This window comes from Kitasatospora sp. NPDC004669 (genome assembly GCF_040609455.1).
Taxonomy (GTDB): Bacteria; Actinomycetota; Actinomycetes; order Streptomycetales; family Streptomycetaceae; genus Kitasatospora.
In genome coordinates, this window is record NZ_JBEXKB010000014.1 from 114,417 (window position 1) to 164,060 (window position 49,644).

Annotated in this window: 40 protein-coding genes and 2 pseudogenes (1 of these 42 cut by a window edge); 26 read left to right on the forward strand and 16 right to left on the reverse strand. The window is 72.1% G+C overall.

Translation table 11 applies throughout. From position 1 onward, the window contains the following. From ABZW30_RS14890 to ABZW30_RS14900, 3 genes and pseudogenes are all read right to left on the reverse strand, one after another. A protein-coding gene (locus tag ABZW30_RS14890) for an ABC transporter substrate-binding protein (RefSeq protein WP_355671492.1) crosses the window boundary here: on the reverse strand, positions 1 to 407 show its start. 538 nt of this gene lie to the left of the window's left edge; only the first 407 of its 945 coding nucleotides appear in the window; it begins with the start codon at positions 405 to 407; the stop codon falls past the left edge of the window. 10 nt (positions 408 to 417) lie between these two features. Continuing rightward, positions 418 to 678: pseudogene (locus ABZW30_RS14895) on the reverse strand (hypothetical protein); the annotation flags it as partial. Positions 679 to 686: 8 nt separating this feature from the next. Then, on the reverse strand, positions 687 to 1,856 hold the full coding sequence (locus ABZW30_RS14900) for an LLM class flavin-dependent oxidoreductase (protein ID WP_355671493.1): 1,170 nt from the start codon (positions 1,854 to 1,856) through the stop codon (positions 687 to 689). Between the two features lie 609 nt (positions 1,857 to 2,465). Here ABZW30_RS14900 and ABZW30_RS14905 point away from each other — a divergent pair. Then, positions 2,466 to 3,425, forward strand: coding sequence for an amino acid ABC transporter permease (locus ABZW30_RS14905; protein WP_355671494.1), 960 nt, complete (start codon positions 2,466 to 2,468; stop codon positions 3,423 to 3,425). Next, a complete protein-coding gene (locus tag ABZW30_RS14910) occupies positions 3,422 to 5,347 on the forward strand; it encodes an FAD/NAD(P)-binding protein (RefSeq protein WP_355671495.1) in 1,926 nt (641 codons plus the stop codon). The genes ABZW30_RS14905 and ABZW30_RS14910 overlap by 4 nt, the downstream gene beginning before the upstream one ends. Before the next feature lie 20 nt (positions 5,348 to 5,367). Here ABZW30_RS14910 and ABZW30_RS14915 read toward each other — a convergent pair whose 3' ends face one another. Next, positions 5,368 to 7,254, reverse strand: a complete 1,887-nt coding sequence (locus ABZW30_RS14915) for a serine/threonine-protein kinase (protein WP_355671496.1) — start codon at positions 7,252 to 7,254, stop codon at positions 5,368 to 5,370. Positions 7,255 to 7,388: 134 nt separating this feature from the next. Between ABZW30_RS14915 and ABZW30_RS14920 the strand changes: the two genes are divergently transcribed. Then, positions 7,389 to 9,674: an FdhF/YdeP family oxidoreductase gene (locus ABZW30_RS14920; RefSeq protein WP_355671497.1), complete on the forward strand. Its 2,286-nt coding sequence runs from the start codon at positions 7,389 to 7,391 to the stop codon at positions 9,672 to 9,674. Positions 9,675 to 9,732: 58 nt separating this feature from the next. Here the strand turns inward: ABZW30_RS14920 and ABZW30_RS14925 are convergent, their stop codons facing one another. Next, complete coding sequence (locus ABZW30_RS14925) at positions 9,733 to 11,310, reverse strand: NlpC/P60 family protein (protein ID WP_355671498.1); 1,578 nt, start codon at positions 11,308 to 11,310, stop codon at positions 9,733 to 9,735. Between the two features lie 341 nt (positions 11,311 to 11,651). Between ABZW30_RS14925 and ABZW30_RS14930 the strand changes: the two genes are divergently transcribed. Together ABZW30_RS14930 and ABZW30_RS14935 are read left to right on the forward strand one after the other, a co-directional pair. Beyond that, entirely contained in the window at positions 11,652 to 12,836 is a 1,185-nt protein-coding gene (locus ABZW30_RS14930; RefSeq protein WP_355671499.1) for an inorganic phosphate transporter, read from the forward strand. A 17-nt stretch (positions 12,837 to 12,853) separates the two neighbouring features. Beyond that, positions 12,854 to 13,105 carry a hypothetical protein gene (locus ABZW30_RS14935; RefSeq protein ID WP_355671500.1) on the forward strand — a complete coding sequence of 84 codons (252 nt, stop codon included), beginning with the start codon at positions 12,854 to 12,856 and terminating at the stop codon, positions 13,103 to 13,105. A gap of 72 nt (positions 13,106 to 13,177) precedes the next feature. On the opposite strand, the gene ABZW30_RS14940 is transcribed toward ABZW30_RS14935, so the two are convergent. Together ABZW30_RS14940 and ABZW30_RS14945 are read right to left on the reverse strand one after the other, a co-directional pair. Further along, positions 13,178 to 14,725, reverse strand: coding sequence for an MDR family MFS transporter (locus ABZW30_RS14940; protein WP_355671501.1), 1,548 nt, complete (start codon positions 14,723 to 14,725; stop codon positions 13,178 to 13,180). Positions 14,726 to 14,854: 129 nt separating this feature from the next. After that, positions 14,855 to 15,301 (reverse strand): MarR family transcriptional regulator, encoded by a 447-nt coding sequence (locus tag ABZW30_RS14945; RefSeq protein ID WP_355671534.1) that lies wholly within the window; start codon positions 15,299 to 15,301, stop codon positions 14,855 to 14,857. A gap of 115 nt (positions 15,302 to 15,416) precedes the next feature. Here ABZW30_RS14945 and ABZW30_RS14950 point away from each other — a divergent pair, with 115 nt between their 5' ends. After that, a complete protein-coding gene (locus ABZW30_RS14950) occupies positions 15,417 to 16,463 on the forward strand; it encodes an ABC transporter permease (protein ID WP_355671502.1) in 1,047 nt (348 codons plus the stop codon). Positions 16,464 to 16,543: 80 nt separating this feature from the next. On the opposite strand, the gene ABZW30_RS14955 is transcribed toward ABZW30_RS14950, so the two are convergent. The 4 genes from ABZW30_RS14955 to ABZW30_RS14970 all read right to left on the reverse strand — a co-directional run bounded on the left by ABZW30_RS14955 (position 16,544) and on the right by ABZW30_RS14970 (position 21,837). Further along, the gene (locus ABZW30_RS14955; RefSeq protein WP_355671503.1) at positions 16,544 to 17,767 is read right to left on the reverse strand and encodes an ROK family transcriptional regulator; all 1,224 of its coding nucleotides are present in this window, start codon (positions 17,765 to 17,767) and stop codon (positions 16,544 to 16,546) included. Positions 17,768 to 17,853: 86 nt separating this feature from the next. Then, on the reverse strand, positions 17,854 to 18,393 hold the full coding sequence (locus ABZW30_RS14960) for a GtrA family protein (RefSeq protein WP_355671504.1): 540 nt from the start codon (positions 18,391 to 18,393) through the stop codon (positions 17,854 to 17,856). A gap of 56 nt (positions 18,394 to 18,449) precedes the next feature. Further along, on the reverse strand, positions 18,450 to 20,852 hold the full coding sequence (lon, locus tag ABZW30_RS14965) for an endopeptidase La (protein ID WP_355671505.1): 2,403 nt from the start codon (positions 20,850 to 20,852) through the stop codon (positions 18,450 to 18,452). 193 nt (positions 20,853 to 21,045) lie between these two features. Beyond that, positions 21,046 to 21,837, reverse strand: a complete 792-nt coding sequence (locus tag ABZW30_RS14970) for a rhomboid-like protein (RefSeq protein WP_355671506.1) — start codon at positions 21,835 to 21,837, stop codon at positions 21,046 to 21,048. A 561-nt stretch (positions 21,838 to 22,398) separates the two neighbouring features. Here ABZW30_RS14970 and ABZW30_RS14975 point away from each other — a divergent pair. The 7 genes from ABZW30_RS14975 to ABZW30_RS15005 all read left to right on the forward strand — a co-directional run bounded on the left by ABZW30_RS14975 (position 22,399) and on the right by ABZW30_RS15005 (position 33,038). Then, complete coding sequence (locus ABZW30_RS14975) at positions 22,399 to 23,136, forward strand: response regulator transcription factor (RefSeq protein WP_181970677.1); 738 nt, start codon at positions 22,399 to 22,401, stop codon at positions 23,134 to 23,136. A gap of 82 nt (positions 23,137 to 23,218) precedes the next feature. Further along, positions 23,219 to 24,349, forward strand: coding sequence for a HAMP domain-containing sensor histidine kinase (locus tag ABZW30_RS14980; RefSeq protein ID WP_355671507.1), 1,131 nt, complete (start codon positions 23,219 to 23,221; stop codon positions 24,347 to 24,349). A 287-nt stretch (positions 24,350 to 24,636) separates the two neighbouring features. Then, the gene (locus ABZW30_RS14985) at positions 24,637 to 28,386 is read left to right on the forward strand and encodes a multifunctional oxoglutarate decarboxylase/oxoglutarate dehydrogenase thiamine pyrophosphate-binding subunit/dihydrolipoyllysine-residue succinyltransferase subunit (protein ID WP_355671508.1); all 3,750 of its coding nucleotides are present in this window, start codon (positions 24,637 to 24,639) and stop codon (positions 28,384 to 28,386) included. Positions 28,387 to 28,628: 242 nt separating this feature from the next. Then, the gene (locus tag ABZW30_RS14990; protein WP_355671509.1) at positions 28,629 to 30,650 is read left to right on the forward strand and encodes a protein kinase; all 2,022 of its coding nucleotides are present in this window, start codon (positions 28,629 to 28,631) and stop codon (positions 30,648 to 30,650) included. 50 nt (positions 30,651 to 30,700) lie between these two features. Next, entirely contained in the window at positions 30,701 to 30,883 is a 183-nt protein-coding gene (locus ABZW30_RS14995; RefSeq protein ID WP_355671510.1) for a DUF6104 family protein, read from the forward strand. A 204-nt stretch (positions 30,884 to 31,087) separates the two neighbouring features. Further along, on the forward strand, positions 31,088 to 32,011 hold the full coding sequence (locus ABZW30_RS15000) for a DUF4097 family beta strand repeat-containing protein (protein ID WP_355671511.1): 924 nt from the start codon (positions 31,088 to 31,090) through the stop codon (positions 32,009 to 32,011). A 1-nt stretch (position 32,012) separates the two neighbouring features. Then, on the forward strand, positions 32,013 to 33,038 hold the full coding sequence (locus ABZW30_RS15005; RefSeq protein WP_355671512.1) for a PadR family transcriptional regulator: 1,026 nt from the start codon (positions 32,013 to 32,015) through the stop codon (positions 33,036 to 33,038). Between the two features lie 77 nt (positions 33,039 to 33,115). Here ABZW30_RS15005 and ABZW30_RS15010 read toward each other — a convergent pair whose 3' ends face one another. Beyond that, entirely contained in the window at positions 33,116 to 34,078 is a 963-nt protein-coding gene (locus tag ABZW30_RS15010; RefSeq protein WP_355671513.1) for a zinc-binding dehydrogenase, read from the reverse strand. A 230-nt stretch (positions 34,079 to 34,308) separates the two neighbouring features. Beyond that, positions 34,309 to 35,505 (reverse strand): NADP-dependent malic enzyme, encoded by a 1,197-nt coding sequence (locus tag ABZW30_RS15015; RefSeq protein ID WP_355671514.1) that lies wholly within the window; start codon positions 35,503 to 35,505, stop codon positions 34,309 to 34,311. Between the two features lie 578 nt (positions 35,506 to 36,083). Here ABZW30_RS15015 and ABZW30_RS15020 point away from each other — a divergent pair. The 5 genes from ABZW30_RS15020 (at position 36,084) to ABZW30_RS15040 (ending at position 40,903) form a co-directional block, all read left to right on the forward strand. Next, positions 36,084 to 37,010, forward strand: a complete 927-nt coding sequence (locus ABZW30_RS15020; RefSeq protein WP_355671515.1) for an ABC transporter substrate-binding protein — start codon at positions 36,084 to 36,086, stop codon at positions 37,008 to 37,010. Positions 37,011 to 37,460: 450 nt separating this feature from the next. Then, positions 37,461 to 38,387 carry an ABC transporter substrate-binding protein gene (locus tag ABZW30_RS15025; RefSeq protein WP_355671516.1) on the forward strand — a complete coding sequence of 309 codons (927 nt, stop codon included), beginning with the start codon at positions 37,461 to 37,463 and terminating at the stop codon, positions 38,385 to 38,387. 36 nt (positions 38,388 to 38,423) lie between these two features. Then, positions 38,424 to 39,398, forward strand: coding sequence for an amino acid ABC transporter permease (locus tag ABZW30_RS15030; protein WP_355671517.1), 975 nt, complete (start codon positions 38,424 to 38,426; stop codon positions 39,396 to 39,398). Continuing rightward, the gene (locus ABZW30_RS15035; protein ID WP_355671518.1) at positions 39,395 to 40,192 is read left to right on the forward strand and encodes an amino acid ABC transporter ATP-binding protein; all 798 of its coding nucleotides are present in this window, start codon (positions 39,395 to 39,397) and stop codon (positions 40,190 to 40,192) included. The genes ABZW30_RS15030 and ABZW30_RS15035 overlap by 4 nt, the downstream gene beginning before the upstream one ends. A 114-nt stretch (positions 40,193 to 40,306) precedes the next feature. Further along, entirely contained in the window at positions 40,307 to 40,903 is a 597-nt protein-coding gene (locus tag ABZW30_RS15040) for a CGNR zinc finger domain-containing protein (protein WP_355671519.1), read from the forward strand. Here the strand turns inward: ABZW30_RS15040 and sodX are convergent. Continuing rightward, a complete protein-coding gene (gene sodX, locus ABZW30_RS15045; protein WP_355671535.1) occupies positions 40,900 to 41,262 on the reverse strand; it encodes a nickel-type superoxide dismutase maturation protease in 363 nt (120 codons plus the stop codon). The genes ABZW30_RS15040 and sodX overlap by 4 nt on opposite strands. A gap of 258 nt (positions 41,263 to 41,520) precedes the next feature. On the opposite strand from sodX, the gene sodN reads away from it, so the two are divergent. The 6 genes and pseudogenes from sodN (at position 41,521) to ABZW30_RS15075 (ending at position 45,078) form a co-directional block, all read left to right on the forward strand. Then, positions 41,521 to 41,916, forward strand: a complete 396-nt coding sequence (gene sodN / locus ABZW30_RS15050; RefSeq protein ID WP_030057980.1) for a superoxide dismutase, Ni — start codon at positions 41,521 to 41,523, stop codon at positions 41,914 to 41,916. Between the two features lie 256 nt (positions 41,917 to 42,172). Beyond that, positions 42,173 to 42,343: pseudogene (locus tag ABZW30_RS15055) on the forward strand (iron transporter); the annotation flags it as partial. Between the two features lie 79 nt (positions 42,344 to 42,422). Continuing rightward, positions 42,423 to 42,806 carry a nuclear transport factor 2 family protein gene (locus tag ABZW30_RS15060; protein ID WP_355671520.1) on the forward strand — a complete coding sequence of 128 codons (384 nt, stop codon included), beginning with the start codon at positions 42,423 to 42,425 and terminating at the stop codon, positions 42,804 to 42,806. 9 nt (positions 42,807 to 42,815) lie between these two features. Next, positions 42,816 to 43,292, forward strand: a complete 477-nt coding sequence (locus ABZW30_RS15065; RefSeq protein WP_355671521.1) for a GNAT family N-acetyltransferase — start codon at positions 42,816 to 42,818, stop codon at positions 43,290 to 43,292. A gap of 230 nt (positions 43,293 to 43,522) precedes the next feature. Continuing rightward, a complete protein-coding gene (locus tag ABZW30_RS15070) occupies positions 43,523 to 43,933 on the forward strand; it encodes an anti-sigma regulatory factor (RefSeq protein WP_355671522.1) in 411 nt (136 codons plus the stop codon). Between the two features lie 152 nt (positions 43,934 to 44,085). Continuing rightward, complete coding sequence (locus ABZW30_RS15075; RefSeq protein WP_355671523.1) at positions 44,086 to 45,078, forward strand: RNA polymerase sigma factor SigF; 993 nt, start codon at positions 44,086 to 44,088, stop codon at positions 45,076 to 45,078. A gap of 71 nt (positions 45,079 to 45,149) precedes the next feature. Here ABZW30_RS15075 and ABZW30_RS15080 read toward each other — a convergent pair whose 3' ends face one another. Then, on the reverse strand, positions 45,150 to 45,566 hold the full coding sequence (locus ABZW30_RS15080; RefSeq protein ID WP_355671524.1) for a hypothetical protein: 417 nt from the start codon (positions 45,564 to 45,566) through the stop codon (positions 45,150 to 45,152). Between the two features lie 50 nt (positions 45,567 to 45,616). Between ABZW30_RS15080 and ABZW30_RS15085 the strand changes: the two genes are divergently transcribed. Both ABZW30_RS15085 and ABZW30_RS15090 read left to right on the forward strand, forming a co-directional pair. Then, positions 45,617 to 46,588, forward strand: coding sequence for a diacylglycerol kinase family protein (locus tag ABZW30_RS15085; protein WP_355671525.1), 972 nt, complete (start codon positions 45,617 to 45,619; stop codon positions 46,586 to 46,588). A gap of 370 nt (positions 46,589 to 46,958) precedes the next feature. Then, positions 46,959 to 47,210, forward strand: coding sequence for a WhiB family transcriptional regulator (locus ABZW30_RS15090; RefSeq protein ID WP_014138019.1), 252 nt, complete (start codon positions 46,959 to 46,961; stop codon positions 47,208 to 47,210). A 503-nt stretch (positions 47,211 to 47,713) separates the two neighbouring features. Here ABZW30_RS15090 and ABZW30_RS15095 read toward each other — a convergent pair. Then, positions 47,714 to 49,234, reverse strand: a complete 1,521-nt coding sequence (locus tag ABZW30_RS15095; protein WP_355671526.1) for a PAS domain-containing sensor histidine kinase — start codon at positions 49,232 to 49,234, stop codon at positions 47,714 to 47,716. Positions 49,235 to 49,644 lie beyond the last annotated feature (410 nt).

A 49,644-nucleotide genomic window follows, 5' to 3' on the forward strand; every position in this document is an offset into this window, starting at 1 on the left:
CCGGTGCCGACGTCGAACTTGCCGCTGTCCAGGGCGGGCAGGATGGTCTCGAAGGCGGCCTCCTCGCGCTGCACGGTCAGGCCGAGCAGCTTGGCCACCGCGTCGGTGAAGTCCACGTCCACCCCGACCGGTTTCCTGCTGACCTGGTCGGCGTAGAAGGCGCTGGGCGGGGCGCCGAAGGAGGAGCCGAACTTCAGCACACCGGAGGCGCGCACCTCTTCGGGCAACAGGGCGGCGGCTGCCTCGGACTCGGCCAGGCCGGAGACGACGTCCTCGGTGGCGGCGGCGGACCCGCTCGCCCCCGCCGCGCCCGCGATCTTCGGGTCCGAGCCGCACGCGGCCAGCGCCAGGACCGGCAGCAGGGCGGCGGCCGCGAGCAGGCGGCGGGCGGCGGTGGTGGTTCTCACGGGGGGCCTTTCAGGAGGTCGGGAGCAGGGTCGGCAGGGGCTTGCCGATGACCGGCACGGACGTGTCGAGGACCGGCAGGGACTTCTCGAAGGGGAGCGGGCCGATGGTCAGGGGATCGGCGGTCACGTCGAACAGCGGGGTGTAGCCGGCGGCCAGGTAGAGGCCCTTGGCCTCGGGCCGGCGCGGGCCGGTGGTGAGGTGGATCCGGCGGTAGCCGACGGCCGCGGCCGTCCGCTCCGGCTCGGCCGGCACCCGGCGGGCCAGGCCGCGCCCGTCGCTCACGCCTGTACCGCGATCAGCTGGTTGCGCTCGTGCCCGGCCCGCGCCGCCGCCTCGGCCTTGGCGGCGTCCCGCTTGGCGACCTCCTCCCGGACGATCGGGATGACGTAGCGGCCGAAGTCGATCGCGTCGCCCAGCAGGTCGTACCCGCGCGCGGAGAGGATGTCCACGCCCAGGTCGTAGTAGTCCAGCAGCGCCTGGGCGACCGTCTCCGGGGTGCCGACCAGCGCGTTGGAGTTGCCCGCGCCGCCGGTGGCCGCGGCGGTCGGGGTCCACAGCGCGCGGTCGTAGCGCTCGCCGGCCTCGGCGATCGCGATCAAGCGCTGCGAGCCGACGTTCTCAGGTGTCGCGGTCTCCGGTGCGGCGGCGACCGGGCGGCGGCGGGGGGCCGGGTCCCCGCTCTCCCGGCGGGCCCTGATCGCGGCCACCGTGCGGTGCGCCTTCTCCCAGGCCAGTTCCTCGGTCGGCGCGATGATCGGCCGGAACGCCACCTGGATCCGCGGCACGTCCGTCCGTCCGGCGGCCCGCGCCGCCTCCCTCACCCGCTCGATCTGCTCGGCGGTACGGGCCAGCGGCTCGCCCCAGAGGCAGTAGATGTCCGCCTCGGCGCCGCCGGCCGCGTAGGCCGCCTCCGAGGAGCCGCCGAAGGAGACCGCCGGGCGCGGCTGCCGCACGGGGAAGACGTCGGAGACGAAGTCGTTGAAGCGGTAGTGCGGGCCCTCGTGGTCGAAGGGCTCCCGGCTGGTCCACGCCTTCTTCACGATGCCGATGTACTCGCGGGTGCGCTCGTAGCGCTGGTCCTTGGTGAGGAAGTCGCCCTCGCGCTGCTGCTCGTGGTCGGTGCCGCCGGTGATGAAGTGGACGGTCAGCCTGCCCTCGCTGATCCGGTCCAGGGTCGCGAAGGTCTTGGCGGCGAAGGTCGGGTAGGAGACGTTCGGCCGGTGCGCGAGCAGGATCTGCAGCCTGTCGAGGTGCGAGGCGAGGAAGGCCGCGGCGGCCGCCGGCTCCGGGGAGCCGGAGCCGTACGCGAAGAGCACCCGGTCCCAGCCGTGGTCCTCGTGCGCCCGGGCCAGCCGCAGGGTGTAGTCGCGGTCGAAGGCGGCGGTGGTGCGCGGGTTGGTCTCCGAGCCGTCGCCGGTGGCGGCGATGCCGAGGAATTCGACGGGCATGGCGGAACCTTTCGGGTGAGCGGAGTCCGGTGGACCGCGGGTGGGCACACCGGTGGCGGCCGCGGCGGGGCGGCCGTCCGGTACGTGACGGTGAAGGGGTGGGGAAAGGGGAACTGCCGGAGTGCGGTGCGACGTCATCGGCGGCAGCGAAGGCCTGACGCGCCGCCGGTCAACGGCGACGGATCCGGGCGCGCGACGGGGCGAACCGAGGGAGGGCTCCCCGCTGGGAGATCAGGCCGGACGGGCGGCCCGCTGCCGGGTCAGCCGCGACACGCCGCGGACCACACCCGACCGAAGTCGATGTGGTCGCGGGTGACCAGGGGCTGCTCGGCGTACATGGCCTCAAGTTGAGCAGTCGGCCGAGCGGTACGTCAACCACCCATCATTGCCGCACTGTTGCGATCTCCTGTCGCTTTTCCGACACACCGCGACCGGCCCCGACCACACCCCGGCCGCCCTTGACAGCCGTCGATCGCGCATGCGTACGATCGAAGCGGAGTGCAGTGCGATGCGCCGGCCGTGTTGAGGGACGCGGGCCGGCGCCAGAGACCCGCGTACGTGACCACCGCCGTACCTCTCCCCGCCCGCACTCTCCGCCCAGGAGCCGCCATGGCCACCCCGCAGGACGTCCTGCCCGCCCCCGCCCGTACCGAGAGCCCCGCCGCGCCGCCGACCCCCGACCCCGAGGCCCGGATCGTCGCCCGCCGCAAGCCCGGCCAGTGGGTCGCCGCCGCGATCGCGCTGCTGCTGGCCGCGATGGCGGTCGACTCGGTGATCCGCAACCGGGCCTTCCAGTGGAGCGTGGTCGCCGACTGGTTCACCGCGCCGTCCGTGCTGGACGGCCTCACCCTGACCCTCTGGCTGACCGCCGTCACCCTCGCCCTCGGCTTCCTCTTCGGCACCGTCCTCGCCACCATGAGGCTGTCCGCCAACCCGGTGCTGCGCTCCCTCGGTTGGGGCTACATCTGGATCTTCCGCTCCACCCCGCCGCTGGTGCAGCTGCTGTTCTTCTTCAACATCGGCGCGCTCTACCCGACCCTCGGCCTCGGCATCCCGTTCGGCCCCGAGTTCGTCACCGTGAAGACCGTCAACCTGATCGGCCCCACCCTGACCGCCGTCATCGGCCTCACCCTGCTGGAGACCGCGTACGCCGCCGAGGTGATCCGCGGCGGCATCCTCTCCGTCGACCGCGGCCAGCTGGAGGCGGCCGCCGCCCTCGGGCTGGGCCGCTGGCGGGTGCTGCGCCGGATCGTGGTGCCGCAGGCGATGCGCTCGATCGTGCCGACCGCCGGGAACATGCTGATCGGCGCGCTCAAGGGCACCAGCATCGTCAGCGTGCTGGCCGTCTCCGACCTGCTCTACTCGGTGCAGCTGGTCTACCTGCAGTCCTACCGGGTCATCCCGATGCTGATGGTCGCCACCATCTGGTACCTGGTGGTCACCACCCTGCTGTCCATCGGCCAGTACTACGTCGAGCGGCACTTCGCCAAGGGCGCCACCCGGGACGGTCCGCCGCCCACCCCGCTCCAGCGGGCCCGTGCGGCCTTCGTCAAGGTGGTGCGGGCATGACGAGACTCGTCATCGTCGGCGCCGGCCCGCGCGGCACCGGGCTGCTGGAGCGGATCGCCGCCAACGCCGCCGAACTCCTGCCCGCCGACCGGCCGTTGGACATCCACCTGGTCGACCCGTACCCGCCCGGCGCGGGCCGGATCTGGCGCCACGACCAGTCCCCGCTGCTGCGGATGAACTCGATGGCCGAGGACGTCACCATGTTCACCGACGAGCGCTCCACCCTCGACGGCCCGGTCCGCCCCGGCCCCTCACTGGCCGAATGGGCCCGCCGGCAGCCGGAGTTCGCGCCCTACCGGGAGGTCGCCGACCCGTCCGTACGGGCCGAACTGCACACCCTCGCGCCCACCGACTTCCCCACCCGGCGCGCCCAGAGCGCCTACCTGGACTGGGTGTTCCGCCGCGCCGTCGCCGACCTGCCGCCGCACATCACCGTCACCGTCCACCGGGACACCGTCCACCGGGTCGACGGCCCGGCCGACGGCCCGCAGACCGTCCGCCTCGCCGACCGGACGCTCACCGCCGACCACGTCGCCCTCACCCTCGGCCACCTCGACTCCGCCCCGCACCCGCGCCACTGCGCCGACGCCGAGTTCGCCGCCCGGCACCACCGCTTCCACCTGCCGCCCGCCTACTCCGCCGACGTCCAGGCCGAGTTGACCGGGATCGCCCCCGGCGAGCAGGTGGTGGTGCGCGGCCTCGGCCTCGCCTCGGTCGACCTGGTCGCGCTGCTCACCGAGGGCCGCGGCGGCCGCTTCGAACCCGTCGGCGACGGGCCCGGGCTGCGCTACCGCCCGTCCGGTCGCGAACCGGTGCTCCACCTCGGCTCCCGGCGCGGCGTCCCGTACCACGCCAAGACCGAGTACCGGCTCCAGGGCCCGCCCGCCCCGCTCCCCCGGTACTTCGACGCGGCCGCCGTGGACGCCCTGCTCGCCGGCGACGGCCCGCTCGAACTGCGCCGCGACGTCTGGCCGTTGATGGCCAAGGAGGTCGGCTTCGGGCACTACCACGAGCTGTTCCACGCCCACCCCGAACGCACCGCGCTGCCCTGGCCGGAGTTCCTGGCCCGGTACGACCGGCACCGCTGGTACTCCCCCGAACTCGCCGCCCTCGTCGCCGAGGCCGTCCCCGACCCCGCCGACCGGATCGACTTCGAACGGCTCGACCACCCGCTGGCCGGGCTCGAACTCGACTCCGCCGAGGAGCTCCAGACCCACCTGCGCGACCACGTCACCGCCGACGCCGACCGGCGCCGCGACCCCGCGCACAGCGCCGACCTCGGCGCCTTCCTCGCCCTGCTCTCGCTGTTCGGCCAGCTCCCCCGGGTGCTCGCCGGCGGCCGGCTCACCGCCCGCTCGGTCGCCGAGGAGGTGGACGAGTGGTTCTTCGGCTACTTCAGCTTCCTCGCCTCCGGTCCGCCCGGCTTCCGGCTGCGCCAGTTGCTCGCCCTCTCCGAAGCCGGGGTGGTGCGCTTCCTCGGCGCGGGCGTGCGGGTCGAGCGGAACGAGGCCACCGGCACCTGGCGGGCCTCCGGCGCCACCGTGCCCGGCCACACCGTCACCGCCACCGCGCTGGTCGAGGGGTACCTGCCCAAGCACGCGCTGGCCCGCACCCTCGACCCGGTACTGCACCGACTGCACCGCACCGGACAGGTGGCGGAGGAGGTGGTCAGCGACGAGGAGTACACCCACCGCTCCGGCCTGGTCACCGTCGCGCCCACCGACAGCCGGCTGCTCGACCCGGCCCTCGGCGGCGCCCCGCACCCGCGCCGCACCGCACTCGGCCCGCACACCAGCCTGCGCTCGGCCACCGCCTTCGCCCGCCCGCGCACCGACGCCCCGGGCTTCCGGCAGAACGACGCCGCCGCCCGGGCGCTGCTGCGGGCGCTGGCCGCGCTCCCGGCGGCGGCACTGGCGGCGTGAGCGCCGGGTGTTCAGGGCGCCTACGGCCCGAAGATCTCCTCCACCAGGTCCTCCTCCGAGACGTGGTCCGGGGCCTCGAAGACCAGGTCGGCGAGGCCCTTGAGGCCGATCCCCCGGTCCAGCGCGTCGATGGCGGCCCGGGCCTCCTGGTCGGTGGCGAAGTCCCATACCCGCAGCCGCCGGACCAGCACCAGCGCCTCCATCCGGCTCATCCTCGGCGCCTTGCGGCGGTTCGAACCGCCGAGCCCCTTGCGGCCGGCCTGGGCGAGCCGCTGTTGGTAGCCGGCCAGGTCCTGCCAGGCCTGGACGGTGCTCGGGTGGTGCTCGCCCAGCGTCCGGGCGAGGTCGGGCAGCAGCGAGTGCAGCTGCACCACCGCGCTCTGCAGGTCGCCCCGGTTGGCCAGGTGGACGGCGAGGTCGTGCCGGGCCTTCAGGACCCGGCTGTCCTGGGGGCCCCAGGCCGCGGTCAGGTCCGGCAGCAGCTCGTGCAGCAGCCGGATCGCGGTGACGGCCGAGCCGCTCTCGCCGATGCACCACGCCAGGTGGTAGCGGGCGCCCAGGGTGTCCGGGTCGGCCGGGCCGAGCGCCGAGCGCATGTCGCCCACGACGGTGGACAGCAGCCGGATCGCGCCGTCCAGGTCCCCGGCCCGGCTGAGGTACCAGGTGAAGTCCCGCCAGGCGGCCAGCGTGTCCCGGTCGGTCGCGCCGAGCACGGTGACGCACTCCTGGGCGATCGCCTGCAGCTGGATCGCGGACTCGCCCGCCGTCGCCGCCCGGTACGCGACCGAGCGTCGTTCGCGCAGCCCGGCCCGTACGGCCTCCGCGGACGGCGGGGCGGCGACCACCGGCGGGGTGGTGAGCGGGGACAGCACCGCCGGCGCGGGCACCACCGGCGGGGCGGCGGGCGGCGAGGGCGGGGCAGGGGGTACGGGCAGGGGCGCGGGCGGCACCACCGGTCCCACCGGCACCGCGGCCGGGGCCGGGGCCGGGGCCGGAGTAGGGACGGGAGTCGGAGCCGGAGCCGACCGGTCCACCACCGTCGGCGCCGACGCCGCGGTCCCCGCCCCGCCGCCCTGCCACCCCGCCAGCTCCGCCAACCGCCGCTCGACCGTCCGGGCGTCGGCCGGCCGGTCAGCCGGGTCCTTCGCCAGCAGCTCCGCGACCAGCCCCGCCACCTGCGGCGGCAGCCCGAACTGCGCCGGGTCCAGCGGAGCCGGCGCCTCGTTGAGGTGCTGGTACATGAGCACCGGCGTCGAGTCCCCGCTGAACGGCCGCGCCCCGGTGAAGAGTTCGACCAGCACGCAGCCCAGCGCGTAGAGGTCGGCCCGGCCGTCCACCCGGCCGCCGGTCCAGCGCTCCGGCGCCATGTACGCCGGGCTGCCGACGATCGTCCCGGTGGTGGTCAACCCGCCCGCGCCGCTGTCCAACTGGGCGATCCCGAAGTCCAGCACCTTCAGGTGCCCGGCATCGGTGATCATGACGTTGTCCGGCTTGATGTCCCGGTGCACCATGCCCGCGTCGTGCGCCGCCGCCAGGGCGCCGCTGATCTGCTGCCCCCAGCGCAGGCTGAGCGCCGGCTCGGGTACCCCCGCCCGCAGCACCTCGGTCAGGGTGCGGCCGGTGAGCAGCTCCATCACCAGGAAGGTGACCTCCTGGCCGCCGAGTTCGCACTGGCCGAGGTCGTGCACCGTGACGATGTGCGGGTGCGACAGGTTCCCGGCCGCGCAGGCCTCCCGGACGAACCGCAGCGCCGCCTTCCCGTGGTCGCCGCCGTGGTGCCCGATGACCTTGACCGCCACCGGCCGCCGCATCCGGGTGTCCTGGGCCCGCCACACCACCCCGAAGCCGCCCTGCCCCAGCTTCTCCCCCAGCTCGTACCGACCGTCGAGGACGTCACCGACTCGCACGCGCCCCTCCCCCTCCCGTCATGACGCCCAGACTCTACCGACGGCCCTCCCGTTGTTCCGGCCCAGGTGGAAGGATGGCCCGAGCCCCCGCGACGGTGCGGCGGTTCGACCAGCAGAACCCGAGGAGCGCAGTCATGGCCAAGCAGGCCCCGCAGAGCGACCCTGCGCAGGACGCCCCCGAGGTGTCCGCGCCCCAGCACGCGGCCGCCGGCCTGCCCGCCGTCGGCCACAGCCTGCGGATGGCCGCCGAGCAGATGGGTGCCCGTCGCACCCTCGCCACCCTGCTCAAGGTCAACCAGCCGAACGGCTTCGACTGCCCCGGCTGCGCCTGGCCCGAGCCGGACAAGACCCACACCGCCGAGTTCTGCGAGAACGGCGCGAAGGCCGTCGCCGAGGAGGCCACCGAGCGCCGGATCCGGGCCGAGTTCTTCGCCGCCCACCCGGTCGCCGAACTCGCCGGGCGTTCCGGCTACTGGCTCGGCCAGCAGGGCCGGCTCACCCAGCCGATGCTGCTCGACGAGGGCGCCACCCACTACACACCGGTCTCCTGGGACGACGCCTTCGCGCTGATCGCCGAGGAGCTGCGCGCCCTGGACACTCCGGACGGCGCCGCCTTCTACACCTCCGGCCGGACCAGCAACGAGGCCGCCTTCGCGTACCAGCTGTTCGCCCGCCGGCTGGGCACCAACAACCTGCCGGACTGCTCCAACATGTGCCACGAGTCGTCCGGTTCGGCGCTCACCGAGACGCTCGGCGTCGGCAAGGGCAGCGTCAGCCTCAAGGACCTCTACCAGGCCGACCTGATCATCGTGGCCGGCCAGAACCCGGGCACCAACCACCCCCGGATGCTCTCCGCCCTGGAGCGCGCCAAGCGGGCCGGCGCCACGATCGTCAGCGTGAACCCGCTGCCGGAGGCGGGCCTGGAGCGGTTCAAGAACCCGCAGCACGCCCGCGGCCTGGTCGGCCACGGCACCAAGCTGACCGACCTCTTCCTGCAGATCCGCCCCGGTGGGGACCTCGCGCTGTTCCGTGCGCTCAACCGGATCGTCCTGGAGCAGGACGGCGTCGACCGCGCCTTCGTCACCGAGCACTGCCACGGCTACGAGGAGTTCGAGGCGCAGGCCCGGGAGACGGACCGGGAGGACGTGCTCGCCGCGACCGGCCTGCCCTGGGCGCAGATCGAGGAGCTCGGCCGGCTGGTGCTGGCCTCCGAGAAGGTCATCGTCTGTTGGGCGATGGGCCTCACCCAGCACAAGCACTCCGTACCGACCATCCGCGAGGTGGTCAACTTCCTGCTGCTGCGCGGCAATGTCGGCCGCCCCGGCGCCGGGGTCTGCCCGGTGCGCGGGCACAGCAACGTCCAGGGCGACCGGACGATGGGCATCTTCGAGCGGCCGACGACGGCCTTCCTCGACGCGCTGGGCAAGGAGTTCGACTTCGAGCCGCCGCGCGAGCACGGCCTCGACGCGGTGGACACCATCCGCGCGATGCGCGACGGCAAGGTCAAGGTGTTCTTCGCGATGGGCGGCAACTTCGTCGCGGCCACCCCGGACACCGAGGTCACCGAGGCCGCGATGCGGCGCTGCCGGCTGACCGTCCACGTCTCCACCAAGCTCAACCGCTCGCACGTGGTCACCGGCGCCCGCGCCCTGATCCTGCCGACCCTCGGCCGCACCGACCGGGACGTCACCGCGCACGGCGCCCAGTTCGTCAGCGTCGAGGACTCGATGGGCCAGGTCCACGCCTCGCGCGGCGGCCTGCGTCCGCCCGCGCCCGGCCTGCTCTCCGAGACCGCGATCGTCTGCCGCCTCGCCCGGACCGCCCTCGGGCCGCAGGACACCGTGCCGTGGGAGGACTTCGCCTCCGACTACGACACCCTGCGGGCCCGGATCGCCCGGGTCGTGCCGGGCTTCGACGACTACAACGAGAAGGTCCGCCGCCCCGGCGGCTTCACCCTCCCGCACGGCCCGCGCGACTCCCGCACCTTCCCCACCGCGACGGGCAAGGCCAACTTCACGGTCAACCCGCTGTTCGCCCCCGAGATTCCGGCGGGCCGCCTGCTGCTGCAGACCCTGCGCTCCCACGACCAGTACAACACCACCGTCTACGGGCTCGACGACCGCTACCGCGGTATCAAGGGCGGCCGCCGGGTGGTTCTGGTGAACCCCGCAGACGCCGCCGACCTCGGCCTGGTCGAGGGCCAGTACGTCGACCTGGTCAGCGAGTGGACCGACGGCACCGAGCGCCGCGCCCCCCACTTCCGCGTCGTCCACTACCCCGTGGCCCGCGCCGGGGCGGCCGCCTACTACCCCGAGGCCAACGTCCTGGTGCCCCTCGACTCCACCGCCGACATCAGCAACACCCCCACCTCCAAGGCCGTCGTCATACGCTTCGAGCCCGACTCCGGCGAGGCCGAGTAGCGGGAACACGGAGGCCGCCCCACGTCACCGGACGTGGGGCGGCCTCCGTCGTACCGCGTCAGTGCGGCAGGCCGCCCAGCGGCAGGGTCGCCGTCGCGCTGCCCGGGGCCGAGGCACCGGCCGAGCCCGTGGTGCTCGGGGAGCCCGTGCCCGTCGGGGCCTGGGTCGGGCTGCCGGTCGGGGTCTGCGTCGGCGTCTGGGTCGGACCGCCGGTCGGGGTCTGGGTCGGCGTGCCCGTCGGCGTCTGGGTCGGCGTGCCGGTGCCGGACGGCGTGCCCGGGTTGCTCGGGGTGCCGGTGCCGGTGGGCGTCCCCGGGTCCGACGGCGTGCCGGTGCCGGACGGCGTGCCGGTCGGCGTGCCCGGGGCGGTCGGCTGCTGGGTCGCCGGGCTGCCCGGAGCGGGGGTGGGCGTGACCTGGTTGGCCGGGCTGGGCGCGATCGGGGTGACGGAGTCCCAGCCCTTCGGCAGGTCGGGCACCTTCCAGGCGCCGCCGGCGTCGTCCGCCGCACCGTCCGGGTCGGGCCGGACGGCCCCGAGGATCGGCATCGAGCCGATCGGCGAGACCTTGATGAACGCTCCCGGCCGCGGGGCCTGGACGATCAGCCCGCCGCCGATGTACATCGCGACGTGCGAGGCGTCCTGGAAGTAGACCACCAGGTCGCCCGGCCGCAACTGGTTCAGCGGGACGTGCTGCAGCTGCGCCCACTGCTCCTGGCTGGTGCGCGGGATCGGCTTGCCGGCGTGCAGCCAGGCCTGCGAGGTGAGGCCGGAGCAGTCGTAGGAGTCCGGGCCGATGCCGCCCCACAGGTACGGCTTCCCCACCTGCGTCAGCGCGAAGGCCACCGCCCCGCGCCCGGTCAGCGAGGGGGTGCGCTCGCCCTTGCCGAGGGCACCGGAGGCGAGGAAGGCGAGCTGGGCCTCGTCGGCCTTGGCCTTCTCCACCTGCTCCAGCTCGGAGCGCTGTGCGCCGGTCAGCGAGGAGACCAGCTGCTCGACCGAGGCGAGGTCGGTGGCTACCTTGGCCTTGGCGGCGTCCTGCTGGGCGACCAGCGCCTGGGAGGTCTTCAGCGCCTCCTCGGTCTGCTTCTTCAGCCCGTCGAGCGCGTCCCGGTCGGCCTTCAGCCGGTCCAGGAACTCGGACTGCGACCGGCTGGCCGCGGCCAGCAGCTCGGCGATGGTGACCGCCTCGTACGGGTCCTTGGAGAGCAGCAGTTCGGCGTAGGCGGAGGCGGAGCCGTTGCGGTACTGGGCGGCGGCGAGCTGGGCGGCGATGTCCGTGCCGGTGTCGACCTGCTTCTGCTGCCGGTCCAGCTTCCCCTGGAGGTCGGTGAGCGAGGCCTGTTGCTCGGCGACCTTCGCCACCGCCCCGTTGTACTGCTCGGTCGCGGCCTCGGCGCTCTGGTAGAGCGCGTGCAGCCGGTCGAGCAGCGGCCCGAGGGTGGCCTTGGCCGCCGCCAGCGGGTCCGTCCCGGGCGCCGCCGCGGCGCCCGCCCCCGGGTCGGGTGCGGCGTAGGCGGCCTGGGTGGCCGCCGGCAGGGCGAGTGCGGCGGCCGCGAGGACGGCTCCGCACCGAAGTGCCGCTCGTACCCAGGGACGTACGCCTGCCGTCTCCGTGCGCTGTCCAGCCCCGCCCATGGGTGGTCCTCCCCGCCCGCCTGTTCCTGCACTGCCCGTGACCCTGCCGGATCCCGCAGATCCTCCCACGGGTTACTCGTCGGAAACAGAGCGCACGCGGGCCTGGAGGTTAATTCTCGATTGATCTGTGAGACAGCTCTCAGCAAACGCGGGCGAACCAGGGCGTTCTTCGCTAATGTCCAGTTCAGCGCGGTCCAGGTCACCCCTCCGAAAGCTTCCGGCCACCGCTGAGCCACCAGCGGAACCACGATTCCCGGCTCAGTTCACCTTCCGTTTACCCAACAGACCTACGGTCGCGACGTCATCAACGTCCGTGCGACAACTACGACGATTGTTTGGGTATGGAACACATCTCGTTCCTGGTGGCCGTTGTGATCATCACGGCGCTCGCCTTCGACTTCACCAACGGGTTCCACGACACCGCCAACGCGGCCGCCACCGCGATCGCGACCGGGGCCCTTCGTCCGAAGGTCGCGGTCACCATCGCGGCCCTGCTCAACTTCGCGGGCGCGTTCCTGTCCGTGAAGGTCGCCACCACCATCTCCGGTGGCATCGTCAACGAGAAGGCCGGCGTCCACCCCGAGATCATCTTCGCCGCACTGGCCGGAGCGATCCTCTGGAATCTGCTGACCTGGCTGCGGGGTCTGCCGTCCAGCTCCTCGCACGCCCTGTACGGCGGTCTGATCGGCGCCACGATCGTCGGCGTCGGCATGCACGGCGTCAACTTCGACACCGTGATCACCAAGATCATCATCCCGGCGGTCGCCTCCCCCTTCGTCGCCGGCCTCGCCTCCTGGGGCGCCACCAAGCTGGCGTACGCGATCACCCGCAAGGGCGACACCGCGGCCACCGAGAAGGGCTTCAAGACCGGCCAGGTCTTCTCCTCCTCGCTGATCTCGCTCGCGCACGGCACCAACGACGCCCAGAAGACGATGGGCATCATCACCCTGACCCTGGTCTCGGTCGGCGCCCTGCCGCACGGCGCGCTGCCCCCCACCTGGGTGATCGTCTCGGCCGGCGCCGCGATCGCGCTCGGCACCTACATGGGCGGCTGGCGGATCATCCGCTCGATGGGCAAGGGCCTGGCGGACATCCGCCCGCCGCAGGGCTTCGCCTCCGAGTCGGCCGCCGCGACCGTCATCCTGACCTCCTCGCACATGGGCTTCGGCCTCTCCACCACCCAGGTCTGCTCCGGCGGCATCATGGGCGCCGGCCTCGGCGGCCCGAAGGGCGAGCTGCGCTGGAGCATGGTCCGCCGCATGGTCTACACCTGGGGCCTGACCCTGCCGGCCGCCGCGCTGGTCTCCGGCTGCGCGGCCCTGGTGGCCCGGCAGGGCACCTGGGGCATCGCCCTGGTCGGCGCCGCGCTGGTGGCCGGTTCGGGCGCGATGTGGATGATGTCCCGCCGCCAGCCGGTCAGCGCGGACAACGTCAACGACGTCGTCGAGGTCACCCCCGTCGAGGTCGCCACCGGTACCCCGGCGAACGCCGCCCCCACCCCCGCCTCGACCACGGTCGCGGCCTGAGCGTCGGAGCACTCACCATGCACATCAAGTGGAACGCCCTGGCCCAGACCGCCGGCGTCAGCTTCGGCGTCACCGTCGCCGTGGTCGCCGTCTTCGCCCTCGGCATCCTGGCGCTGTCCCGTCGCGAGGCCGCGCTGAGCGCCCGCGCGGGCGAGGGCGGCCAGGCCTCCGGCGGCGCCAAGCCCGCCCTGCTGGCCGGCGCGTACGCCTGCTTCGCGCTCTGCGCCGCGGCCGTGGTGTACGGCCTGGTGCTGATCGCCGCACCGTAGGACCCGAACGCCGAACGGGCCGGGGAGTGTTTCGACACTCCCCGGCCCGTTTCGCGCATCCCGGCCCGCCGGTCAGTTCTCCTGGGTGGTCTTCAGCGCGGTCTCCCGGATGAACAGCACGGTGACGAAGGACAGCGCCGCGAACGGGGCGGCCCACAGGAAGACGGTGCCGACGCCGTGGCCGAAGGCGTCCGTCACCAGCGGGAGGATCGGGGCCGGCAGCTTGTGCAGGTCCGGGATGCCGCCGCCGGCCGCCGCGTGCCCGGCCGGGATGTGCGCCGCGGCCAGGTTCTCCGCCAGGTAGTCGCCGACCTTGTTGGTCATCAGCGCGCCGAGCGCGGAGACGCCCATCGCGCCGCCCATGGTGCGGAAGAAGGTGACGACGGAGCTGGCCGCGCCGAGCTCGTGCCGGGGCACCGTGTTCTGCACTGCGAGCACCAGGTTCTGGCTGGTCAGGCCGAGGCCGATGCCGGTGATCGCCATGTAGACGGAGAGCAGCCCGTAGTCGGTGTCGACCCGGGCGGTGCCGAGCAGGCCGAAACCGATCGCGAGCAGCGCGGTGCCGGAGACCAGGTAGGCCTTCCACTTGCCGTACTTGGTGATCAGTCGGCCGGCCACGGCGGAGGAGAGCGCCAGACCGATGATCATCGGCAGGGTCATCAGACCGGCCGTGGTCGGGGACTTGGCCCGGGCCAGCTGGAAGTACTGGCTGAGGAAGGTGGTCGCGCCGTACATCCCGACGCCGACCAGCACGCTGGCGATCGCGGCCAGGGTGACGGTGCGGTACTTGAAGAGGTCCGGCGGGATGATCGGCTCGGCGGCTCGGCGCTCGACCACGATCGCCAGGGCGCCCAGCAGCAGGCCTCCGCCGACCATGGCCGCGGTCTGCCAGGACAGCCAGGCGTAGTTCTTGCCGGCCAGCGTGATCCAGATCATCAGCAGGCTGACGGCGCCGGTGATGACCAGTGCGCCCAGGTAGTCGATCTTCGCCGGGCGCTTGACCACCGGCAGCTTGAGGGTGCGCTGCACCACCAGGATCGCGGCCAGCGCGAACGGGATGCCGACGTAGAAGCACCAGCGCCAGCCCAGCCAGGAGGTGTCCACGATGACGCCGCCGATCAGCGGGCCGCCGATGGTGGCCAGCGCGAAGACCGCGCCGAAGTAACCGCTGTAGCGGCCGCGCTCGCGCGGCGGGACCATCGCGGCCAGGCAGATCTGGCCGAGCGCGACCACACCGCCGGCGCCGACGCCCTGCAGGGCGCGGCAGGCGATCAGCTCACCGGTGTTCTGCGAGAGGCCGGCCAGCGCGGAGGTGGCGATGTAGATCAGCAGGGCGATCTGCAGCAGCAGCTTCTTGCTGGCGAGGTCGGAGAGCTTGCCCCAGATCGGGGTGGAGGCGGTCAGGGTGAGGAGCGCGGCGGTGATCACCCAGGTGTAGGCGGACTGGCCGCCGTGCAGGTCGGTGAGGATGTGCGGCAGGGCGTTGGAGACGACGGTCGACGAGAGCACGGCCACGAACAGGCCGAGCAGCAGGCCGGACAGCGCCTCCATCACCTGCCGGTGGGCCATCGGCTGGTCGTCGACGACGGCTCCGGCTGCCGCCTCGGCTGTGACGGTCATCGGGGTCCTTCGGTGGGAGGGGTGGGGACACGCGGGCAGGGAAATTCGTTGCCTTAAGCAACCATAGGCCGAATGGTTGCCTAAGGCAACTTTCTTCAAGCCGAAGCAAAGTCCCCGAGCGAGGCCCGATCACTCCGCGGGCGACTCCCCCAGCACGTCGTTGAAGCGGTGCAGCAGGTCCGCGAAGCGGACCACGTCCTCCCGCGACCACCCGCCCATCACCTCGCGCATCCGCCGCATCCGTACGCCATAGGCGGCCCGGTAGCGCTCGCGCCCGTCCTCGGTCAGCGAGACCAGGGCGGCCCGACGGTCCAGCGGGTCCGCCTCCCGGGCGACCAGGCCGAGTTCCTCCAGCGCGCGGATCTGCCGGCTCACCGTGGCCTTGCCGACCGCGAAGTGCACACCGACGTCCGTCACCCGCACCCGCCCGGCCTGCTCGATGTAGGCGAGCATGCTGTACGCCATGCCCTCCAGTTCGGGGTGCACCCGACGTGAGAGTTCCGCCACTCTGGCGCGGCCCCGCCGGAACATCAGCCCGACCTCGCGCTCCACCGCCACCAGGGCTTCCTCGTCCATCACGGCGCCAGTATCGCCCAGCCGCGGTGGCCGGATACCGGCCCGGAAGTTGAGACAAGCCAACTATTTCATGGTATTAAGTATCCGATTTTCCCCGATACGCAAGGAGATGTGGATGGCCGCCCCGGGGCAGGGTTTCGTCGCGGAACTGAAGGGCGCGGTCACACCGCGTGCGGCACTGCTCGTGATCGGCGTGCTGCTGCTGCAACTCGGCTTCATCACCTCGTACATCGGGGCGCTGCACCACCCGACCCCGCACAAGCTGTCGATCGCGGTGGTCGCCCCGCCGCAGATCACGCCGAAGCTGGTGGCGGCCCTGGAGTCGGTGCCGGACGAGGCCGTCAAGCCCGTCACCGCGCCGGACGCCGAGACGGCGACCCAGCAGATCAAGGACCAGAAGATCTACGCCGCGCTGGTCGTGAACCTGACCGGCACCGAGGACACCCTGCTGGTCGGCAACGCCCGCGGCACCTCCGCCGCCAAGGCCGCCGAGACCATCACCACCACGCTGGACAAGGCCCAGGCCCGCACGGTCAAGGTCGAGGACGTCGTACCGCTGGCCAAGGGCGACACCAACGGCCTGTCCGCCTTCTACCTGGTCATCGGCTGGTGCGTCGGCGGCTACCTGGTCGCCTCGATCCTCGGCATCAGCGCCGGCTCCAAGCCGGCCAACGTCCACCGCCTGCTGATCCGCCTCGGCGTCCTGGCGCTGTACTCGGTCGGCGCCGGCCTCGGCGGCACGATCATCGCCGGGCCGGTGCTGGACGCGCTGCCCGGCTCGACCTTGGCCCTGACCGCCATCGGCGCCTTGGTGGTGTTCACGGTCGGCGCGTTCACCATGGCGCTGCAATGCCTGTTCGACGTCCTCGGCATCGGCATCGCGGTGCTGGTCTTCGTGGTGCTGGGCAACCCGAGCGCCGGCGGTGTCTACCCGGCCCCGATGATGCCGCCGTTCTGGCGGGCGATCGGCTCGCTGATCCCGAACGGCGCCGGCACGCGCGCCACCAAGTCCATCGCCTACTTCGAGTCCACCAACCTGGGCATGCCGATCCTGGTCCTGGTGATCTGGGCGCTGGTCGGCGTCGGCGTCGCCTTCCTGGCCGTGCTGCGCGGCCCGCGCTCCGGTGGCCGCGAGATCGTCGCCGAGACCGCCGAGGCCTGAGCCTCCTGAGTCTCACGGCATCCGACTGAGCCCCCGGCCGCCCTGGCCGGGGGCTCGGTCGTATCCCGGGTACGAGGCTCTCAGCCGCCCGCGAGCGGTCCCGGGTCGGCGACGATGGCACGCACCACGCCGACCGCCGCGCCCAGCAGCGGCCCGCGCCGGCCGAGCTTGGAGACCGTCAGCCGGTCCTCCGCCCAGGGCCGCACCGTCACCCGGGCGGCCAGCTCGCGCCGCATCGCCGGCAGCAGCCAGGGCGCCAGCCGGGCGTAGCCGCCGCCCAGCACCACCTCGGCCGGGTCCAGCAGGTTGACCGCCCCGGCGGCCGCGATGCCGAGCGCCGAACCGGCCCCGGCCAGCGCCGCCCGGGCCGGCTCGCCCCCGCCCCCGGCCCGTTCGGCCAGCAGGGTCACCCAGTCACCGCGCGCGCTGGTCAGCCCGGCCGCCCGCAGCACCGCCGCCTCGCCCGCGTACTGCTCCAGGCAACCGCGCGCCCCGCAGGCGCAGCGCGGCCCCTCCGGGTGGACGGGAACGTGGCCGAACTCGCCCGCGTAGCCGCGCGCGCCGCGCAGCAGCCGGCCGCCGACCACGATCGCCGCACCGACCCCGGCCTCGGCGGAGACGTAGAGGAAGTCCTCCGGACGCTCGTCCAGCCACCGTTCGGCCAGCCCGCCGAGGTTGGCCTCGTTGTCCGCCTGGACCGGCAGCTCGGCCAGGCCGTCCCCGACCGCACGCAGCGCCGCGCGCAGTTCGGGGGCCAGCGGAACGTCCTGCCAGCCGAGGTTGGCGGCCCGCTGGAGCACCCCGCTGCCGCCGACCAGTCCGGGCACCGCCAGGGTCAGTCCGGCCGGGCGCAGGCCCGACTCGGCAACGGCGGAGCGCAGAAGCCGGCCCAGGTCGGCCATCACGGCGGCGGGCTGCCGACCGCGGTTGACGATGTCCTGACGCCGCCAGGCGCGGACCTCCCCGCGCAGGTCGACCACGCAGGCGCCCAGGTGCCGGACACCGATCTCGGCGCCGAGGCCGCCGGGCCCGAGCGGGTTGAGCCCGAGCGCGGTGCCGGGGCGGCCGACCTTGCCGCTGGGCGCGGCGGGGCCCTCCTCGACGACCAGGCCGGCGGAGATCAGCTGCTCGGCGAGCGAGGAGACCGCGGCCCTGGTCAGCCCGGTCTCGGCGGCCACCTCGGCGCGCGAGCGCGGGCCGCGCGCGATCACCCCCAGCACCAGGGCCAGGTTGGCCCGGCGCATCCCCTGCTGGCTGGCGGGCCCGGTCTGGACGCCGTCCGGCTCCCCGCGCATGACACTCATGCGCCCACCTCGCTACGCTCGGCGGTCTCTTCGCGAAACGCGCACCCTTCAATGGTGAGCTCGCTCCGCTCGCTCACGGCACGGTCTTACGGCACGTCCCGTGGCATCCCGGGTGCAGCGTAACCGGGATTGCCGTCGAAGGGCCCCTCCGCGGGCCCGGTGAAGACCCAGCGCTGTATAGCCCAGAAGCGGAACAGCATCGCGACGAAGGTCCCGACGACCATCCCGCTGAGGAAGTCCGCGGTCTCCTGGGTGAGCGGGTCGACGTACGGCTCGCGCAGGTCCAGGGCGTAGCGGGAGAGCGCCAGTGGTAGGTCGTTGACGGCGATCGCCACCGCGCTGACCAGGAAGAACAGCAGGGCCTCCCGCCCGCGCCCGGCGGTGCGGAAGGCCCAGCGGCGGTTGAGCACATAGGAGACGACGGTGCCGATCACCGTCGCCACCGTCAGCGCGACCACCGGCTTGTGCTCCAAGACGGTGATCTTCAGCTCGAAGTCGATCACCAGGGTGAGGACGAAGCAGCTTCCGCCGACCAGCAGGAACTTCACCAGTCGGCGGTGCCGTAGCAGGAGCGGGCGCAACCGGGCCGGCACCCGGGCCAGGGCGCGCTGCGTGGGGGACGGCATCTCCGCAGTGTGGCACGCGGAGATGCCGTCGGCCCTTGGAGCTGTCCGGACAGGCCCTATGCCGCGACCAGCACCTCGGCCGGCTCCAGGGCCAGCTTCAGCACCTCGCGCACGTCCGCCACCGGGTGGACGGTGAGCCGCTCCAGCACCTCGGCCGGGACGTCGTCCAGGTCGGCCTCGTTGCGCTTGGGGATGATCACCGTGGTGACCCCGGCCCGGTCGGCGGCGAGCAGCTTCTGCTTCACCCCGCCGATCGGCAGCACCCTCCCGGTCAGCGACACCTCGCCCGTCATCGCCACGTCGGTGCGCACCTTGCGGCCGGAGAGCAGCGAGGCCAGCGCCGTGGTCATGGTGATGCCGGCGCTCGGCCCGTCCTTGGGGACGGCCCCGGCCGGGACGTGCAGGTGCACGCCGCGGTCGCGCAGCGAGGTGACCGGCAGCTCCAGCTCGGCGCCGCGCGAGCGCAGGAAGGAGAGCGCGATGTGCGCGGACTCCTTCATCACGTCGCCCAGCTGCCCGGTCAGGGTCAGTCCGGTGCCGCCGGTCTCGGCGTCCGCGAGCGAGGCCTCGATGTAGAGGACGTCGCCGCCGGCGCCGGTGACCGCCAGACCGGTGGCCACGCCGGGGACGGCGGTGCGCCGCTCGGCGGGTTCCTGGGCGGACTCCGGCACGTGGTGCGGGCGGCCGATCAGGGCGCGCAGGTCGTCCGCGCCGACCGCGGCGGGCAGTTCGCGCTCGCCCAGCTCGGCCTGTGCGGCGATCTTGCGCAGCACCCGGGCGATCGAGCGCTCCAGGTTGCGCACGCCCGCCTCCCGCGTGTACTCCCCCGCGAGCCTGCGCAACGCCTCCTCGTCCACGCTGACCTGCTCGCCGCCGAGGCCGGCCTTCTCCAGCTGGCGCGGGAGCAGGTGGTCGCGGGCGATGACGACCTTCTCGTCCTCGGTGTAGCCGTCGAGCCTGACCAGCTCCATGCGGTCGAGCAGCGGCTCGGGGATGGCTTCCAGCACGTTGGCGGTGGCGAGGAAGACGACGTCGGAGAGGTCGAGCTCGACCTCCAGGTAGTGGTCCCGGAAGGTATGGTTCTGCGCCGGGTCCAGCACCTCCAGCAGGGCGGCGGCCGGGTCGCCCCGGTAGTCGGAGCCGACCTTGTCGATCTCGTCGAGCAGGACGACCGGGTTCATCGAGCCGGCCTCCTTGATCGCCCGCACCAGCCGGCCGGGCAGTGCGCCGACGTAGGTGCGCCGGTGGCCGCGGATCTCGGCCTCGTCGCGGACGCCGCCGAGCGCGACCCGGACGAACTTACGGCCCATCGCGCGGGCCACGCTCTCGCCGAGCGAGGTCTTGCCGACGCCGGGCGGGCCGACCAGGGCCAGCACCGCGCCGCCGCGGCGGCCGCCGACGAGGCCGAGCCCCTGGTCGGCCCGGCGCTTGCGGACGGCCAGGTACTCGACGATCCGCTCCTTCACGTCGCCGAGACCCGCGTGGTCGGCGTCCAGCACGGCGCGGGCGCCGGCGATGTCGTACTCGTCCTCGGTGCGCTCGTTCCAGGGCAGCTCCAGGACGGTGTCCAGCCAGGTGCGGATCCAGGAACCCTCCGGCGACTGGGCCCCGTCCTGACTGGCCCGCTCCAGCTTGGAGACCTCCTTGAGGGCGGCCTCGCGCACCTTCTCGGGCAGGTCGGCGGCCTCGACCCGGGCACGGTAGTCGCCCTCCTCGTCGGCCGGGTCGCCGTTCAGCTCGGCCAGCTCCTTGCGGACGGCCTCCAGCTGGCGGCGGAGCAGGAACTCCTTCTGCTGCTTGGCCACGCCCTCCTCGACGTCCTTGCGGATGGTGTCGTTGACCTCCTCCTCGGCGAGGTGGTCGCGCAGCAGGGTCAGCGCGTATTCCAGGCGGGCGACCTGGTCGGCCTCCAGCAGCACCTTGAGCTTCTGCTCCGCGGTGGCGAAGGGCGCGTAGCCGATGTTGTCGGCGAGCTCGCCGACGCCCTCGATCTGGGCCACCCGGTCGACGATCTGCCAGGCGCCGCGCTTGCGCAGCCACTGGGTGGACAGTGCCTTGTACTCCTTGACCAGCTCGGCGGCCCGCCCGGCCACCGGCATACCGACCGAGGACTCCCGGAACGGCGCGGTCTCCACCCAGAGGGCGGCGCCGGGGCCGGTGGTGCCGACCCCGATCCGGACCCTGCGCACGGCGCGCACCAGCGCGGCCGGGTCGCCGTCCGCGAGGCGGCCGACCTGCTCCACGGTGGCCAGCGTGCCGACCCCCGCGTACGAGCCGTCCACCCGCGGGACCAGCAGGACCTGTGGCTTTCCGGAGCCGGTGGCCGCGGCGCGGGCGGCCTCGACGGCGGCGCGCACCTCGGTGTCCTTCAGGTCCAGCGGGACGACCATGCCCGGGAGGACGACCTCGTCGTCGAGCGGCAGCACGGGCAGGGTGAGCGGAGTGGACGTCGATGCCATGATCTCTCCCCAGTCAGTGAACTTGAGTCGACCTGACTAAGGCTTCACGGGCACCGGATGTTCCCGGCATCTTGTTCGCCGTGAGCGAACGGCGAGGAGGGGGAAAGGACCTGCGGGCCGCGCCGTCAAAAAGGCGGGGGAAGGACACCCCGAAAGTGGGGACCAGCCCCGCCTCCATGCGCGAAGTCCGCGACTAGCGCACGGCGGACGGCCGCGCGCCGCCGCGCACCGCGGCGGGGGCCGACCCGGCCGCCGGGGCCGTCGCCGACCGCGGGCGCGGGCGGGGCGGGCGCCGCTCGGCCCCGCGCAGCCAGCGCCACAGCGCCACCCCGGTGAGCACCGCGGCCGGGTGCCCCACGGCGGTGACCACGTCCTTCTCGGCGGCGATCTGCTGGACGATCATCAGCCCGGCGCCACCCAGCGCCAGTAGCCGGCCACGTCGCGGGAGCAGCCCGGCCATCGCACCCAGACAGGTGAGCACGCCGTAGCTGACCCCGATGTCCAGGTAGTCCATCGCCTCGGGCGCCATCCGCCCGGTCTCCACCGCGGCGATCACCACCCCCTGGGAGAGCAGCGTCGCGGCGACGTGCCCGATCGCGAACACCGCAGCCGCCCGGGCCGGGCCGACCCTGCGCTCCAGTGGCGCGAGGGTGAAGGCGAAGCCCCAGAGGTACGGCACCCACACGTTCCCGGCGACCCAGAATCCACTCAGCACAAGAGCACGCAAAGGATGCTGGAGCAGGTTGTGGCCGTCCGAACTGGAGGCCTCCTGCAGTCGCTGGACGAGTTCCGGATCGGCGACCGAGGCGAAGGTCGTGGTGGCTCCCACCACGGCGAGATATCCGAGCGTGAAAGGGTTGCGCCGGGGTGTCGGAACCCGTTCCAGCAGCCACTCGAAGACGCCGGTGCGCAGCCCGTGGCGGAGCATTCCGTACGGCACCCCCGCGGGAGCGCCCCGATGGGCGTCCCACCGCAGTCCAGCCATGCCGCCTCCGCTCCACGCCCGCAGCAACCGGTCCCTGTCGCCGCCAACGTACCGGCGCACGGCCCCGATTCCGCCCAGCGGGGCGTTGTCGTGCCCACGGTACGTCGAGGTTCTGAGAGGCACCTGAGAAAAGCCCGTGAAGACCCTCTCCGCGAAGAGGGGCCGGATTCCCGACATTGGTCCAGACCTTCTTGCTATTAACGCGTCAGTAGGGCCTCTGACCGGCGACTTGGCGTCAAGTCGACTGCATACGTACCGTTACGCAGTGAAAATTCGCCGGGTAAGGTATCGGCCCGTGCCCACTCGTGCAGTGGGTCCGAGGGCCGCCCGACAGCCGGCCCACGGGCCGGAAACATCCGGTCCACCTGCCGGAAAGCATCCGCTGTCCGTACGCTGCGATGTGCGCGGGAGACGTGGACGGGAGACCACCCGTCCTCCACTCTCCTGGGCGCGCGACGGGACGGCGGACCCGGCACAGTCCACGACGGAACAAGACTACGAGCGGAGCCCCGCCATCCCCACAGGTGGCCGGCCCGCAGCCCTGGGGGCGGTGGCGTGACCGTGACAGAAATTCAGCAGGACAACCACAACGCCGGTGGCACGGTGAGCAGCCAGCGCAGAGTGCTGGTGGTGGAGGACGAGCCCACGATCGCCGAGTCGATCGCGGCCCGACTGGGCGCGGAGGGCTTCAAGGTCGCCGTGGCCCACGACGGGCCCGGCGCGGTGGACGGCTTCCACACCTGGCAGCCGGACCTGGTGGTCCTGGACATCATGTTGCCCGGCTTCGACGGCCTGGAGGTGTGCCGCCGGATCCAGGCACAGCGCCCGGTGCCGGTGCTGATGCTGACCGCGCGCGACGACGAGACGGACCTGCTGGTCGGCCTCGGCGTGGGCGCCGACGACTACATGACCAAGCCGTTCTCGATGCGCGAACTGGCCGCCCGGGTCAACGTGCTGCTGCGCCGCGTCGAGCGCGCCCAGCAGGCCGCCCGAACGCCCGCGCTCGGCAGCCTGCGCTTCGGCGAGCTGGAGATCGACCACGTGCAGCGCCGGGTCCGGCTGGCCTCGGGCGACGTCCACCTGACGCCGACCGAGTTCGACCTGCTCGCCTGCCTGGCCGCCCAGCCGCGCGCGGTGCTCACCCGCGAGCAGCTGCTGGCCGAGGTCTGGGACTGGACCGATGCGTCCGGCACCCGCACCGTCGACAGCCACGTCAAGGCACTGCGGCGCAAGATCGGCGCCAGCTGGATCCGCACCGTCCACGGCGTCGGTTACGCACTGGAGGCCCCGCTCTCCTGACGGCGGGAGCTTCGGGCGACGGGCCACCGGGGGGCCCGTGTCCCGACACCGCCGCGCCGCGCGCGGGGATCACGAGGGACCAATGACCTTTCCACAGCAACGCAACGGGGACGCCGACGGCGCGCGCTCGCAGACGCTGGCCGCCCGCGCCGTCCGCCGGGTATGGGCCGACATCCGCCCGCTCGACCCGGTCCGCTCGATCAAGGGCAAGCTCGCCCTGCTGGTGATCGTCTCCGTGTTCCTGGCCACCGGCATGGTGGTCGTGGCGATCCGGTCGGAGACCCAGATCCGGATCATCATGGTCTTCTCCATGATCGCCTCGCTGCTGTTCATGCAGTTCCTCGCGCACGGGCTGACCGCCCCCCTGCGCGAGATGACGGACGCCGCCCGCGCGATGGCCTCCGGCGACTACAGCCGCCGGGTCGAGGTGAACTCGCGCGACGAGATCGGCGAGCTGGCGGCCGCCTTCAACGCCATGGCCGCCGACCTGCAGGCCGCCGACCAGCACCGACGCGAGCTGGTCGCCAACGTCTCGCACGAGCTGCGCACGCCCATCGCCGCGCTGCGCGCCGTACTGGAGAACGTGGTGGACGGCGTCGTCCAGCCCAATCCGGCGACCCTGGAGGCCGCGCTGGAGCAGACCGAGCGGCTCGGCCGCCTGGTCACCCACCTGCTGGACCTCTCCAAGATCGACGACGGCGTGGTCGACCTGGACGCCCGCCCCTTCGAGGTGCGCGAGTTCCTGGACGGCGTGCTGCGCGGGGTCACCGTGGACGGCGCGACGGCCGGCGGGGCGTTCTCCCGGCGCGGCGACGTCCGGCTGGCCCTGGAGGTCAACCCGTCCGGCCTGACCGCCGTCGCGGACCCGGAGCGACTCCACCAGGTGGTCGCCAACCTGGTCGACAACGCCTGCAAGCACTCCCCGCCCGGCGGCACGGTGACCGTGCGCGCCCGGCCTGACGGCGAGGAGGGCGGCCTGCTGCTGGAGGTCCAGGACGAGGGCCCGGGCATCCCGCCGGCCGACCGCTCCCGGGTCTTCGAGCGGTTCAGCCGCAGCGGCACCGCCACCGCGTCCGGACCGGGCGCGGACGGCGGCACCGGACTGGGTCTGGCCATCGCCCGCTGGGCGGTGGACCTGCACGGCGGACGGATCGCCGTGGCCGAGTCGGCGAGCGGCTGCCGGATCGAGGTCCGGCTGCCCGGGCAACGCTGAGCGGGCCGGGACATTTGTCACAGATCCGACACAGACGCATACGAAGGTCATCGGACGATTCGACTGCGACTTTGTCCGGTTTTGCCCGAGTATGGGGGCCGATCGGGCCTGATCGGTTCCCCTCAGATACGGCTTTCTAACGTAGTTTTTCAGCCAAACTGCAGGTCAGGACTGTGATCTGGGCGACGCCTGGGGCCCGGGGACTGCGCGATCACTGGTCAGGGGCGTAGCCTTAATCCCCGCTGTCCAAACATCCCAAAAGGAAGCGGAAGAGGGCGGTTGCCGCCGTGTCGCCACAACCTGAAACCCCCAGCTCGGCAAGCTCCACTGGCTTTGGTCCCAATGAGTGGCTCGTCGATGAGATCTACCAGCAGTACCTCCAGGACCCGAACTCGGTCGACCGAGCCTGGTGGGACTTTTTCGCCGACTACAAGCCCGGTACCGAGGTGACCCCAGTGACCCAGGCCGCGACCCAGGCCGGCCCCACGCCGACCCCTGCCGCTGCCCCCGCGCCCGCCGCTGCTGCTCCGGCCGCACCCGCGCCCGCCGCTGCCGCTCCGGCCGCACCCGCGCCCGCCCCGGCCGCTCCGGCCCCGGTTGCCGCCCCGCTCGCCGCCGCGCCCCCGGCCCCCAAGGCCGCCGCCGCTGCCCCGGCCCCGGCCGCCGCCCCGGCCGGCCCCGAGCTGGTCCAGCTGCGCGGCCCGGCGAAGGCCGTCGCCACCAACATGGACGCCTCGCTGGAGGTGCCGACCGCGACCTCGGTCCGCGCCGTCCCGGCGAAGCTGTTGATCGACAACCGCATCGTCATCAACAACCACCTGCAGCGCGCCCGTGGCGGCAAGGTCTCCTTCACCCACCTCATCGGTTACGCCCTGGTCCAGGCCATCAAGGCCGCCCCGGGCATGAACCACAGCTACAAGGTGGAGGACGGCAAGGCCTTCCTGGTCAAGCCCGAGCACGTCAACCTCGGCCTGGCCATCGACCTGGTCAAGCCGAACGGCGACCGCCAGCTCGTCGTCGCGGCCATCAAGAAGGCCGAGACCCTCGACTTCTTCGGCTTCTGGCAGGCCTACGAGGACATCGTCCGCCGGGCCCGCGCCAACAAGCTGACCATGGACGACTTCACCGGCGTCACGGTCTCGCTGACCAACCCCGGCGGCATCGGCACAGTGCACTCCGTGCCGCGCCTGATGCAGAACCAGGGCACCATCGTCGGCGTCGGCGCCATGGAGTACCCGGCCGAGTTCCAGGGCTCCGCCCCGGAGACCCTGGCCCGCCTCGGCGTCTCCAAGATCATGACGCTGACCTCGACCTACGACCACCGCGTCATCCAGGGCGCGGCGTCCGGCGAGTTCCTGCGCGAGATCCACCGCCTGCTGCTCGGCGAGAACGGCTTCTACGACGAGATCTTCGAGTCGCTGCGGATCCCGTACGAGCCGGTCCGCTGGGCCACCGACGTCGCCACCACCCACGACGACGAGGTCAACAAGACCGCGCGCGTCATGGAGCTCATCCACTCCTACCGGGTCCGCGGCCACCTGATGGCCGACACCGACCCGCTGGAGTACAAGCAGCGCAAGCACCCCGACCTGGACGTCACCACCCACGGCCTCACCCTGTGGGACCTGGAGCGCGAGTTCGCGGTCGGCGGCTTCGGCAGCCAGAAGATGATGAAGCTCCGCGACATCCTCGGCCTGCTGCGCAACACCTACTGCCGCACCGTCGGCATCGAGTACATGCACATCCAGGACCCGAAGCAGCGCAAGTGGCTGCAGGAGCGCCTGGAGAAGCCGTACGCGAAGCCCGAGCGCGAGGAGCAGCTGCGGATCCTCCGCCGCCTGAACTCGGCCGAGGCCTTCGAGACCTTCCTGCAGACCAAGTACGTCGGGCAGAAGCGCTTCTCGCTGGAGGGCGGTGAGTCGCTGATCGCGCTGCTGGACGCGACCATCGACGCCGCCGCCGAGCACCGCCTCGACGAGGCCGTCATCGGCATGGCCCACCGCGGCCGCCTGAACGTGCTGGCCAACATCGTCGGCAAGCCGTACGGCAAGATCTTCGGCGAGTTCGAGGGCAACCTCGACCCGAAGTCGATGCACGGCTCCGGCGACGTCAAGTACCACCTGGGCTCCGAGGGCACCTTCACCGGCCTGGACGGCGAGACCATCAAGGTCTCGCTCGCCGCGAACCCCTCCCACCTGGAGACGGTCGACCCGGTCGTCGAGGGCATCGCCCGCGCCAAGCAGGACATCCTGGACCAGGGCGGCACCACCTTCCCGGTGCTGCCGATCCAGATCCACGGTGACGCGGCCTTCGCCGGCCAGGGCGTCGTCGCGGAGACCCTGAACATGTCGCAGCTGCGCGGCTACCGCACCGGCGGCACCGTGCACATCGTGGTGAACAACCAGGTCGGCTTCACCGCCGCCCCGGCGTCCTCGCGCTCCTCGATGTACTGCACCGACGTGGCCCGCATGATCGAGGCCCCGATCTTCCACGTGAACGGCGACGACCCGGAGGCCGTGGTCCGCGTCGCGCGACTCGCCTTCGAGTTCCGCCAGGAGTTCCACAAGGACGTGGTGATCGACCTCATCTGCTACCGCCGCCGCGGTCACAACGAGGCCGACAACCCGTCGTTCACCCAGCCGCTGATGTACGACCTGATCGACAAGAAGCGCTCGGTGCGCAAGCTGTACACCGAGGGCCTGATCGGTCGCGGCGACATCACCATGGAAGAGGCGGAGCAGGCGCTCCAGGACTTCCAGGGCCAGCTGGAGAAGGTCTTCGCCGAGGTCCGCGACGCGGCCCAGGCGCCGGCCGACGCCACCGCCGGCAAGCCGGTCGCCGACTTCCCGGTCTCCATCCAGACCGGCATCTCCCAGGAGATGGTCAAGCGGATCGCCGCCTCCCAGGTCAACCACCCGGACTGGCTGACCGTCCACCCGCGTCTGCTGCCGCAGCTGCAGCGCCGCGCCGGCTCGGTCGAGGACAACACCATCGACTGGGCGATGGGCGAGACCCTCGCCATCGGCTCGCTGCTCATGGAGGGCCACCCGGTCCGCCTGGCCGGCCAGGACAGCCGCCGCGGCACCTTCGGCCAGCGACACGCCGTCCTGATCGACCGCAAGACCGGCGAGGACTACACCCCGCTGCAGTACCTCACCGAGGACCAGGCCCGCTACACCGTCTACGACAGCCTGCTGTCGGAGTACGCGGCCATGGGCTTCGAGTACGGCTACTCGCTGACCCGCCCGAACGCGCTGGTCATGTGGGAGGCGCAGTTCGGCGACTTCGTCAACGGCGCGCAGACCGTGGTGGACGAGTACATCGCCTCCGCCGAGCAGAAGTGGGGCCAGCACTCCGGCGTCACCCTGCTGCTGCCGCACGGCTACGAGGGCCAGGGCCCGGACCACTCGTCCGCCCGTCCGGAGCGCTTCCTCCAGCTCTGCGCGCAGAACAACATGACGGTCGCGATGCCGACCCTGCCGTCGAACTACTTCCACCTGCTGCGCTGGCAGGCGCACAACCCGCACCACAAGCCGCTGGTCGTCTTCACCCCGAAGTCGATGCTGCGTCTGAAGGCCGCGGCCAGTGCGACCGAGGAGTTCCTGTCCGGCTCGTTCCGCCCGGTCATCGGCGACACCACCGTCGACCCGGCGCAGGTCCGCAAGGTGGTCATCACCGCCGGCAAGTTCTACTACGACCTGGCGGCCGCCCGTGCCGAGCGCGGCGTCACCGACACCGCGATCGTCCGGGTCGAGCGGCTCTACCCGCTGCCGGTGGCCGAGCTCCAGGAGGAGCTGGCCCGCTACGGCGACAACGTCCAGTTCGTCTGGGCGCAGGAGGAGCCGGACAACCAGGGTGCCTGGCCGTTCATCGCGATGAACCTGGTCGACCACCTGCAGGTCGTCATCGGCCGCAGCGCCGGCGGCGCCCGCCTGCGCCGCGTCGCCCGCACCACGGCCTCGTCCCCGGCGGTCGGCTCGGCCAAGCGGCACGCCGCCGAGCAGCAGGCGCTGATCGAGGACGTCTTCGCGCTCTGACGCGCTGAGGCCCCGCACCGCTGAAACGCCCGCGGCCCCCGTCTCCCGACCAGGGAGGCGGGGGCCGCGGGCGTTCTGTCGTGCCCGGGGAAAGGTCGCAGCTCTGCAACCAAACCGGGACTGGCCCGCACGGCCTCCTGACGGGTCGATAGGTTATGGCTCGCCAGATCGCCGTCCGGCGCCCGTCATCGCGCCCGCGGCCCGGCCGAACGACCTCACCGCTCTCCCAGGGGGATCACCACATGACCGCCGACACGCCGCATCCCGGCAAGCTTCCTCCGGTCTTCCAGCCACTCCTCCCGGACGACCCCCGGGAGGTCGGCGGCTACCGGCTGTTCGCCCGGCTCGGCGCCGGCGGCATGGGCCGGGTCTACCTCTCGTACACGCCGGGCGGGCGCCCGGTGGCGCTCAAGGTGGTCCGCCCCGAGTTCGCCGAGGACGGCGAGTTCCGCCGCCGCTTCGCCCAGGAGGTCAGCAACGCCCAGCGGATCCACGGGCTGTACACCGCACAGGTGATCGACTCCGGCGGCCTGGACTCGGACGCCCCCTGGCTGGTCACCGCGTACGTCCCGGGCCCGTCCCTGCAGCAGGTGGTGCGGGAGAACGGCGCGCTGCCGGTCCGCACCGTGCTGCTGCTGATGGGCGGCATCGCCGAGGCGCTGCAGGCGATCCACAGCGTCGAGGTGGTCCACCGCGACCTCAAGCCCGCCAACGTGCTGGTCGCCGGGGACGGCCCGCGGGTGATCGACTTCGGCATCGCCCGGGCCGCCGACGCCACCGCGCTGACCGGCACCGGCTACCGGATCGGCTCCCCCGCCTTCATGTCCCCCGAGCAGGCCCAGGGCCGAGCGGTCACCCCCGCCACCGACGTCTTCGCGCTCGGCGCCCTGGCCGCGTACGTGGCCGGCGGCACCGCGCCGTTCGGCGACGGGCCGGACACCGCGGTGCTCTACCGGGTGGTGCACGAGGAGGCGGACCTGGAGGCCGTCCCGGCGGACCTGCGCGAACTGATCCAGCGCTGCCTGGCGAAGTCCCCGGAGGACCGCCCCAAGCCCGCCGAGATCATCCAGGCCGCCCGCAACCACCCGGAGGTCGGCGGCCAGCTGCGGTTCGGCGACGACTGGCTGCCTCGGCAGGTCAACACCGAGATCACCCGCCGCTCCGACCTGCCCAGGACGCCGCCCACCCCGCTGCCGGTCGCGCCCGCCACCGCGCCACCGGCCCCGCCCACCCCGCCGCCCGCCGACCCGACCGCTCCCCCACAGCCGACCCACCCGGCCACCGCGCCGACCCACCCGGCCACCGCGCCGACCCACCCGGCCACCGCGCCGACCCACGCCCCGCAGCAGCCGGCCACGCCCCCGCCGGGCTTCGCCCCGCCGCCGCTCGGCGCGTACGGCGCCCCGCAGCCGCCCACCGAGACGCCGACCGCCCCGGTCCTGCCGACCCCGCCGACCGTCCAGCTCCAGCCGGAGCAGCCGTCCTTCGACACCCCGCCGCCCGGCCCGGTGGTGACGGCCGTCACCCCGGCGCCGCCCGAGCCCGAGCCCGAGCGCAAGGGCGGGGTGTCCTGGAAGGTGCTGCTCACCGTCGCCCTGGTGATGGCGGTCGGCGGCACCGCGGGCGGCGTGGTGCTGATGAAGAAGCTGGACGACGGCAGGAAGCCGACCGCGAGCACCACCCCGGCCCCCGCGGTGACCGTCACCCAGAGCAATCCGAACCCGGCGCCCGGCCAGGGCGACCCCGCCTCCGGCCCGAGTGCCACCGCATCCGACGCGCCGGTGACGGCCGCGCCCTCGATGTCCGGCCCGAGCACCGTCTCCGCCCCCGCCCGACCGGCCGGCTACACCCTGCTGCTGGACAAGAAGGCGCTCTCGATCCCGGCCGCCGAGTACTCCTCCGACGCGTACCGGATCGACCTGAACGCCGGCACGGTGGTGCCGCGCAGCGGCTCCAGCGACCTGAAGTGGGGGCTCGGCGTCACCAACACCGGCAGTGGCAGCAAGGCCAACTCCTTCGAGAGTTCGGGGGACGAGAAGTCCGACTTCGCCGTGATCACCGAGCCGACGGTGACGGCCGAGCAGTGCGCCGCCGCGATCGACTCCCGGCCGGACACCGACTTGACCTACAACCGGGTCGCGCCCGGCCGCCTGCTCTGCGTCCGCGACCGGGCGACCCGGAACATCGCCATCGCCGCGATCACCACGGCCGACCCGACCACGGGTGCCGCCTCGGTGACCGTCAGCACCTGGCGGGCCAGCTGACCGACGGGTCTATCCTGACCAGGTCAATCCCCATCGGACCGGAGCGAACCGTGTACTTCACCGACCGAGGCATCGAGGAGCTGGAGAACCGGCGCGGCGAGGAGGAGGTCACCTTCGAGTGGCTGGCCGAGCGCCTGCGCGAGTTCGTCGACCTCAACCCGGACTTCGAGATCCCGGTCGAGCGGCTGGCCACCTGGCTGGCCCGGCTCGACGACGAGGACGACGACGAGTGACCCGGTGACGGCCGGACGAAGGGCCCGGGAGGCAACCGCCTCCCGGGCCCTTCGCGTGTCCCCGTAGGGGTCGGCTCCGGGATGTCTCCGGGGCCGGATCGGGGCGGGATCGGGGGCGGAACCGCTTGCTTTTCCCGGCACGCGATATATCGTCTTTAGAAGAGAACGCGATACATCGCGATCGCTGAACGGGAGGCGGCAGAGATGAGCCAGTGGACGATCGAGGGACCCGGCAGGACCACCGTGCCCGAGGAGGTGCGCGCGCTGCACGTACGCGTCATCGACGGCTCGGTGAACGTGGTCGCGGCCGAGGGCCCGGCCCGCCTGGAGGTCACCGAGCTCAAGGGCGAGCCGCTGCACGTGACCCTGGTGGACGGCGTCCTGACGGTCACCTACAAGGACATCAACAGCTGGAGCGAGTTCGGCGACTGGATCAAGTCGGTCGGCTCCGTCCGCAACTTCTTCGACTCCTTCAAGCGCAAGCGCTCCGTCGCGGTCACCCTGACCGTCCCGGCCGGCACCGAGGTCAAGGTCGGCACCGTGTCCGCCGACGCCGCCGTCACCGGCATCGAGGGCCGCGTCTCGGTGCAGACCGCCAGCGGCGACACCACCCTGGCCGGGCTGACCGGCCGGATCGACGCCGGCACCGTCACCGGCGACGTGGACGCCCAGGCGGTCGGCGGCCAGCTCAAGGTGAACACCGTCTCCGGGCAGCTCACCGTGATCGCCGGTACCGCCGACAAGGTCCAGGCCAACACCGTCACCGGCGCCGTCACCCTGGACCTCGACGTGGCCGGCGAGACCGACGTCAAGGTCAACACCGTCAGCGGCGCGGTCGTGGTCCGCATCCCCTCGCTGGCCGACGCCACCGTCCAGGCCGGCTCCACCAGCGGCGAGGTCTCCAGCACCTTCGACGAGCTGAAGATGAGCAGCACCTGGGGCGCCAAGAAGATCTCCGGCCAGCTCGGCGAGGGCCGCGGCAGCCTCCACGTCACCACCGTCTCCGGCGCGGTCACCGTGCTGCGCCGCCCCGAGCCCGAGGAGGACGCCCCGGCGGTGGTCAGGGAGCTCCCGGCCGCCCCCGGCTCCGACACGCCCGCGGGGCCCGATCTCACCAAGGAGGCCTGAGATGACCCCCGTGTTCGGCCACGGCCGGCTCCGGCTCTACCTGCTGAAGCTGCTGGACGAGGCCCCTCGGCACGGCTACGAGGTGATCCGCCTGCTGGAGGAGCGCTTCCAGGGACTGTACGCCCCCTCCGCCGGCACGGTCTACCCGCGACTGGCCAAGCTGGAGCAGGAGGGCCTGGTCAGCCACAGCACCGAGGGCGGCCGCAAGGTCTACCGGCTGACCGACGCCGGGCGCGCGGAACTCGAAGCCCGTCAGGGCGAGTTGGACGCGCTGGAGGTCGAGATCCACGACTCCGTGGCGCAGCTCGCCGGGGCGATCCGGGAGGACGTCCGGGACAGCGCCAAGGACCTGCGCGAGGAGCTGTGGCAGGCCGCCCGGCAGGCCCCCCGGCCGGACCGCGCCGAGGGCCCCGGCGACCCGTGGGCCGGCCCCTGGGGCGACAACGAGTCCTGGCAGCGTGCCAAGGAGGAGTTCGCCCAGTTCAAGCGGCAGGCCAAGGAGCAGGCCAAGCGCGCCCGGGAGCAGGAGAAGGCCGCCAAGGCCAAGGCGAAGGCCGCCGAGGAGGAGGCCCGCCGGCTGCGCGAGCAGGCCAAGGCCTCCCGCACCGCCGCCCAGCAGGAGGCGCTGCGGATCAAGCGCCGGGTCGAGCAGCAGGTGCGCGAGCACGCCGCGAAGGGCGACTGGCCGACCGGACTGGCCGAGGGCCTGTCCGAGCTGACCAGGGGCCTGGCCGGGCTGGCCGACGCGGCCCGCTGGGGCCAGCCCGCGGACGAGCCGGCCGAGAAGATCACGGTGACCCGGATCGACCTGGACAAGGACGGGGCCACCGCCCCCGCCGACCTGCCGGCGTGGACGCGCACCGACCCGGCCGAGGACCCGGCCCGCGAGTTGGAGCGGCTGCTCGACCGCTTCCGCGACCAGGTCCGCGACACGGCCCGGGACGGCGGGGTGAGCGCCGACGAGCTGGCCGAGGCCCGCTCGGTGCTGGGCGCGGCCGGCGAGCGGCTGAAGCGGCTGCTCGGCTGAGCCGGCGGTCCCGACGGTCTCGGCCCGGTGCCCTCCTTCGGGGGCGCCGGGCCGCCGGGCGCCAGGGCCGCCGCACCTCAGGGGTTGAGCACGATCTTGCCGAAGACGTCGCCCTTGGCGAGCCGGGCGAAGCCGTCCCGGGCCTCGGTCAGCGGCAGCACCGAGTCGATCACCGGACGGACGCCGGTGGTCGCGCACAGCGAGAGCAGTCCGGCCAGCTCCTCCTTGGTGCCCATGGTCGAGCCGACCACCTTGAGCTCCAGGAAGAAGATCCGGTTCAGCTCGATGGCGCTCGGGTTCGGGCCGGAGGTGGCACCCGAGATGACGATGGTGCCGCCCGGGCGCAGCGACTTCACCGAGTGCGACCAGGTCGCGGCGCCGACCGTCTCCATCACCGCGTCCACTCGGGCGGGCAGCCGGGCGCCGCTCTCGAAGGCCGCGTCCGCGCCGAGCTCGACCGCCCGGCGGCGCTTGGCCTCGTCCCGGCCGGTGACCCAGACCCGCAGGCCGGCCGCCTTGCCGAGGGCGATCAGCGCGGTCGCCACCCCACCGCCGGCCCCCTGCACCAGGACGGTGTCACCGGGCTTGACCCCGGCGTTGGTGAACAGCATCCGGTAGGCCGTCAGCCAGGCCGTGGGCAGGCAGGCGGCCTCCTCGAAGCTCAGCTCGGCGGGCTTGGGCAGCAGGTTCCAGGTGGGCACGGCCACCTGCTGGGCGAAGGTGCCCTGGTAGCGCTCGGTCAGGATGGACCGGGGCTCGTTCGGGCCCACCCCGTGGCCGGTCTGGCCGATCACCGAGTGGATGACCACCTCGTTGCCGTCCTCGTCGACCCCGGCGGCGTCGCACCCGAGGATCATCGGCAGCTTCTCGGCGGGCAGCCCGACCCCGCGCAGTGACCACAGGTCGTGGTGGTTGAGGCTGGCGGCCTTGACCGTGACCACGCTCCACCCGGGGCGGGCCTGCGGCTCGGGGAGTTCACCCAACTCCAGCCCGCTGAGCGGGTCGTCGGCGTCGATACGTGCGGCGTAGGCAGCAAACATGTCCCGGACGATAGCCGGGACGGCCGAGGCCGGGAACCACGCGTGGGTGTGACGCGCGTCCCGGCTGCTACTCCCCCGCTCACCTCCGGGCGCTCCGACCCGCTGCCGACGGTCGTCGCTCCGGCGCTCGTACCTCGCTTGTCGCTCCGCTTTCGACAGCGGCGCGCCCTTCGGCTCGGGGGGAGGCGGGGGAGCGGCCGTCGTGGCGGGCACGCTCCCCCGGCACCGCGTCAGATCCGCGCCACGCCCTCGGCGCGGGCGGCCTCGGCCACCGCCTTGCTGACCGCCGGGGCGACCCGCTCGTCGAACGGCGAGGGGATGACCTTCTGCGGCGTCAGCTCGTCGGCCACCACGCCGGCCAGCGCCTTGGCGGCGGCCAGCTTCATGCCCTCGGTGATCCGCGAGGCCCGCACCTGCAGCGCGCCGGCGAAGATGCCCGGGAAGGCCAGCACGTTGTTGATCTGGTTCGGGAAGTCGCTGCGCCCGGTGGCGACGACCGCCGCGTACTTGTGCGCGACCTCGGGGTGGATCTCCGGGTTGGGGTTGGCCATCGCGAAGATGAACGCGCCCTCGGCCATCGTCGCGACGACCTCCTCCGGCACGGTGCCGCCGGAGACGCCGATGAACACGTCGGCGCCGGCCAGCGCGTCGGCCAGCGAGCCCTTGAGGCCCGAGCGGTTGGTCAGCCCGGCGATCTCGGCCTTGACGTCCGTCAGGTCGCCGCGGTCCTCGTAGACCACGCCCTTGCGGTCGCAGACGGCCACGTCGCCGATGCCCGCCGCCAGCAGCATCTTGGCGATGGCGATGCCGGCCGCGCCGGCGCCGGAGATGACGGCCCGCAGCGAGCCGATCTCACGGCCGGTCACCTCGGCCGCGTTCCACAGGGCCGCGGTGGTGACGATCGCGGTGCCGTGCTGGTCATCGTGGAAGACCGGGATGTCCAGGGCCTCCTGCAGCCGGCGCTCGATCTCGAAGCAGCGGGGGGCGGAGATGTCCTCCAGGTTGACGCCGCCGAAGGACGGCGCCAGCCGCACCACGGTCTCGACGATCTCGTCGGCCTCGGTGCAGGCGAGCGCGATCGGCACCGCGTCCACGCCGCCGAACTGCTTGAACAGGATGGCCTTGCCCTCCATCACCGGGAGCGAGGCCTCCGGGCCGATGTCGCCGAGGCCCAGCACCGCGGTGCCGTCGGTGACCACCGCGACGGTGTTGGACTTCCAGGTGTAGTCGTTGACCAGCTCGGGCTGCTCGGCGATGGCCGTGCAGACCCGGGCGACACCGGGGGTGTAGGCGAGGGACAGGTCGTCCGCGTCGCGCACCGGCACGGTCGCCCGGATCTCCATCTTGCCGCCGCGGTGGAGCGCGAAAACGGCGTCAACCGGATCGTCGGTGTCCTGGGTGCTGCTGTGAATGATCTCCGCTGCCACGATGACCTCTTCGTCATTGATCTGGCGAGGTGCGCGGCCGACAGGACGACCCGTCCGGAAACCGGAAACCGGGTACGCCGAAGCGGACCCGGGGTCAGGGTCGGGGCGCCCGTCGGGTGGCGCCCTCGGATGAGGGTTTTATGGGGTCTTGTGTTGTCCGCGTTGTGCTACCGGGCCGAGCGTAAGTCGGACAAAGGCATCGCACCTATGCCTTTTCGTCCTCGTCACGTGCCGTTCATCGCCGTGCTGTCGCGTCAACCGGACCCGGCGTCGGAAGCGTCGGGCACCAACAACGGCAACGGCGAAAACGCACGCACACCCGCAGGAGTGAACGCAGACCCGAAGGGGAGTCGGTACCCCGGATACGGAGCCACGTGATGACTTCCGTTCCTGGGCACCCCGAGCCTGTCGGGGCTCGTCGGCCTGGTTCGAGCGTTCGGGGGTCACCCGGTACCGAATTCTGACACACCCGCCGCCGGGCCCGGCAGGGTGGGATGGCAGGATCGCTTGTCCGCCGTTCGACGGACACCACCGCGACACCGGGGCGACCGCGCGTCCCGCCCACAGGAGCAACCCTCATGCCTCACGTCCCCCAGGTCCGCCGTCCGGCCCTCACCGGAGCCGCACTGGCCGTCGCCGGAGCCCTGCTGCTCACCGGCTGCGGCGGCGACGGACAGGCCGCCGCGAGCGACCCGGTCAAGGACATCCGCGACAAGCTTCCCAAGGCACAGCGCTCGGCCGGGGTGCTGCGCATCGGCATGGACGTCAACTACGCGCCGGTGGAGTTCCGCGGGCAGGACGGCAAGCCGACCGGCCTCGACCCGGAGATCGCCGCAGCCCTCGGCAAGATCCTCGACGTGCGGATCGAGTTCGTGGACACCCCGTTCGACAAGCTGATACCGAACCTGCAGGGCAAGCAGTTCGACGTGGCGATGTCCGCGATCAGCGACGTCCGCCAGCGCCGCGAGGGCCTGGACGAGACCGGCAAGCAGGTCAACCCGGGCGTGGACTTCGTGGACTACTTCATCGCCGGCACCTCGATCGTCGTCCCGAAGGGCAACCCCAAGGGGATCAAGACCCTGGACGACCTGTGCGGCAAGACCGTCGCCCTCCAGCAGGGCACCACCCAGGACGAGATCGCCACCCGGCAGGTGGCCGTCTGCGCCCGAACCGGCCGTCAGCTGACCGTGCACAAGTTCGACACCGACGCCAAGTCGATGGCCGAGGTCTCCTCCGGCGCCGCGGCGGCCGGCCTGAACGACTTCCCGGTGGCCGCCTACGCGACGAAGACCAACGACGGCGGCGGCCGTTTCGAGATGACCGGCGCGCAGTCCACCTCCAACCCGTACGGGATCGCGGTGCGCAAGCAGGACACCGACCTGCGGGACACCCTGGCCAAGGCGGTCGACCAGCTGATCCGCGGCGGCGAGTACGACAAGATCCTCGGCAAGTGGAACGTGAGCGCCGGCGCGGCGCAGAACGCGGTGGTCAACGGGGGCATCTGAGCGGGGCGGGCACTCCGGACCGACGGACGGGCGGACCCCGGCGGGCCTCCGGGCGGAGCGCGGAGAGGTCTGCATACTTATACACAGGGTGACAGGGGCACGCGATTCGTCCGAATAGCGGACAGCGCGGGCCCTTGTTATCCGATTTTGATCTGAATGAGGGCCACCTGAGTGTCATCAGATGGCAGGATTCCCCCCATCTCGGATCGAGCCGACCACTGGTCGAGGCGGTTCCGGTCAACGTCCACCTCGGCGGAGGGTGGCGGAAAGCAGTACCCCGCACCACCCTGGGCGGCCCCCTGCGCCCAGGCAACTGCACCACCCCGGCATGCCCGTACGACGACGTACAGCGACATACCCATCCGTACGGCTCCGTACGGCCAGCTGCCCAGGGCGCCGCTCCCGCGGCGCGCTCCGCCCGATTTCTCTCCCCAGGAGGAGATCCCCCTCATGACCGCCCGTACCCAGCGCACCCGCCTCTTCGCGGCCGGCGTGGCCGCCGTGTCCGTCTCCCTCGTGCTGACCGGCTGCGGCAGCAGCAAGTCCTCGTCCTCCACCGGCGCCAACGCCAGCGTGACGGTCCCCGCCGTGACCGCCGACGCGTCGCTGGCCGCCCTCGTCCCGGCCGACGTCAAGTCCGCCGGCAAGATCGTGGTCGCCACCGACGCCTCCTACGCGCCGAACGAGTTCAAGGACGACAAGGGCGCCATCGTCGGCATGGACGTCGACCTGGCCAACGCCATCGCCAAGAAGCTGGGCCTGACCGCCGACGTCCAGAACGCGACCTTCGACGCGATCATCCCGGGCATCACGGGCAACAAGTACACGATGGCCATGAGCTCCTTCACCGACACGAAGGAGCGCGAGGCGTCGGTCGACATGGTCACCTACTTCAGCGCCGGTACGGGCGCCGCGGTCAAGAAGGGCAACCCCGACAAGATCGACCCCACGGACCTGTGCGGCAAGAAGGTCGCCGTCCAGACCGGCACCACCCAGGCCGACGCGGTCAAGGACACCATCAACCCCGCCTGCGTCAAGGCCGGTAAGCCGACCGTCCCGAACGACGGCGACAAGTTCGACCTGCAGACCGACGTCACCCAGGCGCTGGTCTCCGGCCGCGACCAGGTCATGCTGGCCGACTCCCCGGTCGTCGACTACGCGATCAAGCAGACCAACGGGCAGCTGGAGAAGGTCGGCCAGGTGACCGACACCGCCCCGTACGGCGTCGTGCTGGCGAAGAACTCGCCGCTCTCCAAGGCCGTCCAGGGCGCTGTCCAGTCCCTGATGGCGGACGGCACCTACAAGAGCATCCTGGAGAAGTGGGGCGTGCAGGCCGGCGCGATCGACAAGTCCGTCGTCAACGGCGCCACCAGCTGATCCCGCCGTTCTGAACACAACCCCTGAGGCCACACAGTGAACTCTTCCGACCAGGGGTCGGTGCACCCGGGACGGCCCGAATCCCTCAAGGCCGTCCCGGTCCGCCACCCCGGACGCTGGGTCGGGGCAGCAGTCGTCGCGCTCCTCGCGGCGATGCTGATCCACGCCCTCACCACCAATCCCCAGTTCCAGTGGGACGTCGTCGGCTCGTACCTCTTCGACTCCTCGATCCTGCACGGCCTCGGCGTCACCCTTGAGCTGACCTTCCTCTCCATGCTGATCGGCGTGTCGGGCGGCATCATCCTCGCGATCATGCGCCTGTCGCCGAACCCGGTGCTCTCCAGCACCGCCTGGTTCTACATCTGGGTCTTCCGCGGCACCCCGGTGCTGGTCCAGCTGCTGTTCTGGAACTTCCTGGGCACGCTCTGGGCCGACATCTCGATCGGCATCCCGTTCGGCCCGGCCTTCTGGTCCGAGCCGACCAACGAGGCGATCCCGCTGTTCGTCGCCGCCCTGCTGGGCCTGGGCCTCAACGAGGCCGCGTACATGGCGGAGATCGTCCGCGGCGGCATCCAGTCCGTACCGCTCGGCCAGACCGAGGCCGCGCACGCACTGGGCATGAGTCAGTTCAACACCATGCGGCGGATCATCCTGCCGCAGGCGATGCGCGTGATCATCCCGCCGACCGGCAACGAGACCATCTCGATGCTGAAGACCACCTCGCTGGTCTCGGCGATCTCCCTGGAGGAGCTGCTCCGGGCCGGTCAGAACATCTACTCGCGCACCTTCCAGACCATTCCGCTGCTGCTCGTCGTCAGCATCTGGTACCTGCTGCTGACCTCGATCCTCACCGTGGTCCAGTACTACATCGAGCGCTACTACGCGCGCGGCGCCAACCGGGTGCTCCCGCCCACGCCGCTGCAGCGACTGCGCCGGCTGTTCGCCGGCAAGCCCGTCCCGCCGGCCGATGGCGACGTGATCACGGGCCTCGAAGGAGGTGGCCACGTATGACCGACCTGACCAAGCCCCCGGCGGACGCCCGACCCGTACCGATGGTCGAGGCGCAGGGCGTGCGCAAGTCCTACGGCCTGGTGGAGGTGCTCAAGGGCATCGACCTGGAGGTCAAGAAGGGCGAGGTGTTCGTCCTGGTCGGCCCGTCCGGGTCCGGCAAGTCGACCTTCCTGCGGTGCATCAACCACCTGGAGAAGATCAACGGCGGCTTCCTGTCGGTGGACGGCGAACTGGTCGGCTACCGGATGAAGGGCGACCGGCTGCACGAGCTGAGGGACCGCGAGGTCGCGCAGAAGCGCCGGGACATCGGCATGGTGTTCCAGCACTTCAACCTCTTCCCGCACATGACCGCGCTGGAGAACGTCATAGAGGCGCCGGTGCAGGTCCGCAAGGAGACCAAGACCGCCGCCAAGGAGCGCGGGATGGCCCTGCTGGAGCGGGTGGGCCTCGCCGACAAGGCGAACAACTACCCCTCGCAGCTCTCCGGCGGCCAGCAGCAGCGTGTGGCCATCGCCCGCGCACTGGCCATGAAGCCCAAGCTGATGCTCTTCGACGAGCCCACCTCGGCGCTCGACCCGGAGCTGGTCGGCGAGGTGCTGGACGTCATGCGCGGCCTGGCCGAGGAGGGGATGACGATGATCGTCGTCACCCACGAGATGGGCTTCGCCCGCGAGGTCGGCGACGCGCTGGTGTTCATGGACGGCGGTGTGGTGGTCGAGTCCGGCAACCCCCGCGAGGTGCTCACCAACCCCCAGCACGAGCGCACCCGGGCCTTCCTCTCCAAGGTCCTCTGAGCCCGTACGATCGGCGCCCGGCAGGCGGTTTCCTGCCGGGCGCCGCCGTTTTCCCCCATCGGGTAATAGGCTGGAAGCAGTCAGCCCGTTACTGAAATCTCTGGAAGGACCGCCGTGGAGCTCGCCTCCTACGCCGATCTCGCCGTTCGGCTGGTGAACACCGAGGAACCCGAGCGCGGCACCGACACACTGACCTCCGTGGACGCGGTGCGCACCCTGTTCTCCGACTCCTCCCGGGCCGCCGCGCTCGCCGACGAGTCCGACGTGCCCCGGCTGCGGGCCGTGCGGACCAGGCTGCGCGGGGTGTTCGAGGCCGCCGCCGAGGGCGACGAGGTCCGGGGCGTCGACCTGCTGAACAGCCTGCTGATGGAGTACCCCGTCAGCCCGCTGGTCTCCGGGCACGACTACCTGGACGACGTCGGCCGGCCACGCTGGCACCTGCACCTGGCCGACAACTCACCGACCGCCACCGCGCACTTCAGCGCGGTCGCCTGCATGGGCCTGGCCGTCCACCTCACCGAGCTGGGCGCCGACCGGCTCGGCATCTGCCAGGCCGCGCCCTGCCGCAACGCCTACCTGGACACCTCGACCAACCGCTCCCGCCGCTACTGCTCGGACCGCTGCGCGACCCGCGCCAACGTGGCCGCCTACCGGGCCCGCAAGCGGCAGGAGGCCGAGGCGGCGCTCAGCGCCACGGACCAGAGGCCCTAAACCTCCTCCACCCAGGCCCCGAGCCGGCGGGCCAGGCCCGGCACCCGGGCCAGCCGGGGGCTGAGCAACAGCCGCTCCAGCCGCCGGCCCGGCGCCAGCCAGGCCGGGCTCGGGCGCAGCCGCAACAGCACCCGGCCGAGCACCAGGTCGTCCGGGACCGGCCCGTAGCTGCGGCTGTCGCTGTCCACCGGCCGGTTGTCGGACAGCAGCCACCAGCCCTTCGGACGGCGCTCGGCGGCCCGCTTCACCACCAGCAGGTCCTGCTGGAAGGGGTGCCGGAACAGCACCACCGCGCCCGGTCGGATCGGCGCGCCGTAGCGGACCAGCAGCTGGTCGCCCTCGCGCAGGGTCGGGATCATCGACGGGCCCGCCACGTCGACCAGCCCGAACGGCACCGCGCTGCCCCCCGCACCGCCCTCCGGCTCCGTGCTCCGCGCCACGACTCCTCCTCCCGGACCGCCCGCCCCCAGTCTGCCGCACGGACCGTCATCCGTCCGATGTCCGGATTACCCCGGTTCCGGGTCCGCCTTTTGCCCTAGGCCCACCGCCCGATCGCGAAACCCCGAGGACGGAAGGGTAATCTCGGGCGCGGGAAGACGATCTAAGGAAGGACTCCCATGTTCTCTCGTCTGTTTGCACCGCGTGCCACCGCTCACGCCCACTGCGACCTGCCCTGCGGCGTGTACGACCCGGCGCAGGCCAAGCTTGAGGCCGAGTCGGTCAAGGCCACCCAGGAGAAGTACCAGGCCAACGAGGACCCGCACTTCCGCGCCCGCGCCATCATCATCAAGGAGCAGCGCGCCGAGGCCGTCAAGCACCACATCTCGGTGCTGTGGAGCGACTACTTCAAGGCCCCGCACTTCGAGAAGTACCCGCAGCTGCACAAGCTGATCAACGACACCCTGAAGGCCGCCTCGGCCGCCAAGGCGTCCACCGACCCGGCCACCGGCCAGGCCCTGCTGGACCTGATCGCCGAGGTCGACAAGATCTTCTGGGAGACCAAGCAGGCCTGAGCCTGATGCGTCGCCACCCGGCCGCCCCCGTCCGCCCGTCGGACGGGGGCGGCTGTGCGTTCACGCCCGATCCGCGCCAGGCGGGGGCCGCCTGAGGGGCTGTCATGCCGCCGGGGCGCCCGAGGGGAAGTCCGGTGTGGATCCGGCGCCGACCCGCACCGGTGAGCGCGGCCCCGGGGGCACCCCCGCGTCCGTGCCGGCCCGATCGCCCTCGGCCGCTGGAGGCGATGGTGATCAACGGCTACGCGACCCCCGCGCCGAGGAGGAGCGGCGGTTCCTGAAGTCCTTCCCGCCGCCGGCCGACGTCTCCGCGATCAGGAACGACCGGATCGTCGTGCTGGACTGCGTCGACCTGGTCGGGAGCCCGCGCGACCCGGCCGCGATCAGCACCCCGGCCGACCGCCCGCGCACCGTCCCGGCCCGCTGACCGGCCCGGATCGCGCTCCTCCGGTCGGGCGTACGCTCAGAGGTACGAGCCGACGGACCCCGACCGGAGGAGCGAGATCATGAGCACCACGGCGGCGCCGTCCGCCTTCGACACCCGGGCACTGCGCGAGGGCATCGAGCGCTGCGACGCCGAGGCCCTGCTGGCTCTGTACGCCGAGGACGCCGAACTGCGCGTGGTCGACCGCAAGACCCAGCCCAGCCACCCCCTGGTGATGCACGGGCGGGACGAGATCGGCGCCATGCTGAGCGACATCTACGGCCGCGAGATGACCCACAAGCTGGAGCAGGTGGTGGTCCAGGGCGACCACGTCGCCTTCCTGGAGTCCTGCCGCTACCCCGACGGGGTGCGGGTGCTGATGTCCTCGATGGCCGACCTGCGGGACGGCCGGATCGTCGACCAGACCTCGCTCCAGGCCTGGGACGAGACCGGGCCCGAGCAGTAGGCTCGCGGCATGATCCGCACCGCCGTCGTCACCGACGTCCCCGTCATCCTGGCCATGATCCGCGAACTCGCGGAGTACGAGAAGGCCCCGCAGGAGGCGGTGGCCACCGAGGAGCAGCTGCGCGAGGCGCTGTTCGGCGCCGCCCCGGCGCTGTTCGGCCTGATCGCCGAGGACGACGGCACCGGCGAGCCGGTCGGCTTCGCGGTCTGGTTCCTCAACTTCTCGACCTGGCGCGGCACCCACGGGATCTACCTGGAGGACCTCTACGTCCGCCCGCAGGCCCGCGGCGGCGGCCACGGCAAGGCGCTCCTGCTGGAGCTCGCGCGGATCGCCGTCGAGCGCGGCTACGCGCGGGTGGAGTGGTCGGTGCTCGACTGGAACCAGCCGTCGATCGACTTCTACAAGTCGCTCGGCGCGGTTCCGATGGACGAGTGGACCGTCCACCGGCTCACCGGCGAGGCACTGACCGCCGCCGGCAGTCGTTAGAAGTCGTTAGAAGTCGCTGAGAAGTCGTCGAACGGACCGGCGAGTAAGGGCAAAGCCCCTGCCACCCAGCGTCGCAATGCCTTACCATGAGTAACTCTCGCACCGGGGTGCGGGGCACGAACAGCGATGGCGGATCATCGGCATCGACACCCCTTCGAGTGGTGGCAAAGCGCCCCTCAATGGGTAGCACAGGTACCAACCAAGCACAGCGCGTCACCCAGGAGGCAAGGGTGTCCCAGATCGACAGCGATCTCGGAGTTCAGGACTTCGTGGAGGTCCGGCTGCCCGCGGCGGGGGCCTACCTCTCCGTGCTGCGAACAGCGACGGCCGGGCTCGCGGCCCGGCTGGACTTCACCCTCGACGAGATCGAGGACCTGCGGATCGCGGTGGACGAGGCCTGCGCCATCCTGCTCCAGCAGGCGGTGCCCGGCTCCGTGTTGTCCTGCGAGTTCCGTCTGGTCGGCGACTCGCTGAAGGTGACCGTCGCCGCTCCCACCACGGACGGCAAGGCGCCCGAGCGGGACACCTTCGCGTGGACCGTGCTCTCCGCCCTGGCCGGTGAGGTCGACTCCTCGGTCGGCGAGGACAACACCGTGTCGATCAGCCTGCACAAGAAGCGCGGCGGGTCCGTCGCCCACTGACCGGGCCCCGCGCAGCACCCTGCAAGGGCCGTCCGCCGTTCCCCCACCGGGGCCCGACGGGCGGCTCCCGGTACCGCCCAGGCGGTACGACCAACGAGACGATACCGGGGCCGACGGCCCCGGTGCTCCCGGAACGGAACGGGGGAATGGCCGTGAGTGATCTGGACCGTACCGGCCTCGCGACGGCGGGCCCTGCCGTACCGACCCAGGCGAGCGTTCCCGGCCTCGCCGCCAACGACGAAGCGCACCCGAAGGACGCCCACCGGATGAGCCACCCGACCGAGCCGACGTCTGAGCCGGCGCCCGCTTCCACGCCCTCGCCGGTCCCGGTGGACGGGGCCGCGGAGCTGCACGGCGCCGTGCCCGCCCAGGGTTCGCACCGCACCGGCGCCCCGGACCGGGAGGCCGCCCGCGCGCTGTTCGTCCGACTGTCCGCACTGCCCGATGGCTCGCCGGAGCGCGTCGAGCTGCGCAACCAGCTGGTGCGGATGCACATCCCGCTGGTCGAACACCTGGCCCGGCGCTTCCGGAACCGGGGCGAGCCGCTGGACGACCTGACCCAGGTCGCCACCATCGGTCTGATCAAGTCGGTGGACCGCTTCGACCACGAGCGCGGGGTCGAGTTCTCCACCTACGCGACACCGACCATCGTCGGCGAGATCAAGCGGCACTTCCGCGACAAGGGCTGGGCGGTGCGCGTCCCGCGCCGTCTGCAGGAGCTGCGGCTGTCGCTCACCACGGCGACCAGCGAGCTCTCCCAGCGGCACGGCCGCTCCCCCACGGTGCACGAGCTGGCCGAGCACCTGGGGATCTCCGAGGAGGACGTCCTGGAGGGCCTGGAGTCCGCCAACGCGTACTCCACGCTGTCGCTCGACGTGCCGGACAGCGACGACGAGTCGCCGGCCGTGGCGGACACCCTGGGCGCCACCGACGAGGCGCTGGAAGGCGTCGAGTACCGCGAGTCGCTCAAGCCGCTGCTGGCCCAACTGCCGCCCCGCGAGCAGAAGATCCTGGTGCTGCGGTTCTTCCGGAACATGACCCAGTCGCAGATCGCCGCCGAGGTGGGGATCTCCCAGATGCACGTGTCCCGGCTGCTGGCGCGCACTTTGGCCCAGCTGCGGGAGAAGCTCCTGGTGGAGGAGTAGGACTGACGGCCGCTCAGCTCCGGCTCGGCGGCCGTCCGGCACGCTTCAGGACCTTCGGCGGCCCGGTGCGCTCAGCCCTCGTGCTGGGTGTACAGGGCCGCCGTCGACTTCGGGTTCAGCAGCGAGCCGATGCCCACCAGGCCGAGCAGGCCCACCACCACGCCGACCGCGATCATCGCACCGCCGCTCTGCACCATGTAGTAGGCGATCGGCAGGCAGATCGAGTTGGTCAGCACGGCCGGGCTGCGGCCCCAGCGGCGCTCCTTGAGCAGCGCGCGGGCGGCCAGGATCGGCAGCACGCCGAGCAGCACGATGACCAGGCCGCCGAACTCGTTCAGGGCCAGCTGCTTGGCCTGGCCGGACAGCGCGGACACCATGTCCGAGACGCCGACGACGGCCAGCGCGGCGCCCTCCAGGGCGGTGATGGCGGCGCCCAGCGTGAGCGAAACCGGGCGAGCGGGTGCGGGTACGGGGGTTTCTGCGGTCACTCCAGCAGGGTAGCCGCCTCGTGGCCCGTACCGACCCGTAGGCTTTCCCCATGCGCGCTCTCCTGGTCGTGAACCACAAGGCCACCACCACCAGTGGCCGGACCAGGGATGTGCTGATCCACGCCCTGCGCAGCGACCTCAAGCTGGAGGTCGCCGAGACGCAGTACCGGGGCCACGCGCGCGACCTGGCCCGCGAGGCGGCACAGGACGGCACGGTCGACCTGGTGGTGGCGCTGGGCGGCGACGGCACCGTCAACGAGGTGGTGAACGGGCTGATGACGCACGGCCCGGGCGACAAAGTCCCGCGACTGGCCGTGGTGCCGGGCGGTTCGACCAATGTCTTCGCCCGCGCCCTGGGACTGCCCAACGACCCGGTGGAGGCCACCGGCGCCCTGCTGGACGCTCTGGAGCACGGGCGCGAGCGGCCGGTCAGTCTGGGCAAGGCGATGACCGACGGGCTGCCGGACCGCTGGTTCACCTTCACCGCCGGCCTGGGCTTCGACGCCGGGGTGGTCGGCCGGGTCGAGGCGCAGCGCCGGGCGGGCCGCAAGTCCACCCACGCCCTGTACGTCGGGCAGGCGATCCGGCACTTCTTCACCCAGCGTGAGCAGCGCCGCAGAGGCCCGGTGACCCTGGAGCTGCCGGGCCACGAGGCCGTGCCGGGCCTGGTCCTGGCGATAGTCAGCAACACCTCGCCGTGGACCTTCCTCGGCAACCGTCCGGTCTATCCCTCGCCGCTCGCCTCCTTCAACACGGATCTCGACGTCTTCGGCATCACCCAGATGACGGCGTTCGGCACGGCTCGAACGATCCGTCAGATCCTGCGGTCGTACGCGCCTTCGAATGACGGCGCCCCGCCGGCCGGCCCGTCCGGAAAGCACGTCGTCTCCTATCACGACGTCAGGCACTTCACCTTGGTTTCGCAGGAACCCGCCCCATTTCAGGTCGACGGGGACCATCTTGGAGACCGGAGTCGCGTCAGTTTCACAGGCGTACGGCGGGCACTGCGTGTGATTGTGTGACCGGAAGTGGGGTTCGCCCTTCTTCTCGAACGCACAAGCCCCCTTCACTCCATCGAAGTACTGGCTGTGAGCTAGGCGACACCGAAGAATCAAAAATTCCTCCCCGAAGGGGGTTGTATCCGAGCCTGAGGTTTGCGAACCTCTACATGGCGATCGGGACACATCGCAGCGACGGCAACTCCGGAACCACAGGAGCGCCGACCGCGGAGTGCCCCTCGAATCGCCGAATCCCCCCCCAGTACAGACCGCCCGGGCCCGGTGGGCCTTTGGTCTCTTTTGCTGTTGTGGGATTCGTGAAAGCGTTCACATTCACAAGCCATTCGATTATGCCGATCGGGCCACCCCCCGCGGCAGGAGGAGTTGGACGACCATGGACTGGCGCCACCGCGCTGTCTGCCGCGAAGAGGACCCGGAGCTGTTCTTCCCGATCGGGAACACCGGTCCTGCTCTGCTGCAGATCGAGGAAGCCAAGGCCGTGTGCCGCCGCTGTCCGGTGATGGAGCAGTGCCTCCAGTGGGCTCTCGAGACCGGCCAGGACGCCGGCGTCTGGGGCGGTATGAGCGAGGACGAGCGTCGCGCGATGAAGCGTCGTGCCGCCCGCAACCGCGCCCGCACCGCCTGATCAGCCCCGTCTGATCACACGCCGTAGCACCGGCAGTAACCGCAGTACCGATCAACACATGATCAAAGGCTTCCCTGCACCTCCTGGTGAAGCCTTCCGCACAAAGGGCCTTGCCCGGCAAGGTCCCGCGACACCGGGCCGTCCAGCCACTTGATACTGTTCACTTAGAGCAATATTGTGGAGCTGTGGCGCTCACCGTGTGCAACGCACCGGCGAGGTGTCGCACCACCCAGAGCCCCCGTTCCGGCCGACTCCCCCCGACGGCCGGAACGGGTTGAGAGGCCCTGTCGACCCACCCCCCCCCGGTCGACAGGGCCTCGTTTCTGTTTCCGCGCCCATTCACGCGCCCGCCTCCGCGCCCGTTCACGCGCCCACCCGTGAGGGCTTGCGGAGTGTGCACCCGGCGCTCCCCCCGAACGCACGCCCCCCACCGGGCGCCCCGATGCGACGAATTCCCGGCGGACCGGGACCCCGGCGGACCGGCGGCACAGCGGACGGGCGGCTCAACAGACAGGGATCTCCAGGATCACCTTGGTGCCGCCGTTCGGGCCGGCCACCATGTCGAAGGTCCCGCCGAGCTCGCCGGTGGCCAGCGTCCGGACGATCTGCAGACCGAGGTTGCCCGCCGTCTTCGGGTCGAAGCCCTCCGGCATGCCCCGGCCGTCGTCCTGCACGGTGATCAGCAGGTACTCCTCCGGCCGGGCGCCGCCGTTCCAGCTGTCCGACCAGCCCATGCCGGTCGCCGGGGCCCGTCCGCGCAACGCGCTCACCTCCAGGTTCCCGGAGGCGGTCGGGCCGAAGGCGTGCTCCAGGGCGTTCTGCAGCAGCTCGGTCAGCACCATCGACAACGGGGTGGCCACCTCGGCGGAGAGGATGCCGAAGCTGCCGGTGCGGCGGGTCGCCACCCGGCCGTCCTGGGACAGCTCCATCACCATCGCCAGCACCCGGTCGGCGATCTCGTCGAAGGCCACCTGCTCGTCCAGCGCCTGGGAGAGCGTCTCGTGCACGATCGCGATCGAGCCGACCCGGCGCACCGCCTCGTCCAGCGCGGCCCGACCGGACTCCGACTCCATCCGGCGGGACTGCAGCCGCAGCAGGGCGGCGACGGTCTGCAGGTTGTTCTTCACCCGGTGGTGGATCTCCCGGATGGTGGCGTCCTTGGTCATCAGCTCGCGGTCGCGGCGGCGCAGCTCGGTGACGTCCCGGCAGAGCACCAGCGAACCGGTCAGGGAGCCCTTGGGCTTGAGCGGGATCGCCCGCACGGTCACCACTCCCCCCTGCGCCTCCACCTCGGTCTGCCGGGGCGCCCAGCCGCTGGCCAGCTTCACCAGCGCCTCATGGACGGCCGAGCGGGACGGCGGGGCGAGGTCGGCGGTGGTCCGGCCGAGGTGGCTGCCGACCAGGTCGGTGGTGAGGCCGAGCCCGTGGTAGGCGGACAGGGCGTTGGGGCTGGCGTAGGTGACGATGCCGTCCGCGTCCAGCCGGATCAGGCCGTCGCCGACCCGGGGCGCGGCGTCCATGTCGGCCTGCTCGACGCCGGGGAACGGGAAGCTGCCGGCCGCGATCATCTGGGCCAGGTCCGAGGCGCTCTGCAGGTAGGTGAGCTCCAGCCGGCTGGGGGTGCGGACGGTCAGCAGGTTGGTGTTGCGGGCGATCACCCCGAGCACCCTGCCCTCGCGCCGGACCGGGATGGACTCGACCCGGACCGGGACCTCCTCGCGCCACTCCGGGTCGCCCTCGCGCACGATCCGCCCCTCGTCGAAGGCGGCGTCCAGCAGCGGGCGGCGCCCGCGCGGGACGAGGTGGCCGACCATGTCGTCCTGGTAGGAGGTGGGGCCGGTGTTGGGCCGCATCTGCGCCACCGAGACGTAGCGGATGCCGTCCCAGGTGGGGATCCACAGCACCAGGTCGGCGAAGGAGAGGTCGGAGAGCAGCTGCCACTCCGAGACCAGCATGTGGAGCCATTCCACGTCGGCCCCGGTGAGGGTGGTGTGGCGGCGGACGAGTTCGTTCAACGAGGGCACATGGCGAGGGTAGCGCCGCTGGTCGGGGCCGGGCGCGGCGGACCGGGGCGGGCCGGACCATCCCTCAAGTTGTTTAGACCAATTTGTGGGGAGGCCTGGACAACCAAGATTGGTCTAGTCCACAATGAAAAGGCACCAAGGAGAGGCCCATCGCGCAACCGCCCTGGCCGCGCGCGGCCCCTCCTCGGTCGGACGCCACCGAGCGAGCACCCCGCACAGTCCTCGGTCGATCCCGGCGCCCGACGACAGCTCCGGGCTGCGGTGCCGCACGGGTTGAGGGTCCCGTGTCGGCGCCGTGGCCCGTAGTGCTTTCCGGGCTCCCCATCGAAACCGTGTTCCGCCGCTCGAACCGGCCCCCTGTCCACAGGCTGTGGACAGGGGGCGGGTCGGGCGGGGGAGGCTCCCCCCAC

Excerpts from the sequence above, each read along its gene's own strand:
- ABZW30_RS15010 (WP_355671513.1), bottom strand. The coding sequence starts at position 34,078 with ATGTTTGCTGCCTACGCCGCACGTATCGACGCCGACGACCCGCTCAGC.
- ABZW30_RS14940 (WP_355671501.1), bottom strand. The coding sequence starts at position 14,725 with ATGACCGTCACAGCCGAGGCGGCAGCCGGAGCCGTCGTCGACGACCAG.
- ABZW30_RS15025 (WP_355671516.1), top strand. The coding sequence starts at position 37,461 with ATGACCGCCCGTACCCAGCGCACCCGCCTCTTCGCGGCCGGCGTGGCC.
- ABZW30_RS15065 (WP_355671521.1), top strand. The coding sequence starts at position 42,816 with ATGATCCGCACCGCCGTCGTCACCGACGTCCCCGTCATCCTGGCCATG.
- ABZW30_RS15000 (WP_355671511.1), top strand. The coding sequence starts at position 31,088 with ATGAGCCAGTGGACGATCGAGGGACCCGGCAGGACCACCGTGCCCGAG.
- ABZW30_RS14990 (WP_355671509.1), top strand. The coding sequence starts at position 28,629 with ATGACCGCCGACACGCCGCATCCCGGCAAGCTTCCTCCGGTCTTCCAG.
- ABZW30_RS14935 (WP_355671500.1), top strand. The coding sequence starts at position 12,854 with ATGCACATCAAGTGGAACGCCCTGGCCCAGACCGCCGGCGTCAGCTTC.
- ABZW30_RS14955 (WP_355671503.1), bottom strand. The coding sequence starts at position 17,767 with ATGAGTGTCATGCGCGGGGAGCCGGACGGCGTCCAGACCGGGCCCGCC.
- ABZW30_RS14910 (WP_355671495.1), top strand. The coding sequence starts at position 3,422 with ATGACGAGACTCGTCATCGTCGGCGCCGGCCCGCGCGGCACCGGGCTG.
- lon (WP_355671505.1), bottom strand. The coding sequence starts at position 20,852 with ATGGCATCGACGTCCACTCCGCTCACCCTGCCCGTGCTGCCGCTCGAC.
- sodN (WP_030057980.1), top strand. The coding sequence starts at position 41,521 with ATGTTCTCTCGTCTGTTTGCACCGCGTGCCACCGCTCACGCCCACTGC.
- ABZW30_RS15035 (WP_355671518.1), top strand. The coding sequence starts at position 39,395 with ATGACCGACCTGACCAAGCCCCCGGCGGACGCCCGACCCGTACCGATG.
- ABZW30_RS14945 (WP_355671534.1), bottom strand. The coding sequence starts at position 15,301 with ATGGACGAGGAAGCCCTGGTGGCGGTGGAGCGCGAGGTCGGGCTGATG.
- ABZW30_RS15085 (WP_355671525.1), top strand. The coding sequence starts at position 45,617 with ATGCGCGCTCTCCTGGTCGTGAACCACAAGGCCACCACCACCAGTGGC.
- ABZW30_RS14950 (WP_355671502.1), top strand. The coding sequence starts at position 15,417 with ATGGCCGCCCCGGGGCAGGGTTTCGTCGCGGAACTGAAGGGCGCGGTC.
- ABZW30_RS15005 (WP_355671512.1), top strand. The coding sequence starts at position 32,013 with ATGACCCCCGTGTTCGGCCACGGCCGGCTCCGGCTCTACCTGCTGAAG.
- ABZW30_RS14925 (WP_355671498.1), bottom strand. The coding sequence starts at position 11,310 with ATGGGCGGGGCTGGACAGCGCACGGAGACGGCAGGCGTACGTCCCTGG.
- ABZW30_RS14960 (WP_355671504.1), bottom strand. The coding sequence starts at position 18,393 with ATGCCGTCCCCCACGCAGCGCGCCCTGGCCCGGGTGCCGGCCCGGTTG.
- ABZW30_RS15060 (WP_355671520.1), top strand. The coding sequence starts at position 42,423 with ATGAGCACCACGGCGGCGCCGTCCGCCTTCGACACCCGGGCACTGCGC.
- ABZW30_RS14905 (WP_355671494.1), top strand. The coding sequence starts at position 2,466 with ATGGCCACCCCGCAGGACGTCCTGCCCGCCCCCGCCCGTACCGAGAGC.
- sodX (WP_355671535.1), bottom strand. The coding sequence starts at position 41,262 with ATGATCCCGACCCTGCGCGAGGGCGACCAGCTGCTGGTCCGCTACGGC.
- ABZW30_RS14920 (WP_355671497.1), top strand. The coding sequence starts at position 7,389 with ATGGCCAAGCAGGCCCCGCAGAGCGACCCTGCGCAGGACGCCCCCGAG.
- ABZW30_RS14980 (WP_355671507.1), top strand. The coding sequence starts at position 23,219 with ATGACCTTTCCACAGCAACGCAACGGGGACGCCGACGGCGCGCGCTCG.
- ABZW30_RS15090 (WP_014138019.1), top strand. The coding sequence starts at position 46,959 with ATGGACTGGCGCCACCGCGCTGTCTGCCGCGAAGAGGACCCGGAGCTG.
- ABZW30_RS14970 (WP_355671506.1), bottom strand. The coding sequence starts at position 21,837 with ATGGCTGGACTGCGGTGGGACGCCCATCGGGGCGCTCCCGCGGGGGTG.
- ABZW30_RS15020 (WP_355671515.1), top strand. The coding sequence starts at position 36,084 with ATGCCTCACGTCCCCCAGGTCCGCCGTCCGGCCCTCACCGGAGCCGCA.
- ABZW30_RS14930 (WP_355671499.1), top strand. The coding sequence starts at position 11,652 with ATGGAACACATCTCGTTCCTGGTGGCCGTTGTGATCATCACGGCGCTC.
- ABZW30_RS14900 (WP_355671493.1), bottom strand. The coding sequence starts at position 1,856 with ATGCCCGTCGAATTCCTCGGCATCGCCGCCACCGGCGACGGCTCGGAG.